The following is a 57,344-nucleotide window of genomic DNA, read 5'->3' on the forward strand; positions in this document are numbered from 1 at the left end:
CGATGCGGTGATGAAATCCGTATATTTGGCAACAAGGGAGGCCACCAAGAAGTGGTCCATGCCCATCAGGAACTGGGGCATAATTTTAAACCAGTTCCTTACAATCTATGAAAAAAGGGTCAGACTTTAGATAAAAGTCCAACCCTCGTTATTTTTAACTTACACACTTGGTGGGATAGTGTCTTTTTTACCAAACATTATGGTCTATAACTGTTTAACAATTCTATTTTTTCTGCTGTTTCTGCCTTCGCTATTTTGATTATAAGTCGGGTCAAGTTATGTTCATCAAAATTTTTAATTTGGCCTAAATAAATATTCATTTCTTGCGCACCAATAGCCTCATTGAGCTTCACCGCGCTTTTGTATAGCATACTTCTGTTTTGAGATGGTTTGAATTGCTTATCAATGACGAGGCAAATGAATTTCTGGCCAGCTATTACCGTTGGATAGGCACCTTCAATCAACTCCCAAACAATATAGTTTCTATTGGCACTTCTGGCGTATATACCAATTTCATTGATAATCAAATTTGGTCTGTTGTCCAATAAGTTTACGACTCCCATAATGAAACTAAAACCAAAGATTACGATTGTGCTCCAAGCCAAAGTGGGTTTTTTTGCAATGAAGTAAACCCCAATTATGATAAATGGGACGCTTGTCAGCATAAGCAAGAGCGCTTTTTTCTTTGAATTGTAGAAGCGTATTTCGGGCATATCGTTGGTCATTTTTTAGGTTCGCCTATGTTGAATAGTCTTCTATCTTTATTAGTTCCCATTGCTTTTGCAGACGTTTAAATGTGTATTTTATATGCACACCATTGGCAATGCCCCTTAAAAAAAGGGGGCGATAATCTGAGTTTTCATTTTGGTTGAGTGTAAACAATTCTTTCAGTGATTTATCCAAGTTGATGTATTTCCAAGTGTCAACTGAAAATGTATCCTTCAAGGTTTCGTAGTCGTTCTTGTAGTCGAGATGAAAATAGGGAAGGGGAAATCTGATGTTTTCCTTTTGAAAAATCGAATCTAGGGTAAAGTTGTTTAGAAAGACAAAAAACTCATAATCACTGTTCTCAGAGATGTAGGACTTATAGTTCTTATCTAAGTGCCAATCTTCGGGTGCAGGATTAAAAGAAAGATTTTGAATAGTTAAAGTTTCAAATGAGACAATCGATACATTTATAGGTTCTTCACCGAAATCCGTTTCAAAATAATCTAGGGTATCAGATTGAAGTAGGGAGTGAAACCCCTTTTCTTTAGAAAAGGACCGAGGTATCCAATGCTCTTTTGTTCTGCTGGTTTTTTGGTGCATCCGAGCAGGGAAACTTACATGCTCTTTTTGGAAAGCACTGTCTGACATAAAATGGATGAAAAAATCCATGAAATTCCTTTTATCTTTTTGAACATTGATGGAAGAATCCGCATTGGAAGTTCCATTGGAAATTGTGGTTTGAATCTTTTTGGATTTCGATTGACAACCAAGTAAGAAAATTGCCATTAGAAATATTCCTAATTTTTTCATTTTTGTTTTTTTAGTTTCGACCAGTCGTTGATTACAATTACCAGGAACACTAAAAAGATAATTCCAGCAATAGGAAAGGTGATAAACAAGTACCAAGGCATGCTCATCCAGTAACAGTTGCCCTCGTGGCAAGGTTCTCCAGTTTTGAGTTCGGATATGTAAGCTCCAATTAGCCCAATTAAAATTGGGCTTATGGCAAATAGCCCTATAATCAATAGGCCAACAGGAATTCGCCACATATGTTTTTTTTGTTTGATCAATAAAGCACTCATATAGTTTAAATTCAATTTAATTGGTCCCCAAAATCGAACGGGGTATTTCTCTTTTTTAATTGCTCCAAGCTTTTTAAAATATCATCATGGCCATTGTTCAATAGTTCACGGTAGGCTAAATCAAGGTTATCCCAGTGGTATTTTAATAGGCCTCGATATAAATAATAGGTAATGGTCAATTCTATTTTCTTAATAATATTTCTTTTTTGTAATGATTTTTTTATGTTTTTGATTAGGTCGGCTTCCTTGAAATAATCCCATTCACTTGCTATGCTTGTTAGGTTAGGATACAGTACCGGGAATACTTCATTTCTATTGATTTCCTTTATTTCCATCAAGGTATAGGGACTCAAAACAGCATAGAAAGCAATGTCCAGATAATCGCTCTTTTGAAGTTGTGTATCCAAATAAAAAAGGGATAGAGCAACCCAAATCGGTTTTCGCTTTGCGATGTCCAGAGTATCATACATTTTGTCAAATTTCATCGCAAATATTTATTATTGTGAGCCGTCTCGTTTTTGTCTACTAAACCTATTTTTTACAACTTTAAAAACCCCTTTTTCTTCTTTCCAGAGTTTTAGGATGCCCATGGTTTTGATATCAGTATCGCTTGTTAAATCATTATACCTCTTCTCTAATCTTTTCCATTTGCCATTCAGCTTCCAGTGGGAAGCCCAATAGGAGGTCGTGAGCATGGTATTAATAAGTCTATTTCTTTTCTCCTGTGATTCAATTATTCTTTTGATTAAATATTCTTCATTTAAATTGTTCCAAGACCCTATTGCTCCGAACAGGTTAGGAAAAAGTACAGGGAAGACTTCCTTTTTATTGATTTGTTGTACCTCCTCAAAGTTGTATGGGCTTACTAAAATTTGAAACGCAATATTTATATAGTCCGATTCCCTTAATTCTGAGTCCAAGTACAAATGGGACAACACTATCCAAATAGGTCTTCTAAAAGTTATGTTGAGTTGTTTCATAGTATCTGGTTAACCAGGATCTTCACTTCGATATTCTAGTTTTACGATCAGCTTTTGCTCATTGAAATAAATCTTTAGATAGTCTGATTCCCCGCCCCCCACAATATAGAAAATATGCATTTCCATTTGTCGATAATCGGCCATTTCATAGCGATTCCATCCTTTGGTTAATTGTTTTAGATTAAATGGAAAGTCATAGCTGCTTCGCTCTTTCCGTTCACATTCGCCCCAACCATAACCATCATTGTTTAAGGGAATTTCAATGGTCCTGTCGATTTGCTCGGATGTTACATCTTCTAGACGTCCCATAGTTATCCCTTCACAGCGGTCATCTTTGTAATAAACTAACGTCCATGTATCATTAAAAAAGGAACTTAAATTCCCGCTGTCCCTTAGTTTTTTTAGAAATCGTTCGGCATTTTTACCATATGGGTTTTCTCTTCTTAGTACTCCCATTGGTGAGTTAATCATTTTTTGTAGTTCATGTGCGGCTGCAAAAGACATTAGCTCTAGGGCGAGCTCCACTTTTTCATTCAATTGATTTTTCCCTTTTTCGGTCAAGCTCCACATCACGTTTTCACCATTGATTTCCTTTTGTGCTTCTGAAATGAACTCGTATAAAAAGGTGGTGCCTTGTGCACCCATACCCTTCAGTAGTTCTAGTCTACCTATTGAAAATTTCACCTCATAAGATGAAATTTCGGAACGTTCAAGATGAAGTGCTTTTTCATAGTTGTCCCTGGCATCGATATAATGTTTATTTTTCTCGAGCTTTAAGCCCCTATACCAAAAGTCATAGTATAGGCTATCGCCTTCGCATCCATTGTTTAGGCATGCTTTGTATTGCTCTTCCACTGATTTAAAATCAAAATCAAATGCCTTTTCTAAAATTTTGGTGCTTGGGTTTACTTGCGGTAGTGCAGCAGTAGTAACAAGAAAAAATAGGCTGTATATGTTCGCAATGCCGTTTTTCATTGTTTTATGATGATGAAGTTGTATTTCTATTCAGTACCAAAACAGCCTTTTCTTCTGCAAGTCCTATCTCTGCGGTAGAACCACTATTAAACTCCAAAAAATCAGATTCTATTCCATCGCTAAATATGATACCATTAGAGGGCATCAATGATTCTATAAAAAGCTTAGTGGAATTTTGGATTTCCCCAGCTGTGATGCCTATTTTGCTGCGTATGCTTTTAAAAGGTTCTCGCACCGCAAATAGTAGCTGATTACTTTTTATTGCAGGTCTTTTCAACTCCAAGTCCTCATGAAGCAAATGGGTTAGGCCAAAAGCCATATTAAACAGGGAACTTAACCAACCAGTGGCTCCTGCCGCTGTGGAAATTATAATACCACTGGAAGATTGTTCTTCCTTTTGGTTTTTATAGGAAATGATATAACGTGCCGAAGTATGGGATGAAGGGCCAATGAAAAGATCGCTGAAGGCCAATAGCCGTTGCCCGTCATTTAGTTTTGCTTCCGCAAATTGTAAGATGTTCGCATAAAGTTTGTCTTCAAATACGGAAAAAACACCCTCTATGAAATTGTCAACATCAAAAGGAAGCAACACGCCATCATAGCGATTTTTATCGGGGTTTATAGCGATTATTGGTAAACCCTTTGAATACTTGGCGGTGTTGGCCACAAGACCATCCTGGCCCACGACTACAATGATGTTTTTTTCTGAAAAAATATAGGAGGGCAAAAATTCCCGCTCCACAATTTTGCACTTGATGACTTTTGACAGATTTGTTTGTACACCATCCAAAACACGGTGAAACGTATCGTGCTCAAGCTCATAATCCCTAAAATCTCCGCTAAGGCTCTCAATGTAAAACTTTGCTTGCGCCTTTGTGTTGAAGCGGGCTATTAAACCTTCAAGACGGGTTTTGTTTTTAACGATTATGGCGTACTCGGGGTCCATTAGCTCTTTTCTTTTGGTGTATTTAAAAGTGAATCCAACAAATCTGGACTGATGTTTAGGTTTCCAATTTTGTCCGCATTCTCTGCCAATTCCCTAAAGGCTAATGCAATATTCATTTTAGGATCTATATTGTTTTTAATGGCCGTTAACAATTTCCAGTCAAGTTCTTGGTAGGGTTTTAATTTGGTTTCCAAAACATAGCCTTGGGTTTCGGCCTCTTTTCTGTCATTTGTTGATTTTAATGTGATAAATTCTTCACGCTGTTTTTCTACCGCTATATCTGCACCAAGGTTCATTTCCCTAAGCTTTTTATCGTTTTCGGCTTTCAAGACATCAGATTCCATTTTCTTTTGTACGATCTGCTTGTGTTTTTCTTCTACGGCTATTTCGGTATTCAGTTCAGATTCTTTGATGATGCGTTCTTGCTCTACAGCGAAATTTCGTCGTTCATAGATGGCCTGATCGGCCTCTTGTTGCAGTTTTTCCCTGGTCTCTGTTTCCAATGCTTTCCGCATGTCGGGCGTGGGCCGTACTCCAGAAACGTTGACACCTGTAATTTGAATGCCTATTTTGCCAAGGGCTTCTGCAGATTGTAATCCTGAGGCTATAGTGGTCTCAATGTCTTTGGCCGCATGAATGGCGGTTTTCATATCGGTGCTGAGTATAAAGGCCGATATCGATGACCGTGCCATATTGATGATGCGTTGGTTCAGTTTTTCCAAGTCATTTTTTTTGTGCTTGCCTTCTTTATCCACCGTAAAATCAAATATATCTGCCAGTTTCCTTGGGTCTTCAATATGATAGCTCACTTCACCTTGTATGGATACGGTCTGATAGTCCTTTGTGGTTTCGGGGAAAATAAAGGGGAGATCATTGCTTCCCATCGGTATGGCCACAATAGAACTTTTTGGTTCGTAATAAAAGAAAGAGAGTCCTCTACCTTCTTTTCTGACCTTTCCATTTTTGTAGTGCAAAACGTAGGTCATCGCATCAAATTTTATATGTTTTATTCCAAGCATTGTTTCGTTTTTTAGTTCAATGTGATTTCTTTAATTTGTTTCTATACCATCTGATTCCTAGTAGTAGTCCCACCACAACTAAAATGAACGGCCAAATGTTCGTCAGGAAGACAAAAAACCAAATCAGATTGTCCCAACCGTTCTTAAAACTATTTTGGAATTTTTGTCCGAATGCTGTTTTATTGGGAATTCTTTCATAAAAGGTCGTGGTCAGGGTAGCGAACGCCACTTGGTTTTGCAAATAATTGAGTCGCCCTTCAATGGATTCTATCTCTGTCCTTAAGAGACCGATCTGTTTTTCGATCTCTACAATTTCAATGACGTTTTTTGCTTGTTTTAAAAGAACCAAATAGCGGGTTTCCAGTTCCTTCTTTGTTTTAAGTCTCGTTTCTACGTCTAGAAACTCTTCGGTAACGTTTTTTGTGTTGATGCTTTTCCGTTCCAATTTTTCAACCCCTTTGATGGCATCGGTAAGAAAATTATCAAAATCATCCACTGGTATGCGAATAACGAGGGTATTGCTCTTGCGATCTAAGGATTTGGATTCTTGGTCAGAGGACACATTGGCTTTGTATTGGTCAACCGTTTTAAAAATCGTTTTTCTGGCGGTGTTTATATCATCTGTTTCAAACGTGATATGGCCTTCTTTGATCAATTTTCGTTCTACAATCCCATTTATGTCTGGTTCGTCCGTAGAAGGCGCTTTTGCTTGCGCTGCCATTTCCATCATAGCGCTTTCAGGGCTTTTGGCACAGGCTATGACCGTTAATAGGATGAACAAGCCAAAATAATACTTTACGTTTTTCATTACTCTTTTTTATAGTTTAATCAGTACTTTTTTAGCTGCTACAATCCGAGGTGACTCTATCAATTATGGTTAAATACCATCTTTTACTAATTCGTGTTAGGTAAAAGATAAACTTACCTTCAGTACTGTCACACACCACAATTCTATGACTGTTCTTTTCCAGATTCTCAAAGGATTTTATTTCTTTTTCAGAAATATTCCCATCCATATATGTATTTAAGTTTTTTGCTGTTTCAGAAAGCAAGTGACTCGTTTTGGTGGTGTCACAGAACATTCCAATTTTGGTCCATTCCAAAGCCGAACAATCATAGGTCGGCAAACTCTCAAAGGATAAATTTAAATCTGTAGAGAAGTCGTAGTATGGAAAATAGTCTGGAACAGGAGTTTCAAAATCAATGGTTGAGGTCTTTTGGTATTGATCAAAAATTCCGAACCTAAATAGTACGATGACTCCCTGTTCTTTAGATACAAAACTGCTCACGGCCGATTGGTTCTTTTCCTTGAAAGCAGTAACTAATCCTATAATCGCACTTTCAAGATTATCCGGCGGTAACTGGGCAGAACAGGCCAAGAGCGAAAGTCCCATTATAAGTGATAACTGATATTTGATTTTTTGTTTTTTCATTTTCGGTCACATCATATAGTCTACTTTTATACTGAAGGGACTAGTCATACATATTCATCATCCTGAAAATTTTCAGCGATCCATTGGGTTCTCTTTTCCAAAGCCTAAGGTTTTTGCTCGTACTTATTCCAGAATTGAAGTCATCCCTCCAACTTTCAATGGCCGAGCCATATTCAAGCACGTGGTTCTTCAATTCAACTATTCTATCCGTTCTAACATCCAGTTCTTCAAATAGCGGTTCTTCTTTTTGCAGTTCTACCAAATACTCTTCAATGGCTTCGGATCCTTTTGCAATAGGGCTGAAACCCCCAATGAGCATTGCATCTTTTGAATAGAACATTGACCATCGCTTGGTATCCCCTTCCATAATCACCTTCTCCATAAGGCAGTTTAAGGCCTCTATCTCCAAGCTTATATTATCGTTAACCAAAATATGAGGTTCTAGCGCCATTCGCACGGAAGGCACATCTTTGAATCTAAGTTTGTCCCCAAAGTCAACCCAATTGTCATAGTTCCAGGCTTCCGTTACAAGCTCATAATCGTCTTTTTTTGTTAACTCCCAAACCCGTTGGTATTTGCCATTTAATTGATGCTCGTCTTCATTATCAGATATACCTATTAAAAAGCTTCCGAATTCTACTAGGTGTGTTCCGAGGTCCAAAATTTCTATTTGCTCACTGCTATAGTTGTCAACATTAAATCGCTCAAAAAATGATTTATAGTAAAGGGCAGTAGGAATCAATCCTAAAACCGTTTCCTGGAACTCAGGCATTAACCGAACGTTCTCCCCATACCGGTCCTGTACAAGCCCAAAGTTCCCTTGCTGGTACATGGCCTCATAATCTTTCCGGAATTTATCCAGGAATTCCACTAACTGTTTGCTTGGTGCGATGTCCCCTTGGGAATAACCACTGTTGCTAAATAGCAGTGAGAGCAGGGCCATGACGATTACTTTTTTCATAAATGCTTTTAACTGTTTTTTATCCTTGCAATGCTCTTTTCTTTGCTTCCTCAGAAGATATTACCGGAATCACTTCGAACTCACAGAATTCTTTCCATTGGCTCATCCAGGCTTTGAGCTGTTCATGAGATTCACTTTCCATGACCTGATAACAAGTGCTCATCCCCTCATCTACCCAACTATTGATATAAGTTACCCCTTCTGGAAGTTGACGGCCGCGAACCTCCAACCTCTGGTATAGTTTTTTTACCTTGTAGCGATAATATCTCTCAATAATCATATAGGTCATCACATTCGTTTTAGGTTCTGTAGTATCAGTTTTGTGTATTATTTCCCAATGTTTTTGATGGATTCAATACCGCAACTTTATAGGTCTGAAAGCCGATGGTAATCAGGGCCAAGGCCATGACAAGACCCAAGGCTACTAATAAGGTCCACCAAGGGAATTCAATACGATGGCTATAATTTTCCAACCATTGCTGCATGGCAAAGAACAATAGCGGTACGCTGATCAATGTGGCCAGGGCCACTAGATAAACGAAGTCTTTGTAAAAAAGCAGTACGATCTGCCTTATAGAGGCACCAAGCACTTTTCGCATGCCAACTTCTTTGGTACGCTGGGCAGCCATAAATGCTGCTAGACCGAACAAACCGAGGATGGCAATGCAAATGGCAAAGACGGAGAAAACGCCGAAAACCTGACCGAAACGCTGTTCCTCGGCATAGAGTTTGGCAAATCGGTCATCCAGAAAATTATATTGAAGTACTGCGGTAGGAAAAAAAGCACGCCACTTCTCATTAATATAGTCTAAGGTACTGGCCATGTTTTCAGGCCGTATTTTTACCAACATATTTCCGTATCCCCAGCCACCGCCATATCCCCAATCTGAAAAATAAGCAGTTGGTTCAATGGCACTTTTCAAAGAGGTACGATTTACATCTTTTACAATGCCGATGATTTCATAGGCAATACTGCTATGGTCATTACCGTAACGTATGCGCTTACCAATGAGCGATTCATTGACCTGTAGCCCCAAATTTTCTATAAAGGCCTCATTCACAATAACCGCTTGGGCATCATCAGCGAAGTCTTTTTTGAAGTTACGTCCTGCCAGTAAGTCCATTTGGAGCAATGGGATTGTTTTTTCATCAATTCCAAGGCTGTAGAAGGTACCTTCGGTTACTTCCGTCAGCCCGATTAATTGCACTCCTGCACCCGATGAATTGATATCGGTACTGCCTCCACCCGGTAAATTGGTTAAAACAGCGGTTAAGAGTACATTGTTATTTTTTTTCAGTTCGTCCTCAAAATTAGTTGCCTTTTTCAGGGCCGATTTCCATGAATCTACTTCTAGCTCGGGCAGGCCAAAGCCAATAACCTGATTTATGTTCATTCCCTTGTCCTTGGAACACATATAATCCACTTGGGTGACGACCACCAAGGTGGCACTGATCAGTAGAATGGATATGGCAAATTGCAGCACCACAAGCCCCTTACGTAGAAAAATACCTTTTTTGGAATGCCTGAACTTCCCCTTGAGAACCGTTACGGAATCGAAGCCCGACATGAGCAGGGCCGGGTAAGCTCCTGAGATAACGGTGCCAATCAAAAAGAAGATAAAAAGGCGTTGGATAAAGAATGTATCCTTCCAAATATCCACCAATATTTCCTTGCCCACCAGATTATTGAATAACCCAGCCAATAGTACACAAAGAACATAGGCCACAAAAGCAGCAATGAAATTGATTAGAACAGATTCTAAAAAGAACTGAGTACTCAATTGCCACCGGTTCGCTCCGATTGCCTTTCGCAGCCCAATTTCTTTTGCACGGTTTATGGCCTTGGCCGTCGAGAGGTTGATATAGTTCACCCATGCAATCACTAAAATGAACAGCGAGATGATCATTAAAATTTGTACAGATCTTGCGTTGCCGTGAACTTCGGGCTCGTAGGTAAAATCAGAATATAAGTGAATACGCTCCAGAGCTTGTAAATTAAATACCAATTTGGTGTCCGCGCCGATATATTTCTTGGCAAGTTGAGATAGTTGCGGTCTTAATCTGGTTACATCAGTACCTGGTAAAAGACGTAAATAGGTGTAATAGTTGAAGCCACTCCAGCCATCTTCTTCCAAGCGCTCCTTTATGCTGACGATAGACATCAGCATCTCAAATTTATAGTGGGTGTTGGGGGCAATATCTTCAATAATGGCAGCTACATTGAATGATCTGTTAAAATCATTATGTATAAAAAGGGTTTCACCAACGGCATTTTCCTTGTTGAAATATTCAAGGGCCTTGGATTTCGTCAGGACCAGTTGATTGGGTTCCTGTAATTTAGCGGTACTTCCATACAGAACCCCATAGTCAAAAAAGTCAAGAAAGTTGTGGTCTACGCCCAAGACAAGTGGCTCTTGTAATAAGTCTGAATTATTTTTAAAAACAAGGGGACCGAATTTAAAGGTGGTAGTGTGACCTACCACCTCAGGCAGTTCTTCTTCCAAGGCTTGCCCCGAAGGATAAAAAGACATTGCGTCACGAACCCTTATTTCACCGCCAACGACTTGGTCTGATGTCAATCTGTAAATATTTTCGAAACCAGTAAACTGTTTATCGTAACTTTTTTCAAAAGTAATATAAGAGGATACCATAAGATAGGCCACAAGACCAAGTGCCAATCCGAATACGTTAATGATGGTGTAAAACTTATATTTTACAAGGTTTCTGAACGATATTTTAAAATAGTTGCGAAACATATGGATTGGTTTAAAAAATGAGATAAGGTATCAATGGCCATTGAAGAATTGTACCAATTATAAAGCTACCTCTAAAAATACCAATTAATCCAACCATAATTTTATAACATGCTGTTATTTAATATTTTACATGCTTATTCTTTTAAACCTAACCATACCACAGCATTGCGGATGATTTGTCCGTAATTACCTCCGGCTACATAATTTTCTTGTCGTTCGCCGGGCTGTAAAAACACTAATTTGCCAAAAACGCCATCGCCGTTATCATCAAAATATTTTATATGGCCCGAGGTATGTGGATTCGGTGTTCCGAATACCGTATGTGAAAAGAGGGGCATTATCTGATTGACCTCCCTACCAAAATTTGCACTGGGTTTAAATTCCATATTGGTATAAATTTCATCGTATATGGGGATGTTAGGGTAATGGGAATAGCTCGGGTTGCCGCTCTGTGAAGGAGTCGAAGTCCAATTTATAGGGCTTTCCACGGCATTCTGAAGTGTAATGCCATAGGTTGATATGAAATGTCCTAGGTTGGTTACTACCAGGTTATAATCGGTCAGGCTAGAACCTGACCATGTGGACGCCGCAGACGCTATTTCAAATAACTCGTCGGTAAGAATGGTCTTTCCGTTATCATCATATAGACCATGATGAATACCCAATAGGTTGCCTCCATTGTCCACGTATTCCAAAAGTGCATTTTGTAGGTTAGTGGTTACGCCTGTGGCCCAATGCTTGTAAAAAATGACCACATCATAAACACCCAAAAAAGCTCTGATTTCATCTACCGAATCTTCGTTATAGGGAAGCTCGTCCGTGATATTGACTTCTTCAATAACAAAATTAAAATCGTCAAAGGGTGAGCTATCCTCTAGCAAGTCTTGTAAATGGGTGTAATCTGCGGGTAGGTCATCGGGTAAGGTTCCAAAATTACAGGGAACATCATTGGTCGTTGTATTACTCACACCACAGTCTTCCGGATTAACTGGGCCACCATGAAGAATGAGGACCGAAACCGCACTTGAGAGTTCGGAAGCGTTAGGATGCGTTTCAATAATGTTCAATAGTGATCTGGCAGCATGGGCCACTGTTTGCGAATACCAATCACGGGTCGTTATAATTTTGTAATCACCAGTATTGGAACCAAAGGAGGAATGGGGGCTGGAAATGGTCACGCGATCAGAACTGCCAAAGGCCAAATCACCGGTTTCTTCACCACGGTAGTTCACATTGAGCAATTCTAGGTATTCGGCTGTCTCAGATTCCGGAAAACCCGTTGCATGACCCTCCTTTAGAATACTGTATCCCATAGCTTCCAAGCCTGGCCCCGAAGTGCCAGGGATACGCCAAAACGGAGCCAAGGAGGCACCATGGCATTGTGCAATGACCGGTTTTCCTTGTGACAGCGCATCCAAGGCCAAGGCATTCAATTTTTCTGCCGTGGCTTGTACCATTTCTGCAGGTATCATTCGATCTCCCGTACCTTGTGCTGCATATGTGCCATCAACGCGATAGTCTTGTGCCCCAGTACCTCCTACAACGACCAAGGCATCGTATGCCAACATATCGTCGACCTCTAGAATACTTCCGCTCACTTCTACAAAAGGAGGGTTTGGCAGCTCATTATAACTAGGGTCCCAAGTAGCGCCAAAGGATTCCTGAAATTGGGAAAGAAATGTGTCATGGCCTACGCTGGGTAGGGTTGTAGAAACGATGTTCCCAGATAAGGTATAGACTTCTGCGGGCTGTTCATTGGCGCTACGTACATCAACCGTATAGCCGGTAATTTCCAATGCCCTGCGCATAATGATATATTCCGAATAGTAGGCATCTTCGTGTGACAGGAACAGGAGTACATTTTTATCTGTTAGGCCGGTATCCGGTTCTGGTAAGAAACCTACGGTGACTTCGTAATCTTGTGTTGAACCGTCTTCTGCGGTGACCGTATAAACTACGGGATTCATGAAATCTTGAACTCCTTTTGGTTCATAATCGGCATTGGGTGACACTTCAATGGTCGGGGTTAGGGCTGATCGGTCAGCCCTAAAAGGAACAAAAGAGGCCACACTAAAAGTGGTCTGTTCTATATCGCCCACTACATCTTCAGTAAGCTCAGTATTGTCTTCTGCCCTAAATCCAAAACCAATAAGCACTTTATCTGAAGGTAAACTAAGCTCGTTATCGGACACAGTAGTACCATTGCCATCATCGGTATTGCATGAGTATTGGACGATTGCCATCAAACTGATCAGTAGGCATGTTAACTTGGGATGTTTCATAGTTTAAGGGTTTTATAGTAGTAAAACCTTCCCGATCCAGCCAAGGTAATCGGGAAGGGTGGCACCAACCATCAACCAACATCAATCCTTAATATTAAACAAGGTCTTTATTTCTGAGTAGGTCATTTTTGAGTAGTCTAGCTTTGCCGATTTTCCTGTGGTATCTGGGGCGCCTTCATCAATCAGTACATATCGGTAACTATCTAAAGCTGGCACAGGGGCCAATAGGGTCAAGGTCACTTGTATTGATAGTGCTCCCGGAGTATCAATTGCATAGGTATAGATTTGGCCATTACTGCTCGAAAAATAAACAGGGAGTTGATAAACCCCTCCATTATCCCTGCCGAACACTAAAATGATGCCATTGTCCATGATACCTTGGGTCAAATCAGGAGCCTCAATGGTAAAACGAGTAACCTCTTGCGTTAACGGATTGGGAAAGTCAGAGACAATCCAAGGGGAGTAGGTTACATTTTCGGTACCTTCAGGACCTTGTTGCCCAGCTTCGCCCTGAAGCCCTTGTTCGCCTTGCGGCCCAATGACCCCATCGGTCCCATCTTCTGGAGAACAGGAAACCAAGGATAGCATCAACCCTAAAACTAAGGTGATTCCTATATGGTAATACTTAAAATATGATTGTTGTTTCATCGTATGAATTCTTTTGGATTAATCCGTAATGCCCAAATGTTGGGCTACTTCTGAATAGCTCATTTTGCTAAAATCTTGTGCAGGGGCTTTACCTGTTTCCTGTTCTGTACCGGGGATGATGATATAGCGAACGCTTTCTATCAAAGGTGTTGCGGAGCTTATCTCCGCCCTGGTTACAAAAACACGAAGTTGATCGTCATCATTAACTGTATAGGAATAGACCTGTCCAGCAGCAGGCACTTCCAATGGTAATGGTATTATTTCTCCAGAAGTCAACTGAACGTAGGCCAATATGGTTCCGTTATCTTTAAGATCAGAAATAAAAAGGTCAGATTCGATATTGAAACCGGAAACACCAAATGGAAGTGGGTTTGCAAACTCTGATGGAATCCAATTGGAATAGAAAAAAGCAACGGTTCCCGTTGAACCGACCTCTCCTACTTCTCCCTGTTCGCCTTGCAGGCCTTGGGGACCATCCATGCCATCTTCCCCATCAGAACAGGCAGTGATGACCAGTAATAGCAAAATGGCGTAGAAATAGTTTTTTAAGCCATGGTATCTTTTGTGAAAATTCTTCATTATAATTTGTTTAAATTATTTCTAAGGTTAGTCTTGAATGCCAAAATAGGAGGCCACCTCTTCATAGGTCATCTTGGTAAAATCTTTGACCTCCCCTTTGCCCGAGGTTTCCGTGCCCCCTGGAATCAAAACATAACGGTATTCCTCAGCCAGTACGAAAGATGCCGTTCCTGGTGCAGGCCTATTAACGGAAATGGTCAGCTCATTGGCGGCCATTGAAAATTGATATTCTCGGACAACAAAGCCAGAGTCCAAACCAAAGGGTAATTGCCATAGGGTAAAACGTCCATCAATTTCAGTGTCCACTTTGGCAAATACCAAAACAATGCCTTCGTCAATGATGCGTGTCGTCAGCGAAGGTGCATTAACCGTAAAACTGCTGGTACCAACGGGTAAGGGGTCAGGCATCTGTGTGGGGAACCAATCCGAATAGATAACCGTACCCACCCCAGTTTCACCAATGGGGCCTTGGAGGCCCTGTTCGCCTTGCGGGCCTTGAGTACCATCTATGCCATCTTCACCGGAACAGCCGGTTAGGGCCACTAAACAACACAAGGGCAGGAGCAACAAAAAGGATAAACTATTTTTAAAATATCGTTTCATGGTATTGTTGTTTTGTAAAAAGGGGCCCACCTCTAAAAACAATTAGAGCACGTGAGCGCCTTTGTTTTATAGATTAAAGTAGTCCACGACCTCTTCATAGGTCATTTTAGTAAAATCCACGTTTGTACCGTTTTTTCCAGTTGTGTTGCCAGGGTTGGGAATGATAACATAGCGGTAATCATCGATTAGACCGCCGTTTTCATCGAGATCCATGAATTCAGTTATAGAGGACACAATAATCGTCAGCTCACCCAATCTTTGTTGAAAGCGAAAATCGAAGTTATTGTTAATGAGCGTTGGTAGTCGCTCCACAATTTGACTGCCTAAAGCGTCTTCAAGTCTACCGAAAACTAAGACTAAACCAGTATCCATTATCTGCTGGGTGATCTCAGGGGCTGTAATGACAAAACTGGCGGAAAAATCAGTTCCAAAATTTTCTTTAAGCTCCGTATTAATCCATTCTGAAACAAAATAACCTTCAGGCCCTGGCTCGCCTTGTTCTCCTTCGGGTCCTTCAGGCCCTGGGGCACCTACCACTCCTTGTCCCCCTGCAGGACCTTCAGGTCCGATAGGGCCATCTTCAACACTGCAACCCACCAGTAGTATCAAAAACAGCGACATGCATAATATGATGTAATAATCTAGATTTATATATCTTTTCATAAGTACGTTTATTTTATATTATTACCCTTTATATTTCCTTTTTTGTTTCCAGCTGAAAAGAGAAAATCGAGTACTTCCTTTTATCATTTTAAATAGGCCATAAGCTCATCATAGCTCATCTTCGTAAAATCCACGCTCTCGCTATTTTTTCCAGTAGCACTACTACCGGGGTTAGGTATGATAACATAGCGATAATCGTCTATGATTCGGGCATTTTCAGCAATTGGGTCAGTTTCTATGACTGAGGAAACAAGAATATTTAGCTCGCCAACTCTTTGTTGAAACCGAAAGCTATAGTAGTTATTGATAAGTGCAGGTAAGCTTTCCACAATTTGATTCTCAAAAGCATCTGTACGTCTACCGAACACTAAGACCAAACCGGATTCCATTATTTTTGCTGTAATCTCAGGGGCGTCTATAAAAAAGCCTGCATTGGTGGCCGCTGGATAATCTTCTTCAAACTCCGTTGGAATCCAACTGGAGGAAAAGTATTCCACGGGTCCAGGTTCGCCCTCCGCCCCTTGTGGTCCTTCGGGTCCGGCAACTCCTTGCTCACCTTGAGGACCTGCAGGGCCAACGGGACCTTGATCACCGTCTTTGGAGCAGGAAAATAACAAAGCGGCAATACATACTGTTATAACAATCGTTTTGAAAAAATTCATTTGTTTCATGATAAAATAATTTTAATTAAGGATTAAGTTTACTTGTTGGGAACTTGTTTTTTTTATAGCCAAATGGCATGAGGCCATCAATCTTTGATGTCAAAGAGTGCCGCAATTTCTTCATAGCTCATTTTGGTATAGTCCTCAGTAGCTGACTTTCCAGAATTGGATTGCCCACCCGGAATGAGGACGTAGCGGAAATCGTCAAAAAAGTCAAAGTCCGATACCCCGGCATAACTCGATACATCGATCCATAAAGAAGCAAAGGTGCCCCCTACCGTTAATCTTACCGAATATTCTTCCCAAATGGTAGCTGTGGTAAATGTGTGGGGTAATTGATAAATATCGTTTAAAAGGGCATTTATAGGACGACGCCCATATACCAACAGAACATCGGCATTAGGGGTAAACTCAGCAGCGTTTATACTTTCGAGTAACATGGAATCAGATTCTGAGGATTCAAAATCCTCCGGTATCCAATCGGAGTAGATGACATTGGCCGTGCCGGGTTCACCTTGGTCGCCTTGACTGCCATCTGCTCCATCTTGTCCATCTGCTCCTGCGGGGCCTACAACACCTTGTTCGCCTTGTGGGCCTGCAGGGCCAACTGGGCCTTGCTCACCGTCTTTGGAGCAGGAAAATAACAAAGCGGCAATACATACTGTTGTAACAATTGTTTTTGAAAAATTCATTCGTTTCATGATAAAATAATTTTAATTAGGAATTAAGTTTACTTTTTGGGAACTTGTTTTTTATAGAAGATGATTATATTTTATTTTTGAACACCGCTCACCTCAAGTTTGTTTGGACCAAAACTATTTGATAAAACCCTGCTGCTTTGTTCAATTCCGACCAATAGTAGCATCTAATTTGTTGATGATATGTTTATCTTTATGAATGGCCAAAATGTTGTTAATGAGGTGGTTTGTGCAATCCGATAAAAGGGAACCAAAAAAACGGATTCATTACCACTATTAATTCGACCATATGTCAGAACCAGATCGGTAAAGGCATCAAATTCTTCTATTGAAATCTCATCTAAAAATTGAGAATGGAAACTTCCAACATTACTTAAATTTTCATCAATCCATTCAGAATAAATTACATTGGCAGTGCCGTCTTCACCAGGATCTCCTTGTTCCCCTTGTGGACCCATGGGTCCTTCATTCCCATCTTTGGAGCATGACAACACCATTATTGTCACAATTAGAATCAAGCCAAGTTGTCGTACTATTTTTGTTGTTAAAATCATTGCTTACAGTTAATAGGTTGTTGAGTAGAAAATTGTTGTTTGTTTATCTGATTTTTATTTTGAACAACGCTCACCTCAAGTTTGTTTGGATCAAAACTATTTGATAAACCCCTACTTTTTTGTCCAATTCCGACCAATGGTAGTATCTATTTTGCCAATGATATGTTTATCTTTATGAGTGGTCAACTTGCTGTTATTTAGGTGGGTTGTGTAATCCGTACAGCTATACGGCCATTCATACAATAGTTACTGCAATTGGTCATATTAGTGGTAATTAGACGCAACCTAGGCCGTAATTTGAGATGAAACTGAACCAAAACATGATTCGAGCCATTATAATAGACGACGAACTGGCGGCCGTAAACAATTTGAACTGGGAGCTGCAAAAGTTTTCTAACGACATCAAAGTCGTTGAAACGTTCACGTCGCCTGTTGAGGCCATATCCGGCATCAACTATCTAAAGCCCGACTGTGTTTTTTTGGATATCGAAATGCCCGAAATGAACGGTTTTGCGCTGCTTAAAAAATTGGACTTCCGCAATTTTGCCGTAATCATCACCACCGCCTATAACCAATATGCCATTCAGGCCATTAAGGAAAATGCGTTGGATTATCTTTTAAAGCCCATTGATGGCGATGAGATCAAGGAAATCATTCAAAAGCTCAAAAATCATAGTAGCCCACAGCAGTTGCAGCAACAGTTTCAAGAAACCATAAAGGCCCTATCTACAGTGAACACCGTAAAAATGATTCAGATTCCCGTGAATGGAAAGATTGTGTTTATCAAAGTGGATGAAATCATTTATTGCCAGTCCGATGGTAACTATACCCGTATATTTCTGGATTCGGGGAAAAACAAGTACGTTTCTAAAAAGTTGAAGGAAGTGGAGGAACTGCTTCCGGAAAGTCTTTTCTTCAGAATACATAATTCGTATATCATCAACACTCTCAAAGTAATGGAATACTTCAAGGGAGACGGGTATGTAGTGTTGAGCAATGAGGAGAAAATTCCCGTATCCCGGATCAAGAAAGATGCCTTTCTGGAAAAGATGTCATTTTAAGCAGCATGGAAGGCAAATCGCATATTTTGGAGTTCTTGGAGAACAGCAGTCAAAATGGTCTCGGTTTTTTTGTTGTGGCCGTACTGTTTTATCTTTTTGTATTTTTTCTGATTCAGTATTTTCAACATCAAAAACGTTTTTATTTGTGGTACAGTCTATATGCCTTGGTCAATGGGGTAAGCCTTATGCGCCATGTCAAAGGCGTATTCTTCTCTGATTTTTTTCAATCTTCTGAAGGGCTTCGATTTTCCATAGATTTTCACTATCCCGCTCAATATCTAGGTACTTTTTTATTTACCTATTTCGTAGTGGAGATTATGCGGCTACGCGAGAATTTTCCAAGGGCTCTCAAAATCATAGATTACTATTATGGGGCGAGTGCGGCTCTTTACCTGATGTTATCAACGCTGTTCATTTTTGACCAACAAAACATGATGATACGCTATTATCATGCTTTTGTTCACATTCCTTTGGGATACGTGGTATTTTTTTGGACCCTTTATATGGTTTCTAAAAAGCGTATGATAATCAAGCCTTACATTCTTTCCGGGATGCTGGTTTTGGGTATTTCCTATCTATTACTCTTTCTGACCACCATCAAAGGGGTTACCGTTGATGATAATTACCTGTATATTTTTTATATCGGTATTCTGGTTGAAAGCCTCTTGTTTGCCCTTGCCATTGGTCTGGAGCAAAAAATGGTTTATATAGAAAATGTTGCCATTCAAAAAAAATTGGTATCCCAACTCGAGGAAAACCAGATTATAAAGAATGGTATCAATCGTGCGCTTTCTGAGAAGTTGGAGCTCACCAAGACCAACGTTCTAGAACTTTCGGAAGAGGCACAACGAGAGCGTACCGAAAAGTTGACCCTAAAATTTGAAAATAAGTTTTCACAATTGCGCTTGGATGCCTTGCGTAGCCAAATGAATCCCCATTTTATTTTCAATGCGCTTAATTCCATAAAAAGTTACCTCATAGAGAACGACCAAGAAAATGCAATTTACTACTTAGGCAGGTTCTCTAAACTTATTCGAAGTCTTTTAGAGAATTCAAGGAAAGAGGAAATTTCTTTGGCCGAGGAGCTTGATACATTAGAAGTGTACATGGAAATTGAAAGTGATCGCTTTAAAAATAATATAGATGTCACCATTGACGTCGACGAATCTTTGGACATAAGTGAAGTAAAGGTTCCGGTCATGTTTTTACAGCCTTTTGTTGAAAACGCCATTTGGCACGGATTGACCACAAAAAGAGGCAAAAAAGAGTTGAGTATTCTGGTCAACAAGTCGGAAGACTATCTTAACAGCATCATTATACGTATTAAGGACAATGGTATTGGCAGACAGGCCACATTGAAAAGAAATGCCCAAAACCCCCTAAAAAAGCAATCTTTAGGCCTAAAACTCATTGCGGATCGTTTGGAACTTTTTTCTAAAAAAAGCAATAGAAAGTATTCCTTCCAAATCAAAGATTTGGTCGATACCAACGGCAAGCCCGTGGGTACGGTTGTCAGTATTATAATCCCTATCACGAGCTTTGCTGTACTACAGAACACTAATAAAGACTAAAAATTAAAACAGATGAAAATAAATTGGTTACATGTATTGATGGTTTCCCTTTCAATTGCAATTGCAGGATATTTTATGGGTAATATGCATAAGACAGCCAAGCAATATGACCGTTTTGTCCAGGTCAAAGGCTTGTCTGAAAGAGAGGTGAATGCTGATTTAGCGGTTTGGCCCATAAATATTACCTTAACAGCAAATGATTTGATGTCGCTAAAAAATGATATAGAAAACCAAAACAAGGAACTCTATAATTTTTTTCTAGCACAGGGCTTTAAAAAAGTGGACCTAACCCAAGGAAGCACTACCATTAAAGACACTTGGTCAGATATATATGCCCCTAAGAATACTCAGTTCAGATATTTGGCAAAGTCAGAGTTTACAGTAAGGACCAAGAATATTGGTCAGCTACAGAAAGCACTTTCCGAATCTACCGAACTTATGACCAAAGGTATTTTAATTAGCTCTAAAAATGACTGGAGGCCCATTGAATATATTTTTGATGGTCTGAACGATATCAAGCCTTCCATGATAGAGGAGGCCACAAAGAACGCCCGAGAGGTCGCTGACAAGTTTGCCCTTGACTCAGAAGCCAAAGTAGGTAAAATACGAGTGGCCAAGCAAGGACTTTTTACGATAAGCGATAGAGATGAGAACACCCCACAGATAAAAGTGGTGAGGGTGGTCTCCACAATCGACTTTCAGTTGAAGGACTAGCTATCATAACAAAGGAGTTTTTGAACCCAAGAACATTTTACAGATACTAATGACGGATTTGCGTATACATTTTCGAGAATCAGAATGGGAATATCCTAAAAAAGGCGTTGCCCAAAAAGTCTATTCCTATGGTAACAGACAACTACGTTTGGTACGATTTGAAGATTGTTTTAGAGGGGAAGATTGGTGTCAAAAAGGTCATATAGGGTATGTTTTGGATGGTGAAATGGTTATAGACTTTGAGGATAGACTTGAGCACTATAAAAAGGGCGACGGAGTATGGATAGAGGAAGGTTCAGGTAGAAGCCACTCCGTTTTTATTGAAAAGAACAAGTTCGTTGAGCTAATTCTTTTTGAAGCTAAAAGCAAATGAAGGTCATTAGGAAATCAAAGAGAATGTGGCCTAGAATTGAAAAATAGTACAGAACTATGATAAAGTTAAGAATGGCAACAATAACCGACCTTGATTTGTTAACCCATTGGGATACAAAACAACACGTTATGGACTGTGATCCTAATGACGATGATTGGAGTTGGGAAATAGAACTTAACAGGAATCCTGAGTGGAGGGAACAGTTGATTGCGGAGGTAAATGGTAAGCCTGTTGGAGTGGTACAGATTATCGACCCCTATAAAGAAGAAACACGGTATTGGGGAACGGTAGGACAAAATAAAAGAGCGATAGATATTTGGATTGGTGAAGATGAAGACCTAAACAGGGGATATGGTACCCAAATGATGAAGTTGGCTATAGCAAGATGTTATGAAAACCGAATGGTAAATGGGGTTCTTGTAGATCCACTTAAAAGTAATAGAAAGGCACATAGGTTCTACGAAAGACTTGGGTTTGAATTTATTGGTGAACGCAAATTTGACGATAGTATTTGTTGCGTGTACGAACTAAAAAGAAAATCTAAGACATGATTAAAATATCCCTGTCGTCTCTTATGCTGCTGCTAGGAATTTTAGCCTATCCTCAGGATGAAGAAACATGGATGGCATTCAAGAATGAAAATTCACAGTTGATAGGTTTTCAGGATTCAAAGGGTCAAATTAAAATTGAGCCGAGATTCATGGGGTTAACAAGTGCCATAAAATTTGAAGATATCATTGCCGTAATGGAAGAAAACGAGCGTGGTTATGAGACCTACTATTTGACCAAAACAGGAAAAAAAGTTGGGAAGGACAGTCTATTCATCTATGATAATAGTGCTGATTGTGAGAGTGAAGGCTTTATACGGTTTAGGGATAAGAAAACGGATAAGGTCGGACTATTCAATAAGGATGGTCATATAGTTGTTCCTGCGGCATATGATTGGCTTTCAAGGGCGCAGAATGGATTCGTTTGGGGTCTGATGGGGGCAGAAAAGAAGTGTTTGGACAGCCATACTGAAATGGGTTGTGAGCACTATAGTTGGGAAGGCGGGGAGGAATTTCTAATGACAACGGAAAACAAGATTACTATAGTTGGTTTTAAGCATAGCAGAAGACTTGATATGTATTCTATGGCCATTGAAGATGAACCAACCGTGGCCACCACAAAAAAAAGCTTTAAGGGACTGAATGGCAAATACTACACCTTTCTTGATTTTGAGAAACACTTTGATGACTGGATGAAGAATAAATTAATTCCGCAGCTCAGGGTCAGGAGGGCACCTTACTTTATGTGCGATAGCATTACCTCATGGAGCAGGTCAAGCGGTTGGGTAACGGAACCTAGGAAGGAGTTTGGTTCCAAGCATTTTAAAAAACTGAAAAATCGCTTACTTCAAATAACAAAAAAAGGTACGGATTACTTCATAACCATAAACGGTCTGAATCCTTTTATCTATGATTTAACCAGCTTTGAGAAGTATTTTACAAATTGTGGAGAAGCTCGAATTGAAAGGTATCCAGTATTGACCCTGGTCATTAACGATAGTCCCGATGGTGGAAAGGGACAGGATCATTTTGATTTTTTAAAAACGGGAAATGGGTATCGTTTGATAGGTATTTCCCTTCAAAATGCCACGGAATGAACCTAAAGGTCAAACGCTTGATACTGCTTGCCAACCTTTTGGGCTTGCTCTTTCTATCTCGGACAGAGTTTGGACCTAACTGTTGGCGGTTATTGACGAGTAACGACTATGACATACCCATTGAAAGCTCAATGTTTCAATTTAAGGTTACCCAGATGAACACGGGGAGCGGTGAATATTGGCTTTACGGTGAAGACAATGAGAATTATTATACGATGATGGAAAAAGGGGATAATGCGCCATATAGGGCCATATCCAAAAGTGTGGCATCCAATATTCAAGGTTTTGAAGCCTTGGACTATACCACATGGAATTTAACCGAATAATAATTTCAAATCAAAAGTTATGAAATCAAATGTCAGATTAGTATTTGTTTCATTTTTTTTCTCATTTAGTCTTTTACAAACCAGATGTTCATCAGATAGGATTGAACCTATAGACTCTGAAAACCCAGCAGCCGAAGGAGATCAACCCCTAGCTCTAGAAGAACCCATTGATGATGTTGAAGAAGTCGGACTAGGGATAGCGGACATATCAGTTGTCGATTTTAATTTGCCCCCACAAGATGCGGATGGCTTCACCATCTTGACGCCTAATGAAAACAGTCGATTGGTTTATGTGCACGCCAGTGAAGGTAATGATGACACTGGCCAGGTTTATGAATCCGGTGATGCGGTTATTGGCGATGATCCAACAAACCCAAATGGTGAAGTGGCAGCCTTTGCCAGTGTAGCGGAGGCCTTTGCTCAAATGAGGGACGGAGAACCCGATTGGATGCTCTTGGCCTCTGGGGAGCATTGGGAAGAATCGCTTGATTTGAATAGAGGACGGTCTGCATCGGAAAGAGCTGTGATTACGGCCTATGGTGAAGGTGGGCGACCACAACTAAGGACAGGTACGAATAGGGGCATAAGATCCGGACAGCCAAGATTTGTCATAGTATCGGGGATAAATTTCTGGGCGCATTCGCGTGATGACGAAAGTGAATTTTTTAGTTCTTTCGCTGGAGAAATCGATACCAAGAGCTTTAGGATATTTACGTTTGCGAATGAGGCGGCAAAAATAGAGGATGTACTCATCGAAGACTGTGTGTTTAGATCTTATGTAACCGCCGAAATATTGGGTTCGACCGCACCGGACTTTCCTATGGAACGTGTGGCATTTAGAAGAAATATTTTTTCTAGAAACTATTCTTCAGGTATTGGGATTGTCCATTCACAAGGCATTTATCATGATGGGGCCGATGATAACGGCCAAGCTGTACTATTGTTGGAGGAAAATACCTTTGACCATAATGGATGGAGAATACAAGCAGCGTCCGGTCTTGATAATAATCCAGCAGAGGGTCAAGCAACAGGATTTAATCACAACATATATTTTTCGTCCGCAAAAAATGTAGTGGTTCAGGGTAATTTCTTTTTAAGAGGTTCTTCAGCAGGAAATAAATGGAGGTCGGATACCGAGGGGAACTCACACAATGTGTTGATCAACAATAATTTGTTCTTTGATAATGAAGTTTCCCTTAGCATTGGGGGAAATGCCAGTGATAGCTATAGGTTTCAAAATTTTGAAGTCATCAATAATGTAATCACGGACATGGGGCTATCAAGACCTACGAATAGAGAATTGGGTTGGGGCATTGATTTTAATGATGTATTAAATGGTATTGTCGATAACAACATCATCACTCGACAGGAAAACCCAGAAGTTACCACGGTTTATGCGATGGCTGTTTATGCTACGGCGGGATCTGAAGCAAGTGCACTGCAAATCAATAATAATATTGTACACAATATTAGTGCAAATCCTGCCACGACCCCAAATTGGGGCTCAGGCATGGTAAGAATGGGCGGTGATTTAATTGACGTTCAATTTGAGGATAATCAATTTTATTTTAACCGAGAGCGGTCCGGTACGCTTATAACCTATTTCTCGACGGATGTTAATTTTGGTGGCAATCAATATTTCAGTGTTTTAGAGGACGATAGATGGTTTGCCTTTAATGACGCATTTATGAGTCTTGAAGCATGGCAAAATGAGGTGGAAATGGGTGCTGCACTGCTAGATGTTTCCCAATGGCCAAACCCTGATCGAAATATTGATAGCTATAGTAGCGCTATTGGTCTAGGTTCGACCAATGAGGATTTCATTGATGCACTGTACCAACAGTCAAGAAATAACTGGGACTCCCGCTTATCGGCACCAGTTGTAAATGCTTGGATACGGGCAGGTTTCGGCAAATAATTATCGTATTTGATTTAGCTACTTTCACATCAGTCATTACTACTGTTCTAACATCTGACAACAAGAATGGTCATAGTTTTAAGGGTGTAATCTTATTTATGTTTAGAAACAATTAAAACAACTTATTAGGAATGAAAAAGCGAATAGAGGCTGGAATGATTCTGATAGCCTTATTTTCTTGCCAATACCATAACCAATTGAGTTCGGACAATGCCTTAACCAAAAGGATTGAAACTGAGTTTAAAACCGAATCGGAGGTAATTGATTTGACCCAATTGAATAGTTTCGAATGGAACGAATTGTTAATTCTTGGTCCATATTGTGTTATTGAACATATTGAAAAAGATTTGGACTTGGATTTGGACAATATTAGAGGAAATAGAATTGAATATAGTGATGATATCAACCTTTTGATTTTTCTAAATAATGGGAATTCGGTTAAAATCTCGGAGATTTCAAGAGGAATCGGGGATTTTACGGATTTGCAACGGATTATAGAAAGGGATAGGGGGCAAATTCGTAAAAACAGCACTTGGCCAGAATAAATTGGTGAAGTAAAGCACAGTTCGTATCCAATAGTTTTAGTCAACAATGTTGCTATTTTATAAAAAATATTTCATTGCTTTTTCACAAAGGATTTGTTGTAAATCAAATCTTACTGTCGAGAAATTCTACTGGTAAACCATTAAGGTAAAAATGCATTGGTTATATTTTTGATGTCAATAGTTGATATATCAATAAAATTTGTATATTTGACTAATGCAACGTATAGAAGATGTTATATTATTTCAGATAGACTGGACGAGTAAAGTTTCAAAGCAATACTCCCAAAGCGAATTTGACAGGTTAGGCCTCGGCATTACTGTGGAGCAATGGATTATATTGAAAATTGTTTCTGAGACTGCCACAATATCCCAAAGGGAATTGGCAAACAAATCCCATCGAGATCCAGCTTCCATTACCCGTACACTGGATATTCTTGAAAAGAAAGGATTACTTATAAGGCAGGCTATTCCAGATAATAGGAGGACCTATAATATTGATTTAACAAAAGAAGGGGAAAAGTTCATTAAAGCCAATATGGAATTGATAAATACACATAGAGCCAATAGCATTAAAGGTCTATCCAAAAAGGAGATAGGTTCGCTAAGCGAGATACTAAAAAAAATAAGAAAGAATATGAGTTGATATTTTTTTATGCATATAATTGATATATCAATAATTGATGAACTATGATAAGTATAATTCTATGAAGAAACTAGTTTTTATTTGGTTATTATCCATTACTTCAGAACAGTGTAGGGCACAAGACATTCCAAAGAAGGTAGTTTCCAAAAATAGAATGGAAGTGAGATGGTATTTTGAAAAAGACATAGTTCATTTTGAAATGACCGCACCAACTAAAGGTTGGGTGGCTATTGGATTCAATACGCATTCGGGTACTCAAGGAACTTATCTATTAATGGGAAATGTTATCAAAGGACAAGCTCAAGTTGTTGAATACTACACTTTAGCTCCGGGTAATTATAAAACTGTAGAATCATTAAGTGGAGTTCCACAGCTGAAAAATATTTCAGGTATTGAAATAAATAATAGCACAATGCTTCAATTTTCATTGCCGAAAGACTTCACGAGTACCTATCAAAGAAAACTATCTGAGAACATTGAATATACTATGTTGATGGCATATAGCCAGCAGGATGATTTCCAACACCATTCTATCATGAGAACTTCAATAAATGTCAAACTCTAATTATAGGCCAATGAAATAAAGTAAACATAGTTATTCCACAATCTAAAAGACGTAAACAATAAAACAAAAAATATGAAAAAAAACAATCTAATACTACTAGTATTTACACTATTGATAATTACAAGTTGTACTGCTCAAAACGATGATAAATCACAAATTCAAGAAGTTTTAACGAAGTTTTGCAAAGCTGGAGATGAGAATGATACCAAGGAATTGGCCACCTGTTTGGATGATAATTACAGAATTGTGATGAATCGTTTATTTGGTAGTACCGAGGTCAGTATTATGGACAAAGCCGTTTATCTAGATAAAATAAAAGCTAAGGAATTCGGCGGGGATTCAAGGACATTGACCATAGAAAATATTATCCTAAATGGAACAACCGCAAGTGCTAAAGTAGTGCTTAAAGGAACAAAATCGTCTTTTATATCCTTGATTACTCTGGTCCAGGATGCACAGGGGTATTGGAAACTTATAGGTGATATGCCCATAGTGCAGTAGATAAGACTGCTTCTGTTAATTTTGAGAAGATAGGTCCGTGATGATAACTCCATGGGCCTTTTTTGACTAAGTTTTGAACATTTCAGATTTCTAGATTTCATGATAGCACTACAGTAAATTAGTAACTATAAATTTGTGATTTTTATATTAAACCTTATACGGTACCGTACACGGTTTCTCTAAAATCAAACATGTAGAATTGGGTGTAAATAGGAAAAATCAGTTCATTTAATCTACCGTTTTATTAAACTTATGAACTTATCCGTGTTCACTAATTCTAAAAAGTTTATTTCATCGTACTAATTAATTAGTTTAATTTTTAACATTTAATTAAACTATTTCTATGGTTTTTGGATACGCAAGGGTTAGCACTGCAGTGCAGAGTCTCGATTTACAATTGGATGCTCTTCTCAAAGAGGGAATAACCCGTAAGAATATTTATACCGACAAGGTATCCAGTACCAAAGAAGAACGAAATAGTTTGAACAAGTTGCTCAACTATGTTCGTGAGGGTGATACCATTGTGGTCTGGAAACTTGACCGCTTGGCCCGAAGTCTTATTCACTTCACCAAGTTGATGCAAGAGCTGGACGAAAAAGGGGTTAAGTTTCGAAGTATTACCGAATCTTTTATCGACACTACCAAAAAGTCCTCCCAATCGGAATTCATCATCAACATTTTTGCCGCTCTCGCTCAACTGGAACGAGATATTATTATAGAACGAACAAAAGCTGGTTTGGAATCTGCAAGACGCCGTGGGAAGGTTTTGGGAGCGCCAAAAGGAATTAGTAAGAAAAATCAACAGAAAGCTGTACTTTGCGAAGAGTACTTCAAAGAAGGAAAATTGACGGTGTCAGAAATTTGTGAACGATTGGCTATTTCTAGAGCTACTTATTATAAGTATCTCAGATTTAGAGGGCTAAATAACAGTTTAAGACCATATTCAAAATAATTTGCATTGATAGAAAGTTTAAAATTACAGAGCGGGCTCAGCATAGACCTCAAACCGACTAATTTATTTATCGGACCTAATAATTCAGGCAAAAGTACCCTTCTCCTGGAAATACAAAACTTAATTACAACTGAATCTTTACTGAAGTCTTACACTCCCAATAGTCTTAAACTTAGCGAGGTTAGAGACTTTATTGAAAAGAGAGGCAAAAAGATACCCGCTCCAAGCGGCGGTTCATGGAATTACAAAACATGGGATGAATCAAAAAGTCTTATTGAGAGTAACTTTGATTTTATATCCAAACGCTTACATCGAAATAAATGGATTGATTCTACAACCATTTTAGACGGAAAGGCTCGATTGAGCATTATTGAGGATATGAATTATCAAGGAGTGGCCCCAAAAAATCCACTCAATGTGTTTGAAGTTTTGAGACATGATGATTCTTTACGTTCTAAGCTTCAATCCTATCTACAAAAGGTAATGCCAGAAAAATATTTTGCTCTTTGGAATCCTAATCTAAACAAGCTCTGTGCCTACTTATGTGATAGTGAGCCCAAAAATGATATTGAATACTATGATTCAATTAAAGCACATGATTTTTTTGAAAAAGACGCGGCCCCACTATTATCATACAGCGATGGCATTAAAGCTTACATTGGAATATTAATTAATTTAATCGCTAGTGGTAAAAGATATTTTCTTATTGATGAACCAGAAGCCTTTTTGCATCCGAATCTTTGTTTTCAATTAGGCAAAACTGTGAGTCAAATAGCAAGAGAAAATAATTATCTATGTTTTTGCGCCACACATTCTCCATTTTTTTTGAAGGGTTGTCTATCTCAATCGCCAAATAACGTGACTGTCACAAGACTTGGATATGAGAGTGGAGTTGGAAAAGCTAAAACTATAAAGCCTAAAGATATAAAGGCTATTATCCATGACCCTTTGTTAAATAACATTGGGGTGATTGAGGGTTTATTTCATTCTCGTGTTGTTATGACTGAAGGTGATTCTGACCGTGCATTCTATACTGAAATCAACAACCGGATGCTGGCTGAAACAGAGGATGGAATTAGGGATTGCATATTTATAAATGCTCAGAACAAGCAAACCATAGCTAAGGTAGTTTCATTATTCAGAAATATTGAGATTCCGTGCGCGGCAATATCTGATATTGATACTTTTAAGGAGGGAGGTACAAATTTTACCAATATTTTAAAAGCCTTGTCGATTAAAGGAGGCACAGCGGAAGCACTATCCATACTACGAAGTAGAACAAACGAAAACTTAAAGGTTGCTGCCAGAGGAGAATCAACTGATGAGAGGTCATTTGAAACTATCGAAAAAAGATTAACAGAATTCAAAAACAAAGGTAAATCCCCCTCCCTTTTTCTGGCAGCTCTACAGAAGTTGAATAGACCACCCGACTATAAGAGATTGGGTGGAGTTACGTTGTTGGAAGGCCAAGATTTTGATGATGCCTTGAATCTAATCGGACAACTTGCAAATAATGGATAGTTTGTGATTCCTGATGGCGAAGTCGAAAAATGGTTATTAAACTTGGATGCAGGAATTTCAAAAAATGGTTGGTTGCTAAGGATTTTCGATAAAATGGGATCAGACCCTAAATCAAAAGGATATGTAAAACCACCATCAACACTTGATGATGTGTGGTTGTTTATTGCGAAAATAAATCAATGGTTTCTAGAAAAGGTTAATTAATAGATTAAATTGGATAAAAAGCAGAAGGAACTTTTATTGAAGGAATTTCCCATTTTACTTGAAAAATTTAAATTGGAAAGTGATCGGGGCGTGGTCCTGGTTGTTACAGCAATGGTTGAAAATGAGTTGAAAGCACAATTGACTAAAAGACTCCTTGCTAAAGCAGAAGCACAAGATGAATTACTTTCTAATTCTGCAACATCTCCAATTTCTACCTTTAGTTCAAAGATCAATTTAGCATTTCGAATAGGACTAATTACTAATCCTGAAAGGACGGTTTTTCATCAGCTTAGAAAAATAAGAAATCGCTGTGCTCACGAAATTGATTCTCAACACTTTGGACAAAATCATTTTAAAGATCATATGAGGAACATTATAAATGCCCATCCTGATATTTGGGATATTATGAGCAAGAGATTAGTTCCATCTCAAATTGCAAAAGAGTATGAAGATGTTGAGCATTATTTAAACGAGTTAGGGTGGCGTGTTGCATTTGAAGCTTTCTTTGGTTTAATCATAGCACATAAACGCATCTCAAAACACAGGATTTTGCCAATAATAGCTCTTAGTAAAATACATAATTAAATAATCAAAAGTTCAATAAAACGATGAGTATAGCAAAACAAAAATTCAAACTTCCTAGGAAAAAGAAGAAGTTCTTGAAAAAGGGAATATGGTTATACCCAGCGGATGAAAATGGGGATTCACTTTCCGCTAAGCCGGCTATATACGAAAAGGACTATCTGGCTTTTAAAGAAGGAAGTCTTAGGAATCTATTGAACAGAAGCAAAAAGAAGACCAAAGAATTTCGCAAGAACTTGGATAAGGAGGTTTTTGTTTCTGATGAAATGTTGCTGACCTTTGTAAATGAAATTTTTTCTGATCGCTATGAACAGGATTCCTATAAAAGTTTGATTCGTGCAAAAAATAGTAAAAAAGCTGTAGTGGCATATTTTAATTTCTTGAACGCGTTTGAAATCTACAAGAATGGGAATGACTCCTACGCAAACATTTGTTGCATGTCAGTTGACTTGGCCATTGACCTACTGAGCTCAAAAAAGAAAAGTAAGTTGTAATATTATTATCGAACCCAGCTTTAAAATAGTGATAAATTCTAATATTTTAAGTATATTGGTCTAATTATATAATATAATTTATATCTAAATGTTAGACATTGTATACAAATATCAAGGTTTACTTGAAAATATTGATAGCTATATTGATGATAGTAAATTCAAAAAGGAGTATCTGATAGAACGACTTGGCGTTTCTCGTGCAACATTTTACAACAAAGTCAAGAAGAAAAATTTCACAGTTGACGAAATGGTTATCCTAAGCAACATTCTTTTTCCTGAAGAAGCTAAGGCTTTCGAAATTAAGGAGGCTCTAAGGGCAAGTCGGGAGGACAGTAAGAATGGAAGAATAAGAGATCATAAGGATGTTATGGGTGATGTACGTAAAAAATTGCGTGCATGAAGGTGATTTGGACTAGAAAAGCTGACAATTCATTCAACGGAATTGTAGACTACCTATTGGATATTTGGAACATGGAGATAGCGACTAGTTTTGTCGATACCGTTGATCATACTATCGAGCTTATTGTTAAAAACCCTGAGATGTTCAAGGTCTCCGAATATGATCAAATAAGTAGAGCGGCATTTATTACGAAGCATACTACAATGTTCTATAGAATATTGGATAATACAATAGAAATTGAATACTTCTGGGGGAATTTCGATAATCCGGAGAAAATAAATGAATTGCTAAAGTTTAAATAATGGATTATCAATCATATCGATTTTATGCTGTTTTCATTATGGGAGCGGTTTTGAAAGCATAAAATCAAAATTTTGGGAGTATCGCTCCTAAGAATCTTTTACCTTACACTAAAAAAATGAAACATATAGCTCTTAAGTTGTTAATTGCTTTAGTGATATTTTCTTCAGAAATACTAAGTGCACAACATTTTAATATCCACAATCCTATCATCCTCCCTGATAAGAGTCAACAATCCATGATAACACAACGTATCGGATATACGGACATCACTATACGTTATCATAGTCCAGGTTCTAGGGGAAGGGTGGTTTGGGGAGAATTAATTCCCTACGGTAAGGTTTGGCGAGCGGGAGCCAATGAGAATACCGTATTTACAATTACCAATGATGTAGAAATTAATGGGCAGAAGTTGCCCGCAGGTAGTTATGGCCTTCACCTTTTACCTGAAGAGAACCAATGGACATTTATTTTTTCAAAGAATCACACCTCATGGGGAAGCTATTTTTACGAGGAGGAAGAAGATGCATTGCGCATAACAGTTCCAGTTCAAAACAACTTGGATGAAAGAGAGTGGTTAAGTTATGATTTCAAGAAGAGAGAGCGTGATACGGCTTCGGTAGTCCTGAGCTGGGCTAGTAAAAAAGTGGAATTCAACATAAGTTTGAATGTTGATGAAATTGCCCTTGAAAACATTCGAAAACAACTTCGCTCAGATGCATATTGGGAATGGTTCAGCTGGTGCCAGGCTGCAGATTATTGTGCTGAATACAAAATAAACACGAAAGAGGCGCTTGAGTGGATTGATAAGTCCATTGAACTCCAGGAAAATTTCTCCAACTGGGATGTAAAAGCAAAGTTATTGAAACAATCAGGTAATCCAAAAGCTGCTGAAGCGGCGATACAACGAGCCATTGAAGTTGGCAGTGATATCTATCTGGAACGTTATGGGCGTAGACTTTTAAGGGAAGAAGACTTTGAAGGTGCAGCATATGTTTTTGGAAAGGCCATAAAGAAAAATGAAACTTACTGGAGGGCGCATTTTAATCAAGGAAATGCATTTAAAGCGCTGAAAAAAAACAAGGATGCCAAAAAATCTTATGAACTCGCCCTCAAATATGCCCCGATAGACAGGAAAGACCTAATGACCAAAAGCATAGAATCCCTAAAATAGTTTGATTATTACTTAAGAAGGCTACATAATCATAATGCTATAGCGAAAATTGGATATCAAAATTGGTCAAAACAATAAATCGTAGAGGTAACTTTTAAGTGGTTATATTTTGTACACGTTATCTTTTTCTGACATCGTTCTAAAAAATTTGAACCGCGAAACCGTCTCGGGCTTAAGAATATTGGCAATGCTATAAAAAATAGCGTTTACAATACAATACGCCCCTACCATACTGCCAAAGTAAAAACTATTTGAACTGTTAATGGTAATATGGTAGTCGCTATATTCAATTAAAGGAGATAAATCACTGTCCACTATTGAAATAGTTGTTGATTTTTTCTCCATTTTGGCAAGTTTAAGCGCCTTAATAGTCTGGTTTTGGCATTTGTCGAGGCAAATTGCCAAGACAACATCGCCTTTGGAGAAATGGGCCATGTTCAAGAATAGTTCGCCGTGGTATTCAGTGCTGGCATGTATTTGGGGAACTGCCGATCTGCATATCCGCTCCATATAATTGGCTACCAAGCCAATATGGCCCAACCCGATAATGTAAGTCTGTTTTGAGGCGATTATTGCGTTGGCTATTTTTTCAATCACCTCAAAATTAATAGTATCGTAAGTTTTCTGGAGCATCATTATGTCTCCCAGTATCGCATCTTGGGCAACCTTTTGTGGGTTAGAGTGAGCGCGTACCTCTTTGATCATTCCACTAAAAACTGAATCTACCCTAGTTAGCTGTACCTCATCCTTTAAAAGCTCCTTCAATTCATAAAAACCATTTAGGCCTATAGCCTTGCAAGCTTTTACTATGGTTGCTGGATTAACGCCCAGCTTATCTCCCAGCTCCTCCATTCGCATCAATACAACCTTATCTGGATAATCCAAAGCGTATTGGATAACCAACCTTCTCTTTTTTGAAAGTTTGGATAAGTCAATACGGTTTATTGTTTTCATAGGCTATGAGGACAAAAATATACAAAATACATTACCAAGAACTGTGTTATATAATAATTATTAATATTGCTTTTTTTTAAATTACCACATTAATATTGCATTTATTATATTTTTTCTTAAATTGTGTTAAATCCCATCTTATCATACCTAATACCACTTCAGAAGTTTTGAGGTTCCTACCAAGCAACTTGATTTATTATAACGAAGTATAAACTTCTAAAGCGTCCTTTATAAAATGTCTAAAAATAGGTGGAGCAACAAGTTTTCTTTTATCATCACAACCTCAGCGTTTGCGATAGGGTTGGGGAATATTTGGCGCTTTCCTTATGTGGCTGGTGAAGGAGGGGGCGCTGCATTCATATTGGTCTATCTTGTTTTAATGTTTTTAATTGGCATTCCTATTTTGACCATAGAAATTGCCTTGGGCCGTATGTCCGATACCACAATACTAATTGGTTTCGGAAAGATGGCCAAGAAATCCCAATGGAATGGAGTCGGTTGGTTAGGAACAATCGCTTGTATTTTAATAATGGGATTCTATATCATGATCATGGCGTGGATAGCAATTTATCTATGGGAATGCTTATCGGGCAAAATCTCTGAACTACCGATCAATAAAATTTCTGGACATTTTGATATCGTGGCTTCAAACTTACTAACTGTCATTGCGGTTATTCTTATCATTATGTTCATCGTATTCTTTGTTGTACGTCAAGGTTTAAAAGCTGGTTTGGAACGCTATTCCAAAGGAATGATGTTCGGATTGATTGTTCTTATGGTAGGTTTGTGTATTTGGGCCGCTACTTTAAATGGTGCTTCTGAAGGGTATCATTGGCTTTTGTCCCCCGATTTCTCCAAAATCAATTTTCCGATAGTTATGAGTGCTTTGGGGCAACTTTTCTTTTCGGTAGGAGTTGGTATGGCGGTAGCATTTGTTTTTGGAAGTTATACCCATAAAAATGAGAATCTTGTAAAAAGCACTACATGGATAGTTTTAGCGGATACATTTTTCGCACTTCTTGCGGGACTCATGCTGTTTCCAGCCATTTTTAGTTTTAATCTTGAACCTGATTCAGGACCAAATCTAATTTTTGTTACAATGGCCACTGTTTTCAATCAATTGGAACACGGCTGGGCAGTTGGCGCATTATTCTTTCTACTGTTGTTTTTGGCTGGATTTACCTCACTTATCTCATGCATACAAGGCTTAAAGGATACGTTCAAGGATAAATATTCCTTATCCGATACGATTGCTTTGTTATTTGTGATCGGTTGCATCACAGTGATAGCAATCTTGGCAGTTTTTTCTTATGCGGATAATCCATTGCTGCTATTCGGGAAAACGGTTTTTGAAACCTTGGATTATACAACGAGTAGCCTATTGTTGCCATTAAGCGGATTACTCATAGTGGTATTCGCAGGACACATTATTGGCTTTACTAAACTGAGGTCACATCTTACTGCCGAATCAAAAACGCTAAAGATCGGGGCGTATTGGAAAATCATTCTGCTATGGATATTGCCTCTGGCACTGCTTATCATTTTAATAAATGGTCTTTTGAATACTTAAAAATATAATGAGAGAAGAAACAAACGATAAAGTAAAAAGTACCATTTCAATTCTTAAAGATTTGATTTCGTTTTCAATCATTGGTGGCGAAAGCAACCTATCGATTGCAAGATATATAACGGGTATATTAAAGGAAAACGATATTGAATATTATGAGGTACGCGACACCGCTGAAAACAAAATGAGCATTCATTGTCGCATAGGACCAGAAGTGGATGGAGGAATCATTTTATCGGGACATATGGATGTAGTACCTATTGATGCCCAACCTTGGACAAAACCTGGTTTTTCGTTGACCCAAATCGGAGATAAACTCTATGGTAGGGGCACTTCGGATATGAAAGGTTTTTTGGCATGCTGCCTAGCCATAATTCCCCATTTTAAAAGGACAGTATTAAAAAAACCTATCTATCTGGCCTTTTCATACGATGAAGAAGTTGGCTGTTTGGCCACTAGTGAACTACTTCAATCTGTTAAATCAAAGTACAAGGAAAAACCACGTTTTGCCATTATTGGGGAGCCTACATCCATGCAGACGGTAAATGCAGAAAAAGGGGCAGCTTTTTTTAAGACAACAGTTTTTAGTAGTGCCGCACACAGTTCCGAAGTAAGAAAAAGTGTTAGTGCCATAGAAGAAGCTACCTATTTGGTCCAGTGGCTTTTGGCAAAAATGGATGGATTTATTGAACAACGAAATTTTGATGAACGTTTTAAACCTCCACATACAACTCTTCATATTGGTACAATCAAAGGGGGTTCTTCAGTCAATATTGTTGCCGACAAATGTGAGTTTGAGTGGGACGTTCGGAATGTTCCATCTGACGCAGTGGAAGATATTTTGGGTTCTTTTGAAGCGTTCTGTAAAAAGCGTATTGACCAAAAGCAAGAAGAATTTCCTGATTTTAATATTAACACCAGTGCTCAATTTTCAATAGTGCCAGGGCTTGATACTTCAAAAAATTCGGAAATCGTAAAGCTCGTGAATTCTTTTAGCGGAAATACCTCAATCAATGCGGTTTCTTTTGCTTCCGAAGCAGGTTATTTCTCCCAGTCAGGTTTTGAAACAGTGGTTTGTGGACCAGGAAGCATGGAACAAGGTCATAGAGCGGATGAATATATTGAAGTGGGCCAATTACGAAGTTGTATCGTCTTTTTGGAAAAAATTGCTGACTGGAGCAAAACAGATAACAAAGTAAAAAAGAACTATGAAAAAGTATGATGTCCTTATTGTAGGAGGTGGAATCTATGGAATTACCGCAGCAGTTGAATTAGCAAAGCGAAAATACAGCGTGGGTTTGATCAATCCAGATACCATTCCACACCACTTGGCAGCGTCTACTGATGTGACCAAAGCGGTCCGAATGGAATATGGTTCCGATATGGAATACTTTAAGATGGTTGAGATGTCAATAGACATTTGGCATGAATGGAACGATTTTTTTAATGAAAAACTATATCATGAAGTCGGTTTTTTAATGCTTTGCAAGGATAGCATTGAAAGTGAAAAACACACTTTTGAAAAGCATAGTTATCAAAATTTACTGGACGCCGGATACGAGCCAGATCGTTTGGATGCAGAAAGTATCAAAAAGCGTTTTCCAGCAGTAAACACATCGGAATATATTGATGCAAACTTCAATAGAAAAGCAGGATATGCCGAATCGGCATTAACGGTGCAAACATTGGCTGATTATGCACGATCGTTGGGAGTTGAAATTCATGAAGGACAAACCGCAGATAGCTTTCAGATTAAAAACAGCGTACTTACAGCGGTAAAGACAAAAGAGGGCCATACTTTTAAGTGTGGTCATGCCCTTGTTGCTGCTGGGGCACAAACACCATTGCTGCTCCCGGAACTTCATCCCTATATGAAATCCACAGGGCATCCAGTATTCTGGCTCAGACCTAAAAACCGAAATAATTTCATTCCCCCAAAATTCTCCGTATTCACCGCTGATATTTCAAATTCGGGATGGTACGGTTTTCCATTTTTGGAAAAACAAGGCATTGTAAAAATTGCAAAACATTCTAACGGTACCCCGGTTCATCCCGAAAAGGATGATCGACAAATTACCGATTCAGAAGTATCGGATATGCGCTCTTTTGTTAAAATGACATTCCCCGAATTGATCGATGCACCATTGGTCTTCACAAGAAGATGTCTTTACATAGATACCTTGGATGGGCATTTTTGGATTGATAATCACCCTGAAATAAAAGGATTGTCGGTCAGTACAGGAGGGAGTGGGCATGGACTGAAAATGGCCCCGATATTAGGTGCTATGGCCGCAGATATAGTTGAAGGTAAATCCCACGAGTTTTCCAAACGCTATAGATGGAGGGATTTGTCGGGTGATACAAGTCAGGTAGAGGAGGCGAGGTATGTAATTGACAGAAAATTGTAAGGTAAATGAAAGCAGGTAAAATTATACATAGGTTCATGGCTGCATATAATGAGAGGGATTTGGAAAAGTTCATTGGGTTCATGCATCCCGAGTTTACATCTTACTTATTTGAATCACAGCACTGTTTATGTTCTGGAATTGAAGATGCCAGAGCAGTATACCGTAAAAGATTTAGTGAAAACAAAGAACTTTTTGTGACCACTTTCAATAGAATGGTCAATGATAACATAGTTGTTGAATCACAGGTTATTGAAGGTTTTGACAATGGTAAAACCATCCACGCAATTGCAATTTTTGAACTTCAGAATGACAAAGTAAAGCGCGCATCCTTTGTAAGGAGGGAAATTCTTGCTGCCGATAAACTTTCAGTTTTGGTATAACCGCAAAGAACAAAAAAATGGAAAAGAACAAGTACTGCAACAAAGAAATACTTTTAGGGGATTTAAAAGAGGGTGTTATGCCAGCTTTTACACATGTTTTTAACTGTTACTTCGATGAATTGAACAGTTACATCTCAGTTATCTGCGGCAACCAGAATCTGGCACAAGAAATTGTACAGCAAACCTTTATCAAGTTTTGGGACAGGCGTAAAAAATTGGTTATTAAGGATAATATTAAGCGATACTTGTTCAAAATGGCATACAATCTCTACAAGGATTTACAGAAAAGGAATGTAAAGGAGCTCGGCTTAATGAAAGACTTGCAATATACCGCAATGATGAATCTTATGGAAAAAGACCCCGAAGAGACCGAAAGGAGATTGAAACTACTCAACCGAGAAATTGAAAGGCTGCCCAAAAAGTGCAAAACAGTCTTTTTATTGGCAAAAAAAGGGGGACTGGAATACAAAGAAATTGCCTTGCAGTTGAATATTTCCGTGAAGACAGTAGAGGTCCACATATCGAAAGCAATGCTACGATTAAAGAATACCCTTAATCAATAATAATATTTTTCCTTCATTTTACTAAAATTTTACGATTAATTCAAGGTTTCTTCAAAAAAGAAGAAAAAAAAGTAGGGGTTATCATTTTTTTTTAAGTCTAATCTATAAGAAAATCTTAATTAATTGAAGAATCACAGCAACATAGATGTCATCATTTCAAAATTTCTTGATGACCAAGCAACTGAAGATGAGAAGACCTTTCTTATTGAATGGATAAAGGATTCGGAAAACAGGGCTTATTTAGAGGGTTACTTGAAAACTGAAGTCTGGGTCAAGTATAGTTTCAATTCATCAGTTATTGAGAAACAGCTTTCCGTCTTATCAATAGTCACAAAGCCAAAAAGAAAAAAAGCGTACTCCAGTTTCTTAAAATATGCAGCCATTTTTATTGGAATCTTGGCTTCAACGGCCTTTGTTTATTTGTTTAAAGGTCAATCAGGCAATTATGTACTGGAGAATTCCATTTTAACGCTTGAAATAAATGATGGTGCATCAAGGTTTCTTTCTCTCGAAAATCAAGAGAACTTCACTTATGACAATAACTCAATCTTTTTAAAAGATAACGGATCATTGCAGTACGGAACCGGTAAGGAGTCGAGAATTCCAGAATATCATACCATACATGTACCGAACGGCAAAACTTTTCAAGTTCAATTGGCCGACGGATCGCAAGTATATATGAACTCAGGGTCAAAACTCACATATCCCAATGCTTTTAATGGTTTCAAATCAAGACAGGTATCACTAGTGGGTGAAGCATACTTCAAGGTTGCCAAATCCAATGTTCCATTTATTGTGAATGCAGATGGCTTGTCAACCAAAGTGTTGGGAACAGAATTCAACGTTTCGGCATACAAAAATGAGACATTCGAAGAGGTTACACTCGTTGAGGGATCGGTTGAGGTATTTGATAACAATCCAAAAGACACCCATACGTCATCAAGAATTATAGTTCCAAATCAAAGAGCAATAAAGGAAAAAGCAGGCAATGATTTGGCAGTTGATGAAGTGGATGTGAAAAATCGTATCGCTTGGATAGACGGTATCATTGTATTTGAGAAAGAGAATATCAATATCATATTAAGAAAATTGGAACGAAGGTTCAATATCAGCATCAAAAACAACTATGAAAAGTTGGATGAATTGAGGTATAGTGGACGATTCAAAGATGAGAATATTGATGATATATTAAAGACCATGCAAGCGCATACCAGCTTTTCATATTCAATGGAAGGAAACACACTAACAATTGATAACCCTTAATGATACAAGGCCTATGGAAACAAAATAGAGAGATTTAAACAAATACTAACTTAAACTGGGTATAAATGAAAAATTATTTATCAATTACCAAAATCAACTGGCCGATCAAAGTTTGCCTACTTTGTATCGTCATGCTTTGTTTTGCAGGTGCCCAAGCAGCTACTTGCGAGCAAAATGACACGGTCACTGTAAGTTTTAAGAATGTTGAATTGAAAAAAGTCTTTGATGAAATAGCCAAAAAAAGCGGTTATAACTTCTTCTATGAGGCTTCGGAAATCAATATCAACAAAAAGATTTCCATAGATGTGGCCAACACCTGTATCGATGATTTCCTTCAAGAATTGTTTGCAGATATGGATGTAAACCACCAAATCGTGGCCAAACAAATCGTAATTAAACATAGGGAGGTCAAAAAAGAAATTCCGAAAGTCAATAAGACAAAGAATGATGAGATTGAGATATTACAAACCACAATTGCGGGTACCATTCTAGATAATAATGGGGTTCCATTGTTGGGTGCCACCATTTGGGTCAAAGGTACCAATGTTGGTACCATCACTGATTTTGACGGAAACTTTGGACTAGTCGTTCCCGAAGGAGGAACAACCTTGGTGGCCTCTTACATAGGCTTTCGAACACAGGAAATCACAATAGGAAGCGAAACTTCTTTTACCATAACCTTAGAACCCGATGCGGCCCAGTTGGATGAAGTCATTGTGGTCGGTTATGGTACTTTGGCAAAAAAGAGGGTCACGGGATCCGTTATATCAATTGATTCGGAATCTATTGTTGAAGTACCGGCATTATCACCTGAGGCCGCTATAATTGGTCAAGTTGCCGGTGTTCAGGTTCAAGAAGTATCCGGGGAACCCGGGGCAGCTCCAAATATCAGGGTTAGGGGTTCAGGTTCCATCTCAGCAGGTAACGACCCATTGTTCGTTATCGATGGAATCCCTATATCTAGGAATCTCACCACATCAGTTATAGGAGGCGTTTCAAGAAGGCGTGCAAGTTTTCAACCCCCACCAGTAAACCCGTTGGCTACATTAAATCCAAACGATATAGAATCCATACAAGTGCTGAAAGATGCATCTGCAGCTGCGATTTATGGGTCACGGGGTGGAAACGGAGTGCTATTGATCACAACAAAAAAAGGCTCAACTACTGATAAGGGAAAATTTTCCTTCGACTCTTTTTTTAGTATTCAAACCGTAGCAAATAAAATCGATTTAATGAACTCGCAAGAACTCATCGATTTTACTAGGGACGCTAGGAATAACAATTACCTTTCTTCAGTGGAAGGGGCTTCAATCAACGACCCTATTGGTGAGGGTGACAGAGGTAATGTGAACTTTGAAATGCCCGAATCTTTTCTTAATTGGGACGGTACGGATACCGATTGGCAAGATCTGATTTTCAAAACAGGTATAACCCAGAGCTATAATTTTTCATACGCTTCGCCGATACAAAACAAGACAAGTTTTTTTGCTTCGGCCAGCTATTTTACCCAAGAAGGGATTTTGGAGAAATCGAATTTTGACAGATATAACTTGCTATTGAATCTAAATTCTCAATTAACGGAGAAATTGAATCTTGATTTAAGAGTTGCTCCAACAATTACGGAAAACCAAAGGGTACCTGCTTCGGCACCTTATTTTGCAAGGCCTCCAGGTATTGTATATTCTGCAATTGTACAGTCTCCCACAGTAGCTCCCTTTAATCCAGATGGTACGATCAACCAATTGAACAATCAGTCCTATCTGGGTGGCGGTACGACCACAGCCAGTAATCCATTGGCAATTACAGAAGCCATCGATGATGAAATATTTCAATTTCAAACTAGGGCATCGTTAGCACTGTCCTACGACATTTTACCAGAGCTTACGTTCAGGACATTCGGTGGTACCTATGTAAATCTGTTCAATCAAGATTTTTTTAGGGGAAATACTTTACTGTACAGAAATGCAACTGAAGGTGAATCCTATGCACAAGCCACATCATCTACCGAAGTAAACTGGGTATGGGAAAATACCTTGAATTGGGAAAAAGAAATCGGAAACCATTTCTTTAATGCAGTACTTGGTTACACAGCTCAAAAAGATAACATCACCATCAAGGAAGTCTTGGCGGATAACTTTCCAGATGATTTGGTGCCAACTATAAGTGGGGGGCAGGTTTTTGCGGGTAACGCAATTAAAGAACAATGGAGTCTGGCCTCTGCGTTATTTAGAATGAATTACAGTTTTAAGGATAAGTATCTTTTTACCGGAACGATTCGTTCAGATAAATCCTCACGTTTTGGCTCCAATAATCAAACAGGTTATTTCCCATCTTTTTCTGCAGGGTGGCGTTTAAACGAAGAAGACTTCCTCCAATCGATAGAAGCAATTTCTGAGCTTAAGCTAAGATTTAGTTGGGGAGAAACCGGAAACTTTGAAATACCGAATTACGGGGCCATTGGATTGTTATCACCAGACAATTATAATCTTGGTGGAAATGAAATCAACGGATTGATACAGTCCACGATTCCCAATCCAGAGTTGACATGGGAAAGATCCCAGCAAACGAACATTGGTCTTGAACTGGGGTTATTGGACAATAGAATATTTCTGTTGGCAGACTACTATACCACAAAAACGTCAGACTTGTTGTTGAATGTGAGTATTTCTTCTGTTTCAGGTTTTCAAACCACATTACAGAATTTAGGTGAAGTTGAGAATAGTGGTTTTGAGATAGCATTGCGAACTAAAAACTTTGTGGGTGATTTTTCATGGGATACGGACTTTAATCTTTCGACCAATAAAAATGAAGTATTATCACTCAACGAAAATAACGAGCCAATTTTCTCGGCCGGTAGTGCAGGGGTAAGACATGTTACCCGCGTTGGGGATCCCATTGGAAGCTATTTTGGTTACGTGGTAGATGGTATCTACCAGAATCAAGCAGAGATTGATGCTGCTCCAGTGGATACGCAAGCACCTGACCCTTCTCCTGGAGATTTCAGGTTTAAAGATGTAGATGGCGATGGTCAAATAACCCCGGATGATAGAACCGTAATCGGTAGTTACTTTCCCGATATTACTTGGGGGATAAACAATAGGCTAAGTTTTAAAGGAATCGACTTTAGCTTTTTGATTCAAGGTGTAGAAGGCAATGAGATATTGAACCTTACCGCAAGACACCTAAAGAATGGAGAGGCAAACTTTAATTCGTATGCCGTATTCAACAATAGATGGAGGTCAGAATCTGAGCCGGGTAATGGAAGCATTCCAAGAGCGGACAGGCAAACAGGAAACCATGGTAACAATAACAGGCCTTCTTCCTTTCAAGTAGAGGACGGTTCTTTTATTCGATTACGAAATGTTACGTTGGGTTATTCAATACCAACTGATAAACTTTTTGGAAATAGTATAGATAGATTAAGGTTCTATATAACAGGTACCAACCTATTCACAATTACGGACTATTTGGGATATAACCCAGAGGTCAGCAATATTTCTACCAATAGTTTAACTCCAGGGGAAGATTATGGGGCTTATCCTTTGACCAAGTCAATCACTATGGGTGTCAACTTAACCTTTTAATTAAAAACTGTAGAAGATGAAAAAAATAATCATATTACTAGTAACGCTGAGCGTAATTTCAGCCTGCAGCGAAGGTTTTACGGAGTTAGCTCCGATCTCGAACAGAAATGAAGCCGATTTTTTCAATACGGCCGATGATTTTGCTGCATCCCTTAATTCGAGCTATGCTGGGCTACAAGATGATGGAGTCTACGGAAGAGCGTATTGGACCATGTTCGAAATGCGCTCGGACAATACCGATCAGGGACCTGATGCCACGGGACTGGCAAGACAGTTCACCGAAATAAATGCATTTACCGAAGATCCTTTGAATGAGCAAATAGATGCAGGATGGAGTGGTTCTTATAGGGTCATTGCCAATTGTAACTTTATTTTGGACAGAATAGAACCCATAGAAATAGAAGCGACATTGAAGAACCAGATTATTGGTGAGGCACTCTTTTTAAGGTCTCTTATGTATTACCATTTGGCAGTTGCCTTCGGGAACATTCCCTTGCAACTCACTCCTTTTATTCCAGGAGATGAATTGGTTCAGGTAGATGCAAGTACGGTGTATGAACAATTGGTCTTGGATTTGGCAATTGCTGAATCAAATTTGCCTGTTTCCTACCCTGCAAGTGATGTAGGTAGGGCCACGAAGGGGGCTGCGGCCACTTTATTGGCAAAAGTATTGCTTACCATAGGTCAAGACTCTGATGCTGAAACTGTTTTACGCAGAATAATCAGCGATTATAATTATGAATTGGTTCCCAACTATGCAGATTTATGGGGTGCAGCAAATGAGAACAATGCCGAATCCATATTTGAAGTACAATTTATAAGTGGAGGTATTGGACAGGGGAGTGCATTTACAAATGATTTTTCACCAAGTTCAGATTTACAAACCGGTCAAGGTTTTGGAAGAAATAGGCCTACTGCAACTTTGGAAAATGCTTACGAGGTGGGCGACCTAAGATTCGAAATCTCCATGGGAACTGAATGGATCAATGTGGATGATGAAGTTATTGTTCAGAATTATGTAAGAAAGTATGAAAGCGATCCACCCACTGAAAATGATTCAGATATAAACTTTGTGGTATTTAGGTATGCAGATGTGCTGTTTATGCTGGCCGAAGCCTTAGGAGAATCAACGGAAAGCTATGGTTTGATAAATCAAGTCAGAAATAGAGCAGGTCTTGACCCGATCGATGCCAGCACGCCAGGTTCATTTGAAGAGAAACTTCTTGATGAGAGGCAAGTTGAATTGGCCTTTGAAAATCATCGATGGCCAGATTTGAAAAGATTCGGTGTGGTGGTCGAAAAATTGATTGAAGCAGAATCAGGGGTTATTGAAGCAGGCGACATCAGAAACCTGTTTTTTATACCACAACGAGAGATGGATATAAACCCAGATTTTATTCAAAACGATAATTAGTTGTAGTTAATTGAATTTGATTAGTCACCCTTTACTAAGATTTTGCCTGCTTATGCTTTCATAAAAGATGATAGTCAACAACTAAAATCAAATTCGTAAATAAAAGAATCAAACAATGAAAAAACTTTTAATAATTGTATGTATGTGTACTGGATTTTTGATACAGGCACAGGAGAAGAAAGTATTGAACATTATTGCCATTGGGGCGCATCCCGATGATTGTGACTCTAAATTTGGAGGTACTGCTGCCCTGTTCGCAAAAATGGGTCATAAAGTAAAATTCGTTTCTTTGACCAATGGTGATGCGGGTCATCAATCGCAAGGAGGCGGTGCGCTGGGTAAAAGAAGACGTGCCGAAGCCAAAAAAGCAGGTGAAATTCTTGGAGTTGAATATGATGTTCTGGATAACCATGATGGAGAATTGATTCCTACGTTGAACGTTAGACATCAAGTAATCCGTAAAATTCGCGAGTGGGATGCGGACATTGTTTTGGGGCTTCGTCCTAATGACTATCACCCAGATCATAGAAATGCAGGCATTGCAGTTCAAGATGCAGCGTACCTTGTTATTGTACCAAATGTTACACCTGACACGCCACCATTAAAAAAGAATCCGGTTTTCTTATATATGAACGACCGTTTTCAGAAGCCCTATCCATTTTCAAAAGATATTGCCGTAGTAGTGGATGAAGTTATCGATACAAAGGTCGAAGCGTTGGCAGCACATGACTCCCAAATGTTCGAATGGCTGCCCTGGGTGAGCGGTGCGGATATGAGTACAATCCCAGAAGGCAAAACTGAACGTTTCAACTGGTTGAAAAATAGATGGGCAAAAGAAAGAACATGGAACGAAATTGATACAAAAGCAATAAAGAAGTGGTATCCCGAAGCTGACATGTCAGACGTAAAGCATGTGGAATTTTTTGAAGTGTGCGAATATGGAAAGCAACCAACAGATGAGGAAATAAAACAATTATTTCCAATGGTCGGTAAAAAATAACTTCCAAAGCCAATAAACAGCCAAACGAATAATGGATAGCAAAAAAAAAAAAACAACTTCAAAAAAGTACTACCGTATCATAGCCTTGGTCATGTTGGTATTCTTTGTCATCTCTTTTATTACCAATATACTCAATTCAATAATTGTAGATGTAAAGAACAGTTTTGATCTTAGTTTAACAATGACCGGTCTTCTCCCTTTCGCCTTTTTTATAGCGTATGGGGTAATGTCCATTCCAGCTGGTTTTTTATCTGAAAAATATAGCGACAGAACCCTATTGTCACTGTCATTTTTATTTATGGCCTTGGCCTCCTTGGGTTTTGCATTTTTTCCGGGTTATGTGGTTTTCAGTATCACGTTGTTTTCTTTGGGAAGTTGTATGGCAGTATTGCAGGTAATAATTAACCCAATGCTAAGGGTTGCGGGTGGTGAGGAACATTTTGCCTTTAACTCTGTTTTGGCACAATTGGTATTTGGGCTGGCTTCTTTCTTGAGTCCATTTTTGTACAAATACGTAATAGATACGAATTCCAATGAAACGGGTTTGGCAAGTTTTATAAGGAGTCTGGTCCCTGAAAATTTACCTTGGGTAGGGCTCTATATGATTTTTTCAGTGATTACCATATTTCTTTTGGCCGTGGTCTTTTTTACTAAATACCCGAAATATGAAAAGAAAGAAGATGAGGTTGCAGGAGATAAAGAGTCGTATTTCAGCCTTCTTAAGAACAAATGGACTATTCTGTTCTTTTTTGGCATATTCTGCTATGTGGGAACCGAACAAGGTGTAGGTAATTGGATTTCCCAGTTTCTTAGTCAATACCATGGTTTGGATGCCCAAACTGTTGGCGCAGATACGGTGGCCTATTTTTGGGCTATGCTTACCGTAGGCTGTCTACTAGGTTTACTATTGTTGAAGATCATGGATAGCAGAAAACTTTTGATAGGTGCCACTGCTATCACAATGATTTTTTTGATTTTGGCACTTACCGGTGGTACCGAGGTTGCGCTTTTTGCCTTTCCCGCAATAGGTTTCTTTATCTCGGTAATGTGGTCCATCATATTCTCCTTGGCACTTAACTCAGTCAAGGAAAATCACGGATCCCTTTCAGGAATTTTATGTACCGGAATTGCCGGTGGAGCGGTTATTCCATTTTTAGTAGGCGCTTTGGGAGAGATTACAAGTCTTAAAACGGGGATGTTCTTTTTGCTCATTCCTTTGGCATTTATTTTGTCCATTGGCTTTTTTGCAAATCCACTGGTAAAAAACAAGACCATTCAGTTAAAAATTAAGCAGGGCAATCAATAATATGGAAGTGCTTGGTGTGGACATAGGAGGAACCAAAATCAATGCTGGTGTAGTAAAAGAGGGATTGACTACAAACCAGTTTTATATTGGGGTCGACAAAGAAGATTCTGAAAAACAGACTCTTGACCGTCTATTTGAATGTGTAGACAGCCTGATTTCTGATAATACAGAGGCAATAGGTGTTGGAGTGCCTGCCGTGGTTGATTCATTAAGGGGAATCGTTTATGATGTTCAGAATATCCCGGCTTGGAAAGAAGTATACCTTAAGAAAATTCTGGAAGAGCATTATGGCATTCCGGTTTATATAAACAACGATGCCAATTGCTTTGTTATGGGTGAAAGACTTTTTGGAAAGGGAAAGCAACACAAAAACTATGTTGGTCTCTCTATTGGTACAGGGTTGGGTATGGGAATTATTATTGATGGAAAAATTTATAACGGTGTTCTTTCCGGTGCGGGGGAAATAGGCATGGTACCTTATAAGGGCAGTATTTTAGAGCATTACTCAAGCAGCTTTTTTTTCACCGAAAACTATGGGTTGAGTGCTAAAGAAATTCATGATTTGGCAAAACAAGATAATGATGTTGCCTTGAAGGCTTTTTCTGAATTTGGTAAACATTTAGGTCAGGCTGTTAATACCATTTTATATCTATTGGCACCCGAAGCCATCATTTTAGGGGGCTCTATAAGCAAGGCTTATTCTTTTTTCCAAGAATGCATGCATAAGACAATAGATTCATTTGCCTATCCCGAACAAATAAAGGACTTAAAAATTGAGCTATCGGAATTAGCCGAATCTGCAATTTTAGGGGCAGCAAGTTTATGTTTTCAAAACATAGAAAAAATAAAACAAGAACAATAATTTTATAACACCGTATTCCTTATATGGAAATACGTAGTGTTGATCAAAAGATACTATAAATGAAGAACACAATACTGTTGATATTGATTTGTGCGTTTTTAAACGGATTTGCTTCGGAAACGAAAAAACTCGAAATCACGATTGAAAACAATGTGGAAGGTGCGCCCATAACACTGGGAATTCCTTTTCCAAAAGGAGAACTGTATTCTATAGATAATGTTCGCCTATTAAATTCAAATGGTAATGAGATACTTTGCCAAACTACAGAAGTATCAACTTGGGAACCAGCTGATGAAAGTATAAAATGGATATGGGTGTTTTTCTTTTCAGAAACAGAATCCGATTATATACTGGAGTACGGTGCAGATATTGTGGCTATGATGCCAAAAGAGCGGATAATTTCCACGAACAACATGCGCCCCCGTGGTGGTATCAAAGTAAATACAGGACCATTATCGTTTTCCTTGAACAAATTGGGAAATGGATTTTTGGACGAGGTTTATTTGGATTCCAATCAAAATGGAAAATTCGAGGACAATGAACTCATAGCTTCTTCTCCGAAGGACAATAGAGGAACCTTTCTTGATATATTGGACGATTCTGGTATCGATATTTCAAAAGCTGTCATAAACGAGGTGTTCAGGGAGAAAGGTTCAGGTCCCATGCACAAGATATTTAGGGTTGAAGGCACCTATGTTTATGGAAGGGCGGACAACAATCTGTCCCCGTTTACAATTAGGTTGCATACTTATGTAGGAAAATCATTTGTAAAAGTTTTACATACAATGACTTATACCGGTATTCCAGATAAGCACAAGAGACAAAAAGGCGAACACGCCAATATTGCGACGCAAAACAAGGAAATTTTATCCGAAGATACCGCAGATGATCCTGGGTGGACACAGCCGAACGACCAAATTGCAGCTTGCGGCTTACAATTAAAATACCATTTAGATGAAAAGACTGAAGTTTCGATGCCTTTGTTTGAAGGAAATTGGGATGCGCCATCATTCACGGAAAAAATAGAAAAACTCAATACCAATAAAAAAATAAGCTTGTTACAAAAAGGCCCAAAGAGAAATAAAGGAGAAAGTGCAAGAAGTTTGTTTACGGGAAAATCAAAAAAAAGAAATAATGCAAATGAAACTTCCACGGATAAAAATGCGTTCAGGGCAACGGTCTCCCAAGGCAAGGAGGTTATGACCGAATCACAAAGGGCCAAAGGATGGATCAATGTTTCTGATGGGACCAAGGGAATAAGTATAGGAATCAAGAATTTCTTGAAGGAATATCCCAAGGGAATCGAAGTGGACCCAAGCTCAAAAATACTGAAAGGAAATATCTGGCCCCTAGAAAATGGGCCTATGAACTTTGCTAGAAAAGATACCGAATTGGACGGTCAAATGCTCGGTAATTTTGCACAGGGCATTACAAAGACAACAGAGTTCCTTTACTATTTTCACACGAATCAAACTGATGGAGCTATTAACCAAAAGATGGATTACGTTATCAATAGTCCAGTAGCCCGTGTTTCACCTGAATGGTATACAGCATCAAAGGTCTATGGCAACATGGCGCCCTATTCTGATAAACATTTAGAATTTGAAAACAGTCTACAATACAAATACGAGTGGTGGGCATTCAATCAAAGAAAACAACCTTGGTATGGAATGTTTGACTATGGTGATGGAAAAACGTATTTCTTCAAAAACAAATGGGTTCAATGGACAAATAATGAACCTACTGTCGACTTTATGCTTTGGACCAACTTTATGAGAACTGGAAAAGCCGAATTCTATCACATGGCCGAAGCCATGAGTAAGCATACGATGGATGTTGATAATGTTCATTGGCCAAAAAAAAGATACTATCTAGGTGAGATAAACGATGCTATAGATTTTTGGGATTTTGAAGATGAACCTGAATCCACCCCTTATTTGGGAATTGGTCGAAGGCATGCAAACGAACATTGGCATGCCCTTTTGAGTGCCCATGTTTGGATTCAGGGATGGATTGCATCCTACTACATTTCTGGGGATCATCGCGCTTTAGAAGTTGCAAAGATGACCGGTGACAGCTATTTAAAACGTATATGGGGAGAACACGACTTAAGGGGACGAAGATTGTACCTGTCCGTGCTCAATCTTGTCGAGTTGTACGATGCCACCAAGCTGGACAAATATAAAAAGGAGCTGGACGAAAGGGTAGATTTGATGTTGACATTGCAAAAGGAACAGGGAGGAAACTTACTCTTGGATAGGTACGGATATAGTCAAACCTATGTTGTACAGGGTTTATACAAATATTATCAACTTACAGGTGAAGAACGTATTAAAAAAGCGCTTCTTAAACATGCCAGTTGGGTAAGGGACGTACCGCCTTTAAACCATGAAATGGAATCATATCTTGCCACTATCCATCCTCTATTGATAGGTTATGAATTTAGTGGTCACCAAGTATTTTTGGATGAAGCATTGGCAAGGGCCGAAATGCTTAAGGTAAAAAAGCTTCCAAAAGAAAGCAGCGAGTTCGATAGTGTGGAATCCTACAATGAAGAATTATTGAAAGTTTCCAACCTTCCCAAAAGCAATAAGGGTTTTACCAATTGGGAAATTAACCAGGGATTGAGAGTATTTGGATGGACCCATGCCTTTAACGTTCCCTATCTTTTATATTGGTTGGATAAAGCTCCATCACCTTTAACCAAGTAGAGTATGATTAAAAGAAGATTAGAAAACAATGTTAGCCGCTTTTTTGTTTCGGGAAGTTATAGCTGGGTGAGCAGAAAAGATAATGTCCCTCGGATAACTTTCAAATCCCTTGATATACGTGTCTGGTGAATTAATAACTGGCGGAGAGACTTTTACATCAACAATTAGCGGTAAACCAAAAGGAACTATTGTTATAGCGATTGGCATTAATGCTAACCCTGTTTTTAGTGATCAAAAGACGCGGGATGAGGATAATGATGATTATGACGAGAAATTAGCCAAAAAAGTAGATGATATTTACAAAAAAAAACAGTTGTACTATTGAAAATTTAAACCAAGTACATTTATAACTATTGGGGCAGATTAAAGTTGTGCAAGGCAGAAAGAACTATGGCGAAAAACTGTTCCCCAAGTCAAAAAAATGGGAATCAATATTATTGGTATGGGAATCATCTGAATATTCAGAAGAAATGGAGAATTGATGACGTTCATAGAACGTAAAGTCCACACCATCGCCAAATCTCAATACATCACCATCAAGCACATAGAGCGAGGAGATATTTTCCCGGGTATCATCCAACAAAAAATCTCGCTCAATGTCCTGAAAGCCCAGTTTTCTAGCCGAATTGTAAGAGCTGTTCCATCTAAAATTGAAGTTGTTAAAAGCATAGTTCCCATTTACAGTTGCACCATACCGCCGAGTACCAACCGAGGTTTCCGCATTTAGGTTAAGTCCCGCGTTTCTGTTCTTCAACAATACAACATTAATGATTCCTGAAATACCTTCACTCCTGTATTTTGCAGAAGGAGAGGTAATAATCTCGACCTTTGCTATTCGAGACGCCGGCAACTGCTGAATTGCCTCGTATGGAGTAAGCGCGGTTGGCTGTCCGTTTAAACCGAGACGTTATCACTGCCTCGTAGGGATATTGCACCATTAGAAAAATTCGTCTGAACCTCGGGAACCAGCTCAAAAACTTCGATACCGCTCATCCCTGACTTTTGCAAGTCGGCACCTAGATTGAAGACTTTTTTGGTGTTGGAAAAAGTAGTACGGTTTTTATCTTCAACAAGGACTACTTCCTCTAAAAGTTGAATTTCTGGCGACAACTCTATTTGGACAAAGTCTTTGTCGCGGAATTCATCAAAATCAACCTTCATGGTTTTAAAACCCACCGCTGAAACTTCCAAAAAGTCAAACTCCTCCTCTGAAAATTCGAATTTTCCCCTCCTCATCTGCGTTTAAGCCCAATATCAAAAGGTTGGACTGACGGATGGTAATAGTCGCAAACGCTATTGGCCTCTAAAATTATGCCCCTGTACCTCTGCTGTGCGCAAATCTGGATTGTTGTTACCATCGAGATTAAAAGAAACAATGCTTTCATGACGAATTAATTAGGAAAGCAAATTTTTATGTTCCTTTATAGGATTGCAATTTTAATCTGTTGATGTGGTAACTACATCTGTGAACGAAACCAACTCATATGTTTTTTAAATAATTTGTACCGAATATCCAGAAGGATAACAAGGAAATGCATTAATTGGGTTCCGCGACAACCGTTACAGTTAGTGAAGTTCTTTTAAACCAACCTTTTCCAAGACTATACTGAATTTTTGAAATGGTTCGAATAACTCGCCGGTTTTAAAAACTATACTACTGTCTTCAAAAACTTGATATTGTAAAAAAGGAAGCCTCTATTTTAAAATAGAGGCTTAATTTAATTTGAGTAAAATCTAATTTTCTTGTAAAGGCTCTGCCTTAAAACCTATTTTACCTAAAGTCTCGATCACTTTGTTTTCACTTGTACTCGTCAATATCTTATCAGGCTTTTCGGTGTCTACTTCCCAGTTTTTTATACCTTCTTGCTTGTCAAGGAATGGGGTCACTTTTGATACACATCCACCACAATTAATATTTGTTTTAAATTTCATTTTTTCCATTAAATAATTATCAAGTGGTGCAAATATTTGCTATATTGCACCATTTATTTTATTTATGCAAACCACTAGGAAGTCAATAACGTTTACGGACCAACAGGATAGTTGGATTAAGCTCAGAGTTGAAAACGGGGATTTTACAAACGATAGTGAATACATCCGTGAACTGGTCAGAAAGGACCAGGCAGAGAACATGAAACTCATGGAACTCAAACAAGCTATAGATGAAGGTATGCAAAGTGGCCGAAGCCCTTTGAAAATAAGCGATATTATCAAGAAGGTGGATAATGGGGAGCTATAATCTTTCCACTAGGGCTCAATTTGATGTCGTTGGAATTTATAAGTACGGAATAAAGTATTTCGGTATCGAACAGGCTGCTTCTTATTTGACCGAGCTAGAAGATTTCTTGGAAGAACTGGCAACACGTGGTGAACTGGCCAGAGATGCTTCGCCAATTGCCCACGGATTAAAGTTCTATAATTTCAAAGGCCATGTAATTTATTATTCATTTGATAATGTTGGTGAAATATACGTAGTAAGAATTTTAGGTAAAAGAATGAATTTCGAAGAACATTTGTAAGTTCAAAAAAACGATCAATGAAAAACACCATTCTCATACTATTTCTTTTGTACTTCTTAATAGGGTGTAGCGAACAAAAACCGAATCACAAAGATACGGTCAGTAAATATTACAATTCTTTTGATTCAGGCAAATACGATGAAATAAGAGGTATCCTAAATGATAGTGTCACGCAAATTAGCGGAGATTTCGTCACACCTTATACCCATCAAAGTTTTTATGAATTTTTTAAGTGGGATTCCATATTTAAATCGTCCTATGAAATTGTTGAATTGAAAGAAAAGAATAATGATATTATTGTAACCGTTGCCCAGGAGAATTTGAGAAATGAATTTTTAAGGAACAACCCTCTAGTGTACAGGGTCAGAGTTTCCTTTATTTCAGATAAAATCTCAAGGCTTGAGGACTTTGATTATATAGATGTTAATTGGGAGGTTTGGAATCAAAACAAAGATTCGTTAGTTAATTGGATAAAGAATAATCATCGAGACTTAGATGGCTTCGTAAATGATATGACTATGAAAGGATCTATGAATTATTTAAAGGCTATTGAATTATACACTTCTAATAAGGATAGTCTTCATTAAAGTATAAATAAACGATTGATTTTTTTCATCGATTGTTTTGGAAACAAAATATTTACCCCTTGCGGAAGTTGGTAAGTTGCCCTTCCAAGGTCGCAGGCAATCACCAACCTCCTCGGTTGGTATGCAAGAGCTTGTCTTTCGGGCATTCGAGCCCTTTAAGCCAAGCACTTGCGAGTTGCATTTTTATTTCAAAGTGAATACCATCATATGCTCACATGACCACATGACCATTGCTATATATGATTATATGAATATAGCATTGATTATAGGGGTATATGATTAAATATTGCTAGGACAATAGCTATATCGAATTGGTTATTTTCTCCGGTCGCTTCTTTTTTCGATACCCCCAAAACCATAGCATTAAATGTCTTGATTTCCTTTTTTTCTTCTCCCTCCCCACAAACACCGAAGCACCATTTTTCATGTAAAGCCCAAAGCAGGGCTTTGGGTCTTTGTGGTTAGGGGAAGAAAAAGACGTTTGTTAACTACCTTCGATTATTCTGAACATTGAAAATAAATGTTCTTAACTTTAAGTCAAAAAATGGACGAGAACCTTTTTTTGACACGGAAAGTAATAGGCTTCCGACGGGCCTTTCCTAAGCTGATTGCCCAGTGGGAGCGGCAAATAGGAAACGGTAACCATCATCCCGACCTTCATTTTTGTTTGGTCTTGCTGGATGATTTTCAATGGCTGAGCGCTTATTTACGTTATTTGGATTATCGCATTGATTTTGTCCTGAACGCCTATATTGTTCATTCCAATTTACGGAGAGATTTTGTCGATGTGGGTTATGACCAGTCCCTCGCCTTGGAATTGGCCAACCATGAACTTCAATTGATGTATGCGGCCCTGGATGATTCCGACACCGTAAGGCAAAATCCGAAGGCCAAGGTGTATTTTGATATTTGTGCGACCGGTCCGGGAATTGGCTAATCATGAAATAAAGTTGATTTAGAGATCCCTAAAGGATTCGGGAGGTGATTGTAGAAGACTCCAAAGTGAAGGTTTATCGTGATATTTTTATAGGCTTACACTTAAATGATATTCTAGGTATTATGGCAATATATTGATTTGGATATCAAATGATTCTTATCCCAAACTTTTCCAGTCGAAAATTCCAAAAGCACATATAGCTTATAGATGCTTCCCATTCCCTAGAAATTCCCTTACGAATTTTTTTCTTAGCAACCTGCTTTTGGTGTACATGATTTCATGTACACTACTCCCATTTTTATTTTCCAATCATCGATAGTTTAGCCAAAAATTAATCGGAGGTCACGAAGCAAGTTGTGTTTTTGCTAACAAAAACCCTACGCACTTCGTTTGAAGGTTGCTTTGTGATGCTCACAAAAAACATAAAAAATGGGAAGGCCAAAAAAAGAACCGACGTCGTTGAAAATAATACAGGTCAATATCAGAATGACCGTTGACGACTATATCAAGGTTTCCGATAATGCCAAGACCATTGGGCTATCAATTGCCGAATTTATCCGAAGAAAGGTCACTGAAAAGTCCCTTCCAAAGAAAAAGGTAAGTCCAACTGACCGAAAGCTTTTTGTCGAGCTGAGCCAGGTGGGCAACAACCTGAACCAACTGGCCAAGTTCGTCAACTCCGGTATCCGCGACCCGTACAACATCGATAAACAATTGGAAGAGGTAAAAAGGCTGTTGCAATTCCTTAAATCGAATATTTCGGGGAATGATAGGTAAGATAACCATAGGGAAGGATTTTTACGGGGTCTTGGCCTACAATGAAAAGAAGGTGAACGAAGGGGTCGGGTATGTCATCGATTCCAATATCGAATATTCCACGGCGGTCAATATGACCCAGGAATTCAATTTGATCAGGGAACTGCGCCCAGGACTAGGGAAGGCGGTCCTTCATGTTTCCTTGAACCTGCCCCATTCGGACAGTTTGAACGATAGGGACTTTGCTTCCATTGGGAATGACTATCTGGAGAAAATGGGTTTTGACAACAACCAGTTCATAATGTACCGACATACGGACACGGAACATGAACATATCCATATCATAGCCAACAGGGTAAGGTATTCCGGCAGACTAACAAGTGACAGCAACATCAAAAGAAGAAGCCGTGAGATACTCAACGGACTGGAGAGGAAATACGGGCTTACCCAAATCGCAGGTAACAAGAACGCAAAAAAACCACTTACCCAAAAAGAAATAGAGAAGACCCTAAGAACGGGAGATTTACCTATAAAACTTGTCCTTCAGGACAAAATAGGTTCGGCTATTTCAAGTGCGAAGGATACCACGGAATTTATCAAATTACTTGAACGGCAACATATATTCCCAAGATTCAACATAAGCAAGACCACGGGAAGGGTCTCGGGCATATCGTTCAATTATCGGGATGTAATATATAAAGGCAGTACGCTCGGTAAAAAATTCTCATGGAACAGTATAACCAAACACATCGATTATGAGCAAGACAGAGACCGTAGAACTGTACTATCGGCTAATGAAAAAGAACGAGGAACTCATCCTACTGGTGAAAGAGACCATGGAACGTCAATCGGGCCTAAACCAAGAAATAATGGAAGTACAGAAGGCACTGAAAATACTGCTCAACAATCAAAAGATAATCTGGAACAAATTAAAGGAACTGGAGTAGTCGAACCTTTGGTACAAGCTACGGATTGGAACCCATTTAAATTGGAACTTCTAGAAGGGAACAACAGGAAAAGGTCCAAAAGGAAGAAGAAAAGAAGAGGCCTAGGTCTATAGGAAACACCCTAAATGCAAACACATGAAAAAAAACGATAAGCTAAAATCCTTGAGACTGTCCTGCGCCGAAATCCAAGTGCTGGAAATGATACGGAACAAAAGGTTCCTGTCCATTAAGTTGATCATCAAAAATGGGGAGGTAGATGTAATCGAAGGTCTGGAAAGACTACAAACGGGCGAACGTATTATCGATATGTTGAAACAACACGATTTTCAAAATCTGGAAATCAAACAAAGCAATGGTAGGATTGTCTGCGTAAACAGGATTTTTAGAAAAAAGGTAGGTCATTCTTAAAAACCGAGGGTTGTTAACCGATGATTGATAAGTATGGGATAAAATGGTGTTCCCGCAAGGGATTCACAAGATTAAAAAAGGTAAATTAAAGCCTGCTATTACAAATACGGAAGTAACCTTCAGGACACAGGAGCTGCCGA

The 57,344-nt window shown here is 38.8% G+C and carries 64 protein-coding genes and 1 pseudogene; 41 read left to right on the top strand and 24 right to left on the bottom strand.

From position 1 onward, the window contains the following. A pseudogene (locus BFP75_RS22295) lies at positions 1 to 130 on the top strand (IS256 family transposase); the annotation flags it as partial. Between the two features lie 67 nt (positions 131 to 197). Here BFP75_RS22295 and BFP75_RS05280 read toward each other — a convergent pair. From BFP75_RS05280 to BFP75_RS05380, 20 genes are all read right to left on the bottom strand, one after another. Continuing rightward, positions 198 to 725, bottom strand: coding sequence for an STM3941 family protein (locus BFP75_RS05280; RefSeq protein WP_099544014.1), 528 nt, complete (start codon positions 723 to 725; stop codon positions 198 to 200). A 13-nt stretch (positions 726 to 738) separates the two neighbouring features. Next, a complete protein-coding gene (locus BFP75_RS05285) occupies positions 739 to 1,518 on the bottom strand; it encodes a DUF4348 domain-containing protein (RefSeq protein ID WP_099544016.1) in 780 nt (259 codons plus the stop codon). A 283-nt stretch (positions 1,519 to 1,801) separates the two neighbouring features. Further along, positions 1,802 to 2,275 carry a hypothetical protein gene (locus BFP75_RS05295; protein ID WP_099544019.1) on the bottom strand — a complete coding sequence of 158 codons (474 nt, stop codon included), beginning with the start codon at positions 2,273 to 2,275 and terminating at the stop codon, positions 1,802 to 1,804. A 12-nt stretch (positions 2,276 to 2,287) separates the two neighbouring features. Next, entirely contained in the window at positions 2,288 to 2,770 is a 483-nt protein-coding gene (locus tag BFP75_RS05300; protein WP_123803326.1) for a hypothetical protein, read from the bottom strand. A 9-nt stretch (positions 2,771 to 2,779) separates the two neighbouring features. Continuing rightward, a complete protein-coding gene (locus BFP75_RS05305) occupies positions 2,780 to 3,745 on the bottom strand; it encodes a hypothetical protein (RefSeq protein WP_099544023.1) in 966 nt (321 codons plus the stop codon). A gap of 4 nt (positions 3,746 to 3,749) precedes the next feature. Next, positions 3,750 to 4,691, bottom strand: a complete 942-nt coding sequence (locus BFP75_RS05310) for a sugar kinase (protein ID WP_099544025.1) — start codon at positions 4,689 to 4,691, stop codon at positions 3,750 to 3,752. Next, on the bottom strand, positions 4,691 to 5,710 hold the full coding sequence (locus BFP75_RS05315) for an SPFH domain-containing protein (protein WP_099544027.1): 1,020 nt from the start codon (positions 5,708 to 5,710) through the stop codon (positions 4,691 to 4,693). Before BFP75_RS05315 ends, BFP75_RS05310 begins: the two co-directional genes overlap by 1 nt. A gap of 16 nt (positions 5,711 to 5,726) precedes the next feature. Then, positions 5,727 to 6,518, bottom strand: coding sequence for a DUF4349 domain-containing protein (locus BFP75_RS05320; RefSeq protein ID WP_099544029.1), 792 nt, complete (start codon positions 6,516 to 6,518; stop codon positions 5,727 to 5,729). A 31-nt stretch (positions 6,519 to 6,549) separates the two neighbouring features. After that, positions 6,550 to 7,143 carry a hypothetical protein gene (locus BFP75_RS05325; protein ID WP_099544031.1) on the bottom strand — a complete coding sequence of 198 codons (594 nt, stop codon included), beginning with the start codon at positions 7,141 to 7,143 and terminating at the stop codon, positions 6,550 to 6,552. Positions 7,144 to 7,183: 40 nt separating this feature from the next. Beyond that, a complete protein-coding gene (locus BFP75_RS05330; protein ID WP_123803328.1) occupies positions 7,184 to 8,104 on the bottom strand; it encodes a hypothetical protein in 921 nt (306 codons plus the stop codon). A 19-nt stretch (positions 8,105 to 8,123) separates the two neighbouring features. Further along, positions 8,124 to 8,393: a DUF3303 domain-containing protein gene (locus BFP75_RS05335; protein WP_099544035.1), complete on the bottom strand. Its 270-nt coding sequence runs from the start codon at positions 8,391 to 8,393 to the stop codon at positions 8,124 to 8,126. A 25-nt stretch (positions 8,394 to 8,418) separates the two neighbouring features. Beyond that, positions 8,419 to 10,860, bottom strand: a complete 2,442-nt coding sequence (locus BFP75_RS05340) for an ABC transporter permease (RefSeq protein ID WP_099544037.1) — start codon at positions 10,858 to 10,860, stop codon at positions 8,419 to 8,421. Positions 10,861 to 10,994: 134 nt separating this feature from the next. Continuing rightward, positions 10,995 to 13,142: a hypothetical protein gene (locus BFP75_RS05345; RefSeq protein WP_099544038.1), complete on the bottom strand. Its 2,148-nt coding sequence runs from the start codon at positions 13,140 to 13,142 to the stop codon at positions 10,995 to 10,997. Between the two features lie 81 nt (positions 13,143 to 13,223). Continuing rightward, positions 13,224 to 13,790, bottom strand: a complete 567-nt coding sequence (locus BFP75_RS05350; RefSeq protein ID WP_099544040.1) for a collagen-like protein — start codon at positions 13,788 to 13,790, stop codon at positions 13,224 to 13,226. Positions 13,791 to 13,808: 18 nt separating this feature from the next. Next, positions 13,809 to 14,369 carry a hypothetical protein gene (locus BFP75_RS05355; RefSeq protein WP_099544042.1) on the bottom strand — a complete coding sequence of 187 codons (561 nt, stop codon included), beginning with the start codon at positions 14,367 to 14,369 and terminating at the stop codon, positions 13,809 to 13,811. A gap of 27 nt (positions 14,370 to 14,396) precedes the next feature. Further along, positions 14,397 to 14,972, bottom strand: coding sequence for a hypothetical protein (locus BFP75_RS05360; protein WP_123803331.1), 576 nt, complete (start codon positions 14,970 to 14,972; stop codon positions 14,397 to 14,399). Positions 14,973 to 15,038: 66 nt separating this feature from the next. Further along, positions 15,039 to 15,635, bottom strand: coding sequence for a collagen-like protein (locus BFP75_RS22055; protein WP_206073492.1), 597 nt, complete (start codon positions 15,633 to 15,635; stop codon positions 15,039 to 15,041). Between the two features lie 83 nt (positions 15,636 to 15,718). Beyond that, entirely contained in the window at positions 15,719 to 16,306 is a 588-nt protein-coding gene (locus BFP75_RS05370; RefSeq protein WP_099544045.1) for a collagen-like protein, read from the bottom strand. Positions 16,307 to 16,383: 77 nt separating this feature from the next. Next, positions 16,384 to 16,998: a collagen-like protein gene (locus BFP75_RS21740; protein WP_240531704.1), complete on the bottom strand. Its 615-nt coding sequence runs from the start codon at positions 16,996 to 16,998 to the stop codon at positions 16,384 to 16,386. Positions 16,999 to 17,162: 164 nt separating this feature from the next. After that, positions 17,163 to 17,549, bottom strand: a complete 387-nt coding sequence (locus tag BFP75_RS05380) for a hypothetical protein (RefSeq protein ID WP_099544049.1) — start codon at positions 17,547 to 17,549, stop codon at positions 17,163 to 17,165. A 320-nt stretch (positions 17,550 to 17,869) separates the two neighbouring features. Between BFP75_RS05380 and BFP75_RS05385 the strand changes: the two genes are divergently transcribed. The 20 genes from BFP75_RS05385 (at position 17,870) to BFP75_RS05480 (ending at position 33,038) form a co-directional block, all read left to right on the top strand. Beyond that, on the top strand, positions 17,870 to 18,610 hold the full coding sequence (locus BFP75_RS05385; RefSeq protein WP_099544235.1) for a LytR/AlgR family response regulator transcription factor: 741 nt from the start codon (positions 17,870 to 17,872) through the stop codon (positions 18,608 to 18,610). A 5-nt stretch (positions 18,611 to 18,615) separates the two neighbouring features. After that, complete coding sequence (locus tag BFP75_RS05390; RefSeq protein ID WP_099544050.1) at positions 18,616 to 20,181, top strand: histidine kinase; 1,566 nt, start codon at positions 18,616 to 18,618, stop codon at positions 20,179 to 20,181. 12 nt (positions 20,182 to 20,193) lie between these two features. Then, positions 20,194 to 20,895 carry an SIMPL domain-containing protein gene (locus BFP75_RS05395; protein WP_099544051.1) on the top strand — a complete coding sequence of 234 codons (702 nt, stop codon included), beginning with the start codon at positions 20,194 to 20,196 and terminating at the stop codon, positions 20,893 to 20,895. Between the two features lie 49 nt (positions 20,896 to 20,944). Continuing rightward, positions 20,945 to 21,268, top strand: a complete 324-nt coding sequence (locus BFP75_RS05400; RefSeq protein ID WP_099544053.1) for a hypothetical protein — start codon at positions 20,945 to 20,947, stop codon at positions 21,266 to 21,268. 71 nt (positions 21,269 to 21,339) lie between these two features. Beyond that, complete coding sequence (locus BFP75_RS05405) at positions 21,340 to 21,819, top strand: GNAT family N-acetyltransferase (protein ID WP_206073494.1); 480 nt, start codon at positions 21,340 to 21,342, stop codon at positions 21,817 to 21,819. Then, on the top strand, positions 21,816 to 22,913 hold the full coding sequence (locus BFP75_RS05410; RefSeq protein ID WP_099544057.1) for a WG repeat-containing protein: 1,098 nt from the start codon (positions 21,816 to 21,818) through the stop codon (positions 22,911 to 22,913). The genes BFP75_RS05405 and BFP75_RS05410 overlap by 4 nt, the downstream gene beginning before the upstream one ends. Then, on the top strand, positions 22,910 to 23,239 hold the full coding sequence (locus BFP75_RS05415) for a hypothetical protein (protein ID WP_099544059.1): 330 nt from the start codon (positions 22,910 to 22,912) through the stop codon (positions 23,237 to 23,239). The genes BFP75_RS05410 and BFP75_RS05415 overlap by 4 nt, the downstream gene beginning before the upstream one ends. A gap of 19 nt (positions 23,240 to 23,258) precedes the next feature. After that, on the top strand, positions 23,259 to 25,157 hold the full coding sequence (locus tag BFP75_RS22300) for a hypothetical protein (RefSeq protein ID WP_099544061.1): 1,899 nt from the start codon (positions 23,259 to 23,261) through the stop codon (positions 25,155 to 25,157). Between the two features lie 131 nt (positions 25,158 to 25,288). Beyond that, entirely contained in the window at positions 25,289 to 25,702 is a 414-nt protein-coding gene (locus BFP75_RS05425) for a hypothetical protein (RefSeq protein WP_099544063.1), read from the top strand. 214 nt (positions 25,703 to 25,916) lie between these two features. Next, positions 25,917 to 26,345, top strand: a complete 429-nt coding sequence (locus tag BFP75_RS05430; protein WP_099544065.1) for a MarR family winged helix-turn-helix transcriptional regulator — start codon at positions 25,917 to 25,919, stop codon at positions 26,343 to 26,345. A gap of 61 nt (positions 26,346 to 26,406) precedes the next feature. Beyond that, on the top strand, positions 26,407 to 26,910 hold the full coding sequence (locus BFP75_RS05435; protein ID WP_165776550.1) for a DOMON domain-containing protein: 504 nt from the start codon (positions 26,407 to 26,409) through the stop codon (positions 26,908 to 26,910). A 72-nt stretch (positions 26,911 to 26,982) separates the two neighbouring features. Then, entirely contained in the window at positions 26,983 to 27,411 is a 429-nt protein-coding gene (locus BFP75_RS05440; protein ID WP_099544069.1) for a nuclear transport factor 2 family protein, read from the top strand. A gap of 343 nt (positions 27,412 to 27,754) precedes the next feature. Further along, on the top strand, positions 27,755 to 28,363 hold the full coding sequence (locus BFP75_RS05445; protein ID WP_099544071.1) for a recombinase family protein: 609 nt from the start codon (positions 27,755 to 27,757) through the stop codon (positions 28,361 to 28,363). Between the two features lie 6 nt (positions 28,364 to 28,369). Next, positions 28,370 to 29,884, top strand: coding sequence for an ATP-dependent nuclease (locus tag BFP75_RS05450; RefSeq protein WP_099544073.1), 1,515 nt, complete (start codon positions 28,370 to 28,372; stop codon positions 29,882 to 29,884). A 3-nt stretch (positions 29,885 to 29,887) separates the two neighbouring features. Next, positions 29,888 to 30,088, top strand: coding sequence for a hypothetical protein (locus tag BFP75_RS05455; protein WP_099544075.1), 201 nt, complete (start codon positions 29,888 to 29,890; stop codon positions 30,086 to 30,088). A 9-nt stretch (positions 30,089 to 30,097) separates the two neighbouring features. Continuing rightward, positions 30,098 to 30,673, top strand: a complete 576-nt coding sequence (locus BFP75_RS05460; RefSeq protein WP_099544076.1) for a hypothetical protein — start codon at positions 30,098 to 30,100, stop codon at positions 30,671 to 30,673. Between the two features lie 23 nt (positions 30,674 to 30,696). Beyond that, positions 30,697 to 31,164, top strand: a complete 468-nt coding sequence (locus tag BFP75_RS05465) for a hypothetical protein (protein ID WP_099544078.1) — start codon at positions 30,697 to 30,699, stop codon at positions 31,162 to 31,164. 88 nt (positions 31,165 to 31,252) lie between these two features. Further along, the gene (locus BFP75_RS05470; protein ID WP_099544080.1) at positions 31,253 to 31,564 is read left to right on the top strand and encodes a hypothetical protein; all 312 of its coding nucleotides are present in this window, start codon (positions 31,253 to 31,255) and stop codon (positions 31,562 to 31,564) included. Continuing rightward, positions 31,561 to 31,866, top strand: coding sequence for a type II toxin-antitoxin system RelE/ParE family toxin (locus BFP75_RS05475; RefSeq protein ID WP_099544082.1), 306 nt, complete (start codon positions 31,561 to 31,563; stop codon positions 31,864 to 31,866). The genes BFP75_RS05470 and BFP75_RS05475 overlap by 4 nt, the downstream gene beginning before the upstream one ends. 116 nt (positions 31,867 to 31,982) lie before the next feature. Next, positions 31,983 to 33,038 (top strand): DUF2911 domain-containing protein, encoded by a 1,056-nt coding sequence (locus tag BFP75_RS05480; protein ID WP_099544084.1) that lies wholly within the window; start codon positions 31,983 to 31,985, stop codon positions 33,036 to 33,038. A gap of 102 nt (positions 33,039 to 33,140) precedes the next feature. On the opposite strand, the gene BFP75_RS05485 is transcribed toward BFP75_RS05480, so the two are convergent. After that, positions 33,141 to 33,992, bottom strand: a complete 852-nt coding sequence (locus tag BFP75_RS05485; protein ID WP_099544086.1) for a MurR/RpiR family transcriptional regulator — start codon at positions 33,990 to 33,992, stop codon at positions 33,141 to 33,143. Positions 33,993 to 34,227: 235 nt separating this feature from the next. Here BFP75_RS05485 and BFP75_RS05490 point away from each other — a divergent pair, with 235 nt between their 5' ends. From BFP75_RS05490 to BFP75_RS05550, 13 genes are all read left to right on the top strand, one after another. Next, the gene (locus BFP75_RS05490; protein ID WP_099544088.1) at positions 34,228 to 35,562 is read left to right on the top strand and encodes a sodium-dependent transporter; all 1,335 of its coding nucleotides are present in this window, start codon (positions 34,228 to 34,230) and stop codon (positions 35,560 to 35,562) included. A gap of 7 nt (positions 35,563 to 35,569) precedes the next feature. Continuing rightward, positions 35,570 to 36,781, top strand: coding sequence for an acetylornithine deacetylase (gene argE / locus BFP75_RS05495; RefSeq protein WP_099544090.1), 1,212 nt, complete (start codon positions 35,570 to 35,572; stop codon positions 36,779 to 36,781). Next, complete coding sequence (locus BFP75_RS05500) at positions 36,768 to 37,967, top strand: NAD(P)/FAD-dependent oxidoreductase (protein ID WP_099544093.1); 1,200 nt, start codon at positions 36,768 to 36,770, stop codon at positions 37,965 to 37,967. The genes argE and BFP75_RS05500 overlap by 14 nt, the downstream gene beginning before the upstream one ends. A gap of 5 nt (positions 37,968 to 37,972) precedes the next feature. Beyond that, the gene (locus tag BFP75_RS05505; protein WP_099544095.1) at positions 37,973 to 38,347 is read left to right on the top strand and encodes a nuclear transport factor 2 family protein; all 375 of its coding nucleotides are present in this window, start codon (positions 37,973 to 37,975) and stop codon (positions 38,345 to 38,347) included. 17 nt (positions 38,348 to 38,364) lie between these two features. Then, positions 38,365 to 38,910 (top strand): RNA polymerase sigma factor, encoded by a 546-nt coding sequence (locus tag BFP75_RS05510; protein ID WP_099544097.1) that lies wholly within the window; start codon positions 38,365 to 38,367, stop codon positions 38,908 to 38,910. 123 nt (positions 38,911 to 39,033) lie between these two features. Next, entirely contained in the window at positions 39,034 to 40,173 is a 1,140-nt protein-coding gene (locus tag BFP75_RS05515) for a FecR family protein (RefSeq protein ID WP_099544099.1), read from the top strand. Positions 40,174 to 40,238: 65 nt separating this feature from the next. Further along, positions 40,239 to 43,757, top strand: a complete 3,519-nt coding sequence (locus BFP75_RS05520; RefSeq protein ID WP_099544101.1) for a SusC/RagA family TonB-linked outer membrane protein — start codon at positions 40,239 to 40,241, stop codon at positions 43,755 to 43,757. A 16-nt stretch (positions 43,758 to 43,773) separates the two neighbouring features. Further along, complete coding sequence (locus BFP75_RS05525; protein WP_099544102.1) at positions 43,774 to 45,171, top strand: RagB/SusD family nutrient uptake outer membrane protein; 1,398 nt, start codon at positions 43,774 to 43,776, stop codon at positions 45,169 to 45,171. Between the two features lie 115 nt (positions 45,172 to 45,286). Further along, on the top strand, positions 45,287 to 46,171 hold the full coding sequence (locus tag BFP75_RS05530; protein ID WP_099544103.1) for a PIG-L deacetylase family protein: 885 nt from the start codon (positions 45,287 to 45,289) through the stop codon (positions 46,169 to 46,171). Positions 46,172 to 46,202: 31 nt separating this feature from the next. Continuing rightward, a complete protein-coding gene (locus tag BFP75_RS05535) occupies positions 46,203 to 47,477 on the top strand; it encodes an MFS transporter (protein WP_099544105.1) in 1,275 nt (424 codons plus the stop codon). A gap of 1 nt (position 47,478) precedes the next feature. Next, complete coding sequence (locus tag BFP75_RS05540; protein WP_099544107.1) at positions 47,479 to 48,339, top strand: ROK family protein; 861 nt, start codon at positions 47,479 to 47,481, stop codon at positions 48,337 to 48,339. A gap of 59 nt (positions 48,340 to 48,398) precedes the next feature. Beyond that, on the top strand, positions 48,399 to 51,050 hold the full coding sequence (locus tag BFP75_RS05545; protein ID WP_099544108.1) for a hypothetical protein: 2,652 nt from the start codon (positions 48,399 to 48,401) through the stop codon (positions 51,048 to 51,050). A 118-nt stretch (positions 51,051 to 51,168) separates the two neighbouring features. After that, positions 51,169 to 51,375: a hypothetical protein gene (locus BFP75_RS05550; RefSeq protein ID WP_099544110.1), complete on the top strand. Its 207-nt coding sequence runs from the start codon at positions 51,169 to 51,171 to the stop codon at positions 51,373 to 51,375. Positions 51,376 to 51,438: 63 nt separating this feature from the next. Here the strand turns inward: BFP75_RS05550 and BFP75_RS05555 are convergent, their stop codons facing one another. The 3 genes from BFP75_RS05555 to BFP75_RS05565 form a co-directional block, all read right to left on the bottom strand. After that, positions 51,439 to 51,804: a hypothetical protein gene (locus tag BFP75_RS05555; protein WP_123803333.1), complete on the bottom strand. Its 366-nt coding sequence runs from the start codon at positions 51,802 to 51,804 to the stop codon at positions 51,439 to 51,441. Between the two features lie 140 nt (positions 51,805 to 51,944). Beyond that, positions 51,945 to 52,286 (bottom strand): hypothetical protein, encoded by a 342-nt coding sequence (locus tag BFP75_RS05560; RefSeq protein WP_099544113.1) that lies wholly within the window; start codon positions 52,284 to 52,286, stop codon positions 51,945 to 51,947. Between the two features lie 498 nt (positions 52,287 to 52,784). Further along, positions 52,785 to 52,991 carry a heavy-metal-associated domain-containing protein gene (locus BFP75_RS05565; RefSeq protein ID WP_099544115.1) on the bottom strand — a complete coding sequence of 69 codons (207 nt, stop codon included), beginning with the start codon at positions 52,989 to 52,991 and terminating at the stop codon, positions 52,785 to 52,787. A 55-nt stretch (positions 52,992 to 53,046) separates the two neighbouring features. On the opposite strand from BFP75_RS05565, the gene BFP75_RS05570 reads away from it, so the two are divergent. From BFP75_RS05570 to BFP75_RS05600, 7 genes are all read left to right on the top strand, one after another. Beyond that, positions 53,047 to 53,289: a type II toxin-antitoxin system ParD family antitoxin gene (locus BFP75_RS05570; RefSeq protein ID WP_099544117.1), complete on the top strand. Its 243-nt coding sequence runs from the start codon at positions 53,047 to 53,049 to the stop codon at positions 53,287 to 53,289. Continuing rightward, positions 53,276 to 53,569 (top strand): type II toxin-antitoxin system RelE/ParE family toxin, encoded by a 294-nt coding sequence (locus tag BFP75_RS05575; protein ID WP_099544118.1) that lies wholly within the window; start codon positions 53,276 to 53,278, stop codon positions 53,567 to 53,569. The genes BFP75_RS05570 and BFP75_RS05575 overlap by 14 nt, the downstream gene beginning before the upstream one ends. A gap of 17 nt (positions 53,570 to 53,586) precedes the next feature. Next, positions 53,587 to 54,156, top strand: coding sequence for a hypothetical protein (locus tag BFP75_RS05580; protein ID WP_099544120.1), 570 nt, complete (start codon positions 53,587 to 53,589; stop codon positions 54,154 to 54,156). Positions 54,157 to 54,700: 544 nt separating this feature from the next. Beyond that, positions 54,701 to 55,093, top strand: a complete 393-nt coding sequence (locus BFP75_RS05585; protein WP_099544122.1) for a hypothetical protein — start codon at positions 54,701 to 54,703, stop codon at positions 55,091 to 55,093. A gap of 429 nt (positions 55,094 to 55,522) precedes the next feature. Next, positions 55,523 to 55,870 (top strand): plasmid mobilization protein, encoded by a 348-nt coding sequence (locus BFP75_RS05590; protein WP_099544124.1) that lies wholly within the window; start codon positions 55,523 to 55,525, stop codon positions 55,868 to 55,870. After that, complete coding sequence (locus BFP75_RS05595) at positions 55,860 to 56,909, top strand: relaxase/mobilization nuclease domain-containing protein (protein ID WP_099544125.1); 1,050 nt, start codon at positions 55,860 to 55,862, stop codon at positions 56,907 to 56,909. The genes BFP75_RS05590 and BFP75_RS05595 overlap by 11 nt, the downstream gene beginning before the upstream one ends. A 22-nt stretch (positions 56,910 to 56,931) precedes the next feature. Beyond that, positions 56,932 to 57,204 (top strand): hypothetical protein, encoded by a 273-nt coding sequence (locus tag BFP75_RS05600; RefSeq protein WP_099544127.1) that lies wholly within the window; start codon positions 56,932 to 56,934, stop codon positions 57,202 to 57,204. The last annotated feature ends 140 nt before the right edge of the window (positions 57,205 to 57,344 follow it).

This window comes from Maribacter sp. 4G9, from assembly GCF_002742265.1.
Lineage (GTDB): Bacteria > Bacteroidota > Bacteroidia > Flavobacteriales > Flavobacteriaceae > Maribacter.

Excerpts from the sequence above, each read along its gene's own strand:
- BFP75_RS05500 (WP_099544093.1), top strand. The coding sequence starts at position 36,768 with ATGAAAAAGTATGATGTCCTTATTGTAGGAGGTGGAATCTATGGAATT.
- BFP75_RS05390 (WP_099544050.1), top strand. The coding sequence starts at position 18,616 with ATGGAAGGCAAATCGCATATTTTGGAGTTCTTGGAGAACAGCAGTCAA.
- BFP75_RS05410 (WP_099544057.1), top strand. The coding sequence starts at position 21,816 with ATGATTAAAATATCCCTGTCGTCTCTTATGCTGCTGCTAGGAATTTTA.
- BFP75_RS05315 (WP_099544027.1), bottom strand. The coding sequence starts at position 5,710 with ATGCTTGGAATAAAACATATAAAATTTGATGCGATGACCTACGTTTTG.
- BFP75_RS05535 (WP_099544105.1), top strand. The coding sequence starts at position 46,203 with ATGGATAGCAAAAAAAAAAAAACAACTTCAAAAAAGTACTACCGTATC.
- BFP75_RS05425 (WP_099544063.1), top strand. The coding sequence starts at position 25,289 with ATGAAAAAGCGAATAGAGGCTGGAATGATTCTGATAGCCTTATTTTCT.
- BFP75_RS05480 (WP_099544084.1), top strand. The coding sequence starts at position 31,983 with ATGAAACATATAGCTCTTAAGTTGTTAATTGCTTTAGTGATATTTTCT.
- BFP75_RS05530 (WP_099544103.1), top strand. The coding sequence starts at position 45,287 with ATGAAAAAACTTTTAATAATTGTATGTATGTGTACTGGATTTTTGATA.
- BFP75_RS05320 (WP_099544029.1), bottom strand. The coding sequence starts at position 6,518 with ATGAAAAACGTAAAGTATTATTTTGGCTTGTTCATCCTATTAACGGTC.
- BFP75_RS05360 (WP_123803331.1), bottom strand. The coding sequence starts at position 14,972 with ATGAAACGATATTTTAAAAATAGTTTATCCTTTTTGTTGCTCCTGCCC.
- BFP75_RS05575 (WP_099544118.1), top strand. The coding sequence starts at position 53,276 with ATGGGGAGCTATAATCTTTCCACTAGGGCTCAATTTGATGTCGTTGGA.
- BFP75_RS05440 (WP_099544069.1), top strand. The coding sequence starts at position 26,983 with ATGAAAAAAAACAATCTAATACTACTAGTATTTACACTATTGATAATT.
- BFP75_RS05305 (WP_099544023.1), bottom strand. The coding sequence starts at position 3,745 with ATGAAAAACGGCATTGCGAACATATACAGCCTATTTTTTCTTGTTACT.
- BFP75_RS05525 (WP_099544102.1), top strand. The coding sequence starts at position 43,774 with ATGAAAAAAATAATCATATTACTAGTAACGCTGAGCGTAATTTCAGCC.
- BFP75_RS05505 (WP_099544095.1), top strand. The coding sequence starts at position 37,973 with ATGAAAGCAGGTAAAATTATACATAGGTTCATGGCTGCATATAATGAG.
- BFP75_RS05295 (WP_099544019.1), bottom strand. The coding sequence starts at position 2,275 with ATGAAATTTGACAAAATGTATGATACTCTGGACATCGCAAAGCGAAAA.
- BFP75_RS05380 (WP_099544049.1), bottom strand. The coding sequence starts at position 17,549 with ATGATTTTAACAACAAAAATAGTACGACAACTTGGCTTGATTCTAATT.
- BFP75_RS05570 (WP_099544117.1), top strand. The coding sequence starts at position 53,047 with ATGCAAACCACTAGGAAGTCAATAACGTTTACGGACCAACAGGATAGT.
- BFP75_RS05565 (WP_099544115.1), bottom strand. The coding sequence starts at position 52,991 with ATGGAAAAAATGAAATTTAAAACAAATATTAATTGTGGTGGATGTGTA.
- BFP75_RS21740 (WP_240531704.1), bottom strand. The coding sequence starts at position 16,998 with ATGAAACGAATGAATTTTTCAAAAACAATTGTTACAACAGTATGTATT.
- argE (WP_099544090.1), top strand. The coding sequence starts at position 35,570 with ATGAGAGAAGAAACAAACGATAAAGTAAAAAGTACCATTTCAATTCTT.
- BFP75_RS05310 (WP_099544025.1), bottom strand. The coding sequence starts at position 4,691 with ATGGACCCCGAGTACGCCATAATCGTTAAAAACAAAACCCGTCTTGAA.
- BFP75_RS05395 (WP_099544051.1), top strand. The coding sequence starts at position 20,194 with ATGAAAATAAATTGGTTACATGTATTGATGGTTTCCCTTTCAATTGCA.
- BFP75_RS05560 (WP_099544113.1), bottom strand. The coding sequence starts at position 52,286 with ATGAGGAGGGGAAAATTCGAATTTTCAGAGGAGGAGTTTGACTTTTTG.
- BFP75_RS05545 (WP_099544108.1), top strand. The coding sequence starts at position 48,399 with ATGAAGAACACAATACTGTTGATATTGATTTGTGCGTTTTTAAACGGA.
- BFP75_RS05325 (WP_099544031.1), bottom strand. The coding sequence starts at position 7,143 with ATGAAAAAACAAAAAATCAAATATCAGTTATCACTTATAATGGGACTT.
- BFP75_RS05585 (WP_099544122.1), top strand. The coding sequence starts at position 54,701 with ATGGACGAGAACCTTTTTTTGACACGGAAAGTAATAGGCTTCCGACGG.
- BFP75_RS05430 (WP_099544065.1), top strand. The coding sequence starts at position 25,917 with ATGCAACGTATAGAAGATGTTATATTATTTCAGATAGACTGGACGAGT.
- BFP75_RS05330 (WP_123803328.1), bottom strand. The coding sequence starts at position 8,104 with ATGAAAAAAGTAATCGTCATGGCCCTGCTCTCACTGCTATTTAGCAAC.
- BFP75_RS05400 (WP_099544053.1), top strand. The coding sequence starts at position 20,945 with ATGACGGATTTGCGTATACATTTTCGAGAATCAGAATGGGAATATCCT.
- BFP75_RS22300 (WP_099544061.1), top strand. The coding sequence starts at position 23,259 with ATGAAATCAAATGTCAGATTAGTATTTGTTTCATTTTTTTTCTCATTT.
- BFP75_RS05285 (WP_099544016.1), bottom strand. The coding sequence starts at position 1,518 with ATGAAAAAATTAGGAATATTTCTAATGGCAATTTTCTTACTTGGTTGT.
- BFP75_RS05300 (WP_123803326.1), bottom strand. The coding sequence starts at position 2,770 with ATGAAACAACTCAACATAACTTTTAGAAGACCTATTTGGATAGTGTTG.
- BFP75_RS05340 (WP_099544037.1), bottom strand. The coding sequence starts at position 10,860 with ATGTTTCGCAACTATTTTAAAATATCGTTCAGAAACCTTGTAAAATAT.
- BFP75_RS05520 (WP_099544101.1), top strand. The coding sequence starts at position 40,239 with ATGAAAAATTATTTATCAATTACCAAAATCAACTGGCCGATCAAAGTT.
- BFP75_RS05415 (WP_099544059.1), top strand. The coding sequence starts at position 22,910 with ATGAACCTAAAGGTCAAACGCTTGATACTGCTTGCCAACCTTTTGGGC.
- BFP75_RS05475 (WP_099544082.1), top strand. The coding sequence starts at position 31,561 with ATGAAGGTGATTTGGACTAGAAAAGCTGACAATTCATTCAACGGAATT.
- BFP75_RS05485 (WP_099544086.1), bottom strand. The coding sequence starts at position 33,992 with ATGAAAACAATAAACCGTATTGACTTATCCAAACTTTCAAAAAAGAGA.
- BFP75_RS05405 (WP_206073494.1), top strand. The coding sequence starts at position 21,340 with ATGGCAACAATAACCGACCTTGATTTGTTAACCCATTGGGATACAAAA.
- BFP75_RS05445 (WP_099544071.1), top strand. The coding sequence starts at position 27,755 with ATGGTTTTTGGATACGCAAGGGTTAGCACTGCAGTGCAGAGTCTCGAT.
- BFP75_RS05370 (WP_099544045.1), bottom strand. The coding sequence starts at position 16,306 with ATGAAACAAATGAATTTTTTCAAAACGATTGTTATAACAGTATGTATT.
- BFP75_RS05355 (WP_099544042.1), bottom strand. The coding sequence starts at position 14,369 with ATGAAGAATTTTCACAAAAGATACCATGGCTTAAAAAACTATTTCTAC.
- BFP75_RS05280 (WP_099544014.1), bottom strand. The coding sequence starts at position 725 with ATGACCAACGATATGCCCGAAATACGCTTCTACAATTCAAAGAAAAAA.
- BFP75_RS05385 (WP_099544235.1), top strand. The coding sequence starts at position 17,870 with ATGATTCGAGCCATTATAATAGACGACGAACTGGCGGCCGTAAACAAT.
- BFP75_RS05600 (WP_099544127.1), top strand. The coding sequence starts at position 56,932 with ATGAAAAAAAACGATAAGCTAAAATCCTTGAGACTGTCCTGCGCCGAA.
- BFP75_RS05335 (WP_099544035.1), bottom strand. The coding sequence starts at position 8,393 with ATGACCTATATGATTATTGAGAGATATTATCGCTACAAGGTAAAAAAA.
- BFP75_RS05580 (WP_099544120.1), top strand. The coding sequence starts at position 53,587 with ATGAAAAACACCATTCTCATACTATTTCTTTTGTACTTCTTAATAGGG.
- BFP75_RS05590 (WP_099544124.1), top strand. The coding sequence starts at position 55,523 with ATGGGAAGGCCAAAAAAAGAACCGACGTCGTTGAAAATAATACAGGTC.
- BFP75_RS05350 (WP_099544040.1), bottom strand. The coding sequence starts at position 13,790 with ATGAAACAACAATCATATTTTAAGTATTACCATATAGGAATCACCTTA.
- BFP75_RS22055 (WP_206073492.1), bottom strand. The coding sequence starts at position 15,635 with ATGAAAAGATATATAAATCTAGATTATTACATCATATTATGCATGTCG.
- BFP75_RS05540 (WP_099544107.1), top strand. The coding sequence starts at position 47,479 with ATGGAAGTGCTTGGTGTGGACATAGGAGGAACCAAAATCAATGCTGGT.
- BFP75_RS05435 (WP_165776550.1), top strand. The coding sequence starts at position 26,407 with ATGAAGAAACTAGTTTTTATTTGGTTATTATCCATTACTTCAGAACAG.
- BFP75_RS05465 (WP_099544078.1), top strand. The coding sequence starts at position 30,697 with ATGAGTATAGCAAAACAAAAATTCAAACTTCCTAGGAAAAAGAAGAAG.
- BFP75_RS05345 (WP_099544038.1), bottom strand. The coding sequence starts at position 13,142 with ATGAAACATCCCAAGTTAACATGCCTACTGATCAGTTTGATGGCAATC.
- BFP75_RS05595 (WP_099544125.1), top strand. The coding sequence starts at position 55,860 with ATGATAGGTAAGATAACCATAGGGAAGGATTTTTACGGGGTCTTGGCC.
- BFP75_RS05470 (WP_099544080.1), top strand. The coding sequence starts at position 31,253 with ATGTTAGACATTGTATACAAATATCAAGGTTTACTTGAAAATATTGAT.
- BFP75_RS05490 (WP_099544088.1), top strand. The coding sequence starts at position 34,228 with ATGTCTAAAAATAGGTGGAGCAACAAGTTTTCTTTTATCATCACAACC.
- BFP75_RS05510 (WP_099544097.1), top strand. The coding sequence starts at position 38,365 with ATGGAAAAGAACAAGTACTGCAACAAAGAAATACTTTTAGGGGATTTA.